Source organism: Sporolactobacillus shoreae, from assembly GCF_004684935.1.
Taxonomy (GTDB): Bacteria; Bacillota; Bacilli; order Bacillales; family Sporolactobacillaceae; genus Sporolactobacillus; species Sporolactobacillus shoreae.
Genome location: NZ_SRJD01000005.1, coordinates 173,014 through 215,093 on the forward strand (window position 1 = coordinate 173,014; position 42,080 = coordinate 215,093).

The 42,080-nt window shown below is 41.9% G+C and carries 47 protein-coding genes, 10 tRNA genes, 1 rRNA gene and 1 other annotated feature (1 of these 59 running past the window's edge); of the genes, 12 read left to right on the forward strand and 46 right to left on the reverse strand.

Translation table 11 applies throughout. The features are described 5' to 3' along the window. Positions 1-33 carry the end of a LysR family transcriptional regulator gene (locus E4665_RS06630; RefSeq protein ID WP_135348012.1) on the forward strand. It extends 861 nt beyond the left edge of the window, so only the last 33 of its 894 coding nucleotides appear in the window; the start codon falls outside the window, past its left edge; the stop codon is at positions 31-33. 208 nt (positions 34-241) lie between these two features. Here E4665_RS06630 and E4665_RS06635 read toward each other — a convergent pair whose 3' ends face one another. The 10 genes from E4665_RS06635 to E4665_RS06680 all read right to left on the reverse strand — a co-directional run bounded on the left by E4665_RS06635 (position 242) and on the right by E4665_RS06680 (position 7,767). Then, positions 242-1,120: a DUF1129 domain-containing protein gene (locus tag E4665_RS06635; protein ID WP_135348013.1), complete on the reverse strand. Its 879-nt coding sequence runs from the start codon at positions 1,118-1,120 to the stop codon at positions 242-244. Next, the gene (locus E4665_RS06640) at positions 1,104-1,451 is read right to left on the reverse strand and encodes a PadR family transcriptional regulator (protein ID WP_135348066.1); all 348 of its coding nucleotides are present in this window, start codon (positions 1,449-1,451) and stop codon (positions 1,104-1,106) included. Before E4665_RS06640 ends, E4665_RS06635 begins: the two co-directional genes overlap by 17 nt. A gap of 251 nt (positions 1,452-1,702) precedes the next feature. Further along, positions 1,703-2,140: a LysR substrate-binding domain-containing protein gene (locus E4665_RS06645; protein ID WP_167815136.1), complete on the reverse strand. Its 438-nt coding sequence runs from the start codon at positions 2,138-2,140 to the stop codon at positions 1,703-1,705. A gap of 34 nt (positions 2,141-2,174) precedes the next feature. Continuing rightward, positions 2,175-3,074 (reverse strand): DMT family transporter, encoded by a 900-nt coding sequence (locus E4665_RS06650; protein ID WP_135348015.1) that lies wholly within the window; start codon positions 3,072-3,074, stop codon positions 2,175-2,177. A gap of 31 nt (positions 3,075-3,105) precedes the next feature. Continuing rightward, positions 3,106-3,390 carry an NAD(P)-dependent oxidoreductase gene (locus E4665_RS06655; RefSeq protein ID WP_135348016.1) on the reverse strand — a complete coding sequence of 95 codons (285 nt, stop codon included), beginning with the start codon at positions 3,388-3,390 and terminating at the stop codon, positions 3,106-3,108. A 255-nt stretch (positions 3,391-3,645) separates the two neighbouring features. Next, a complete protein-coding gene (locus E4665_RS06660) occupies positions 3,646-4,020 on the reverse strand; it encodes a VOC family protein (RefSeq protein WP_135348017.1) in 375 nt (124 codons plus the stop codon). Between the two features lie 72 nt (positions 4,021-4,092). Next, positions 4,093-4,608 (reverse strand): SRPBCC domain-containing protein, encoded by a 516-nt coding sequence (locus tag E4665_RS06665; RefSeq protein ID WP_135348018.1) that lies wholly within the window; start codon positions 4,606-4,608, stop codon positions 4,093-4,095. A 29-nt stretch (positions 4,609-4,637) separates the two neighbouring features. Next, on the reverse strand, positions 4,638-4,970 hold the full coding sequence (locus tag E4665_RS06670) for an ArsR/SmtB family transcription factor (protein WP_135348019.1): 333 nt from the start codon (positions 4,968-4,970) through the stop codon (positions 4,638-4,640). Between the two features lie 1,143 nt (positions 4,971-6,113). Next, positions 6,114-6,635: a cysteine hydrolase family protein gene (locus tag E4665_RS06675; protein WP_135348020.1), complete on the reverse strand. Its 522-nt coding sequence runs from the start codon at positions 6,633-6,635 to the stop codon at positions 6,114-6,116. Between the two features lie 376 nt (positions 6,636-7,011). Next, the gene (locus E4665_RS06680) at positions 7,012-7,767 is read right to left on the reverse strand and encodes a class I SAM-dependent methyltransferase (protein WP_135348021.1); all 756 of its coding nucleotides are present in this window, start codon (positions 7,765-7,767) and stop codon (positions 7,012-7,014) included. 515 nt (positions 7,768-8,282) lie between these two features. On the opposite strand from E4665_RS06680, the gene E4665_RS06685 reads away from it, so the two are divergent. Further along, positions 8,283-8,744 carry a GNAT family N-acetyltransferase gene (locus E4665_RS06685; RefSeq protein ID WP_135348022.1) on the forward strand — a complete coding sequence of 154 codons (462 nt, stop codon included), beginning with the start codon at positions 8,283-8,285 and terminating at the stop codon, positions 8,742-8,744. Between the two features lie 183 nt (positions 8,745-8,927). Here the strand turns inward: E4665_RS06685 and glmS are convergent, their stop codons facing one another. From glmS to sigW, 6 genes are all read right to left on the reverse strand, one after another. Then, positions 8,928-10,733 carry a glutamine--fructose-6-phosphate transaminase (isomerizing) gene (gene glmS, locus E4665_RS06690; RefSeq protein ID WP_135348023.1) on the reverse strand — a complete coding sequence of 602 codons (1,806 nt, stop codon included), beginning with the start codon at positions 10,731-10,733 and terminating at the stop codon, positions 8,928-8,930. A 433-nt stretch (positions 10,734-11,166) separates the two neighbouring features. Next, positions 11,167-12,525, reverse strand: coding sequence for a phosphoglucosamine mutase (gene glmM / locus E4665_RS06695; RefSeq protein ID WP_135348024.1), 1,359 nt, complete (start codon positions 12,523-12,525; stop codon positions 11,167-11,169). A 107-nt stretch (positions 12,526-12,632) separates the two neighbouring features. Further along, positions 12,633-13,925, reverse strand: coding sequence for a CdaR family protein (locus E4665_RS06700; protein ID WP_135348025.1), 1,293 nt, complete (start codon positions 13,923-13,925; stop codon positions 12,633-12,635). Further along, entirely contained in the window at positions 13,918-14,739 is an 822-nt protein-coding gene (gene cdaA / locus E4665_RS06705) for a diadenylate cyclase CdaA (RefSeq protein ID WP_135348026.1), read from the reverse strand. The genes E4665_RS06700 and cdaA overlap by 8 nt, the downstream gene beginning before the upstream one ends. Before the next feature lie 289 nt (positions 14,740-15,028). Then, positions 15,029-15,427, reverse strand: a complete 399-nt coding sequence (locus tag E4665_RS06710) for an anti-sigma factor family protein (RefSeq protein ID WP_135348027.1) — start codon at positions 15,425-15,427, stop codon at positions 15,029-15,031. Further along, entirely contained in the window at positions 15,414-16,001 is a 588-nt protein-coding gene (gene sigW / locus E4665_RS06715) for an RNA polymerase sigma factor SigW (RefSeq protein ID WP_135348028.1), read from the reverse strand. Before sigW ends, E4665_RS06710 begins: the two co-directional genes overlap by 14 nt. A gap of 303 nt (positions 16,002-16,304) precedes the next feature. Between sigW and E4665_RS06720 the strand changes: the two genes are divergently transcribed. From E4665_RS06720 to E4665_RS06730, 3 genes are all read left to right on the forward strand, one after another. After that, on the forward strand, positions 16,305-16,478 hold the full coding sequence (locus E4665_RS06720) for an aspartyl-phosphate phosphatase Spo0E family protein (RefSeq protein ID WP_135348029.1): 174 nt from the start codon (positions 16,305-16,307) through the stop codon (positions 16,476-16,478). Positions 16,479-16,687: 209 nt separating this feature from the next. Next, positions 16,688-17,293: a TetR/AcrR family transcriptional regulator gene (locus E4665_RS06725; RefSeq protein WP_277752211.1), complete on the forward strand. Its 606-nt coding sequence runs from the start codon at positions 16,688-16,690 to the stop codon at positions 17,291-17,293. Beyond that, entirely contained in the window at positions 17,293-18,495 is a 1,203-nt protein-coding gene (locus E4665_RS06730; protein ID WP_135348030.1) for an Acg family FMN-binding oxidoreductase, read from the forward strand. The genes E4665_RS06725 and E4665_RS06730 overlap by 1 nt, the downstream gene beginning before the upstream one ends. Positions 18,496-18,583: 88 nt before the next feature. On the opposite strand, the gene E4665_RS06735 is transcribed toward E4665_RS06730, so the two are convergent. The 4 genes from E4665_RS06735 to E4665_RS06750 form a co-directional block, all read right to left on the reverse strand. Then, positions 18,584-18,656 (reverse strand) — tRNA-Ala (locus tag E4665_RS06735). A 6-nt stretch (positions 18,657-18,662) separates the two neighbouring features. Then, positions 18,663-18,737: transfer RNA gene (locus tag E4665_RS06740), tRNA-Gly, on the reverse strand. Between the two features lie 200 nt (positions 18,738-18,937). Continuing rightward, a complete protein-coding gene (locus E4665_RS06745) occupies positions 18,938-19,519 on the reverse strand; it encodes a GIY-YIG nuclease family protein (RefSeq protein ID WP_135348031.1) in 582 nt (193 codons plus the stop codon). A 51-nt stretch (positions 19,520-19,570) separates the two neighbouring features. Then, the gene (locus E4665_RS06750) at positions 19,571-20,245 is read right to left on the reverse strand and encodes a Fic family protein (RefSeq protein WP_135348032.1); all 675 of its coding nucleotides are present in this window, start codon (positions 20,243-20,245) and stop codon (positions 19,571-19,573) included. Positions 20,246-20,397: 152 nt separating this feature from the next. Here E4665_RS06750 and E4665_RS06755 point away from each other — a divergent pair, with 152 nt between their 5' ends. After that, complete coding sequence (locus E4665_RS06755; protein ID WP_135348033.1) at positions 20,398-21,261, forward strand: helix-turn-helix domain-containing protein; 864 nt, start codon at positions 20,398-20,400, stop codon at positions 21,259-21,261. On the opposite strand, the gene E4665_RS06760 is transcribed toward E4665_RS06755, so the two are convergent. The 4 genes from E4665_RS06760 to E4665_RS06775 all read right to left on the reverse strand — a co-directional run bounded on the left by E4665_RS06760 (position 21,262) and on the right by E4665_RS06775 (position 23,791). Next, positions 21,262-22,539 carry a site-specific DNA-methyltransferase gene (locus E4665_RS06760; RefSeq protein WP_135348034.1) on the reverse strand — a complete coding sequence of 426 codons (1,278 nt, stop codon included), beginning with the start codon at positions 22,537-22,539 and terminating at the stop codon, positions 21,262-21,264. Positions 22,540-22,542: 3 nt separating this feature from the next. Beyond that, entirely contained in the window at positions 22,543-22,743 is a 201-nt protein-coding gene (locus E4665_RS18810) for a helix-turn-helix domain-containing protein (RefSeq protein WP_135348035.1), read from the reverse strand. A gap of 89 nt (positions 22,744-22,832) precedes the next feature. Next, complete coding sequence (gene radC / locus E4665_RS06770) at positions 22,833-23,477, reverse strand: RadC family protein (protein WP_241654720.1); 645 nt, start codon at positions 23,475-23,477, stop codon at positions 22,833-22,835. Beyond that, a complete protein-coding gene (locus tag E4665_RS06775) occupies positions 23,477-23,791 on the reverse strand; it encodes a hypothetical protein (RefSeq protein ID WP_135348037.1) in 315 nt (104 codons plus the stop codon). The genes radC and E4665_RS06775 overlap by 1 nt, the downstream gene beginning before the upstream one ends. Before the next feature lie 189 nt (positions 23,792-23,980). Here E4665_RS06775 and E4665_RS06780 point away from each other — a divergent pair, with 189 nt between their 5' ends. Beyond that, complete coding sequence (locus tag E4665_RS06780; protein ID WP_135348038.1) at positions 23,981-24,253, forward strand: hypothetical protein; 273 nt, start codon at positions 23,981-23,983, stop codon at positions 24,251-24,253. A 208-nt stretch (positions 24,254-24,461) separates the two neighbouring features. Beyond that, entirely contained in the window at positions 24,462-24,701 is a 240-nt protein-coding gene (locus E4665_RS06785; RefSeq protein ID WP_135348039.1) for a hypothetical protein, read from the forward strand. 251 nt (positions 24,702-24,952) lie between these two features. Here E4665_RS06785 and E4665_RS06790 read toward each other — a convergent pair whose 3' ends face one another. The 18 genes from E4665_RS06790 to E4665_RS06870 all read right to left on the reverse strand — a co-directional run bounded on the left by E4665_RS06790 (position 24,953) and on the right by E4665_RS06870 (position 36,417). Then, positions 24,953-25,198 carry a hypothetical protein gene (locus tag E4665_RS06790; RefSeq protein ID WP_135348040.1) on the reverse strand — a complete coding sequence of 82 codons (246 nt, stop codon included), beginning with the start codon at positions 25,196-25,198 and terminating at the stop codon, positions 24,953-24,955. 67 nt (positions 25,199-25,265) lie between these two features. After that, positions 25,266-25,673 carry a phage major tail protein, TP901-1 family gene (locus E4665_RS06795; protein ID WP_135348041.1) on the reverse strand — a complete coding sequence of 136 codons (408 nt, stop codon included), beginning with the start codon at positions 25,671-25,673 and terminating at the stop codon, positions 25,266-25,268. A gap of 75 nt (positions 25,674-25,748) precedes the next feature. Beyond that, complete coding sequence (locus E4665_RS06800) at positions 25,749-27,218, reverse strand: phage major capsid protein (RefSeq protein ID WP_135348042.1); 1,470 nt, start codon at positions 27,216-27,218, stop codon at positions 25,749-25,751. After that, entirely contained in the window at positions 27,205-28,419 is a 1,215-nt protein-coding gene (locus E4665_RS06805) for a phage portal protein (RefSeq protein ID WP_167815137.1), read from the reverse strand. Before E4665_RS06805 ends, E4665_RS06800 begins: the two co-directional genes overlap by 14 nt. 325 nt (positions 28,420-28,744) lie before the next feature. Next, the gene (locus E4665_RS06810; protein WP_135348044.1) at positions 28,745-30,169 is read right to left on the reverse strand and encodes a DEAD/DEAH box helicase; all 1,425 of its coding nucleotides are present in this window, start codon (positions 30,167-30,169) and stop codon (positions 28,745-28,747) included. A gap of 301 nt (positions 30,170-30,470) precedes the next feature. Further along, complete coding sequence (locus E4665_RS06815) at positions 30,471-30,818, reverse strand: hypothetical protein (RefSeq protein ID WP_135348045.1); 348 nt, start codon at positions 30,816-30,818, stop codon at positions 30,471-30,473. A gap of 204 nt (positions 30,819-31,022) precedes the next feature. Continuing rightward, positions 31,023-31,823 (reverse strand): hypothetical protein, encoded by an 801-nt coding sequence (locus tag E4665_RS06820; protein ID WP_135348046.1) that lies wholly within the window; start codon positions 31,821-31,823, stop codon positions 31,023-31,025. 161 nt (positions 31,824-31,984) lie between these two features. Next, positions 31,985-32,926, reverse strand: coding sequence for a tyrosine-type recombinase/integrase (locus tag E4665_RS06825; RefSeq protein WP_135348047.1), 942 nt, complete (start codon positions 32,924-32,926; stop codon positions 31,985-31,987). A gap of 112 nt (positions 32,927-33,038) precedes the next feature. Next, positions 33,039-33,124 (reverse strand) — tRNA-Leu (locus E4665_RS06830). A gap of 4 nt (positions 33,125-33,128) precedes the next feature. Beyond that, positions 33,129-33,204, reverse strand: a tRNA-Lys gene (locus E4665_RS06835). Positions 33,205-33,223: 19 nt separating this feature from the next. Beyond that, positions 33,224-33,308 (reverse strand) — tRNA-Tyr (locus tag E4665_RS06840). A gap of 19 nt (positions 33,309-33,327) precedes the next feature. Beyond that, positions 33,328-33,403 (reverse strand) — tRNA-Thr (locus tag E4665_RS06845). 4 nt (positions 33,404-33,407) lie between these two features. Further along, positions 33,408-33,483: transfer RNA gene (locus E4665_RS06850), tRNA-Val, on the reverse strand. A 4-nt stretch (positions 33,484-33,487) separates the two neighbouring features. After that, positions 33,488-33,559 (reverse strand) — tRNA-Glu (locus E4665_RS06855). Positions 33,560-33,759: 200 nt separating this feature from the next. Next, entirely contained in the window at positions 33,760-34,569 is an 810-nt protein-coding gene (locus E4665_RS06860; RefSeq protein ID WP_135348048.1) for a M15 family metallopeptidase, read from the reverse strand. Positions 34,570-34,759: 190 nt separating this feature from the next. Then, positions 34,760-34,906 carry a hypothetical protein gene (locus E4665_RS18095; protein ID WP_167815138.1) on the reverse strand — a complete coding sequence of 49 codons (147 nt, stop codon included), beginning with the start codon at positions 34,904-34,906 and terminating at the stop codon, positions 34,760-34,762. A gap of 149 nt (positions 34,907-35,055) precedes the next feature. Beyond that, entirely contained in the window at positions 35,056-35,886 is an 831-nt protein-coding gene (locus E4665_RS06865; protein WP_135348049.1) for an AAC(3) family N-acetyltransferase, read from the reverse strand. A 105-nt stretch (positions 35,887-35,991) separates the two neighbouring features. After that, the gene (locus tag E4665_RS06870) at positions 35,992-36,417 is read right to left on the reverse strand and encodes a universal stress protein (RefSeq protein WP_135348050.1); all 426 of its coding nucleotides are present in this window, start codon (positions 36,415-36,417) and stop codon (positions 35,992-35,994) included. A 421-nt stretch (positions 36,418-36,838) separates the two neighbouring features. Between E4665_RS06870 and E4665_RS06875 the strand changes: the two genes are divergently transcribed. After that, positions 36,839-37,837, forward strand: coding sequence for a DMT family transporter (locus E4665_RS06875; protein ID WP_135348051.1), 999 nt, complete (start codon positions 36,839-36,841; stop codon positions 37,835-37,837). Between the two features lie 289 nt (positions 37,838-38,126). Here E4665_RS06875 and E4665_RS06880 read toward each other — a convergent pair whose 3' ends face one another. Further along, complete coding sequence (locus E4665_RS06880; protein ID WP_241654723.1) at positions 38,127-38,804, reverse strand: hypothetical protein; 678 nt, start codon at positions 38,802-38,804, stop codon at positions 38,127-38,129. A gap of 409 nt (positions 38,805-39,213) precedes the next feature. Between E4665_RS06880 and E4665_RS06885 the strand changes: the two genes are divergently transcribed. The 3 genes from E4665_RS06885 to E4665_RS06895 all read left to right on the forward strand — a co-directional run bounded on the left by E4665_RS06885 (position 39,214) and on the right by E4665_RS06895 (position 41,397). Then, positions 39,214-39,318, forward strand: a complete 105-nt coding sequence (locus E4665_RS06885) for a YjcZ family sporulation protein (RefSeq protein ID WP_135348053.1) — start codon at positions 39,214-39,216, stop codon at positions 39,316-39,318. A 172-nt stretch (positions 39,319-39,490) separates the two neighbouring features. Next, positions 39,491-39,607 carry a YjcZ family sporulation protein gene (locus E4665_RS06890; RefSeq protein ID WP_135348054.1) on the forward strand — a complete coding sequence of 39 codons (117 nt, stop codon included), beginning with the start codon at positions 39,491-39,493 and terminating at the stop codon, positions 39,605-39,607. Between the two features lie 224 nt (positions 39,608-39,831). Further along, positions 39,832-40,078, forward strand: a binding site (T-box leader). Between the two features lie 104 nt (positions 40,079-40,182). After that, a complete protein-coding gene (locus E4665_RS06895; protein ID WP_422067244.1) occupies positions 40,183-41,397 on the forward strand; it encodes an MFS transporter in 1,215 nt (404 codons plus the stop codon). Between the two features lie 275 nt (positions 41,398-41,672). Here the strand turns inward: E4665_RS06895 and E4665_RS06900 are convergent. The 3 genes from E4665_RS06900 to rrf form a co-directional block, all read right to left on the reverse strand. Next, positions 41,673-41,746: transfer RNA gene (locus E4665_RS06900), tRNA-Thr, on the reverse strand. 2 nt (positions 41,747-41,748) lie between these two features. Continuing rightward, positions 41,749-41,823, reverse strand: a tRNA-Asn gene (locus tag E4665_RS06905). Between the two features lie 130 nt (positions 41,824-41,953). Next, positions 41,954-42,070 (reverse strand): 5S ribosomal RNA (gene rrf / locus E4665_RS06910). Between the last annotated feature and the right edge of the window lie 10 nt (positions 42,071-42,080).

Genomic DNA, 42,080 nt, shown 5'->3' on the forward strand with positions numbered 1-42,080 from the left:
GAAGAAGAGGCAGAGGTCTGGAAAAAGGCCTGACAATTCAGAGAGTGCTTTATATCAATCTCAGAATTATCAAATAGGCTAAAACAAAGTTCATCATTATCAATTACAATAGTTGATTAAGCTAACTAACCATTCGTCACGCTAATTCAAATAAGGAAGAAGATCTGAAATTGCGGATCTTCTTCTTTATTCCTTGAAAATCCGTTTCAGTATTAAGTCAAAATCAGTCCATTCGTTTAGCTTACGGTTTATTACTGAAGAATGTCTGTCCTTTACGCCTCTTTTCCCTCATCGAAAAGTAAGAAATAATCCAGAAAAGAATCCATCCGACCCCTATGGATACTGCGGCTATGATCTTCCCCTGACTGGCCGCCATCCATTCTTTCGTCACAGGAAGACGCAGCGAAATGCCGATGATCCCCATAATGCAGATCCATGGAATGAATCCCCACCAGGTTTTTCGTTCCTCTTTCTTGCGGCGGAACAGCATCACTATCACAGCGATTAAAAATATGGAGATGATGGTGATCGCCGCAGTATCAGGCACGTAGACGGTCAGCCAATCCGGCGAGAAAACCGTTATCAGGACAAACAGACCCAGCACGGCACAGCAGACGAGCCAGAGCAGTAAATAACTAACTGCTTTTCTCTTGAAAATTTTCGCATAGATCGTTCTATGAAGGACAGAAAAGATGAGAATAACAACCAGATAACTCAACAGCCCATTCAGTATAAGGACAATAAAGTTGATCCCCTTTCCCGGACTCGTAAAAACGTTAAGCAACTCAAAAAACGAGCTGATGGCGAAAATCAGGCCGGACAGCTTCAGAATTTCAATTTTACTGGCTTTCCCAAGATTTCCGATCATCTCATTGGCTGCCTTCTGAGGACTTTTTCCAAAAAATACGGCAGCACTTTGGCCTTCATTTTGAGCCGAGCGAAGATCCTGAAGAATCTGCATCAGCAAAGTTTCCACTTCATAATCATCATAAAAGATGCCTGCTGTCCGGATGTACAGGAGCAACTGCTCATAATACGCCTTATTTTCCTCATTCAGCTCACAGCGGAGCCGATTGTTCTGCTCAATCATCTCTTTCACTTCATCATTCTTTTTCTTCATCGATGTACCCTCCATTACGCGTGATCAGATGATCAACATTCGTTGTCAGACGGGCCCATTGGTCGATAAATTCCGCACAATGGATCCTTCCCTGCGGCGTGATCCGATAATATTTCCTGTCCGGACCGTCCGGCGAATGTCTCATCATACTGTTCAGATAGCCCTGCTTCTCCAGTTTCTGCAGCAGCGGGTAGACGGTTCCGGCAACAATCTCCGTAAAGCCATAAGTTTTTAACTTCTGAACCAGTTCATATCCGTATACCTCGTCTTCCAAAACGACGAGCAGAACACAACCTTCCAGAACACCTTTCAGCAGCTGGGTCGCTTTCACGTTGCTCACCAGATCCTTAGCTAATTTGTATAACATACTAGTATAGATGTTATTATATCGATATTTGCCTATTATGTAAAGCATAATAGTGTATGCTTCAACAAGATGTTTTTACTGGACAAAAAACCCGTTACTGAGAACAGGAGATGTTGCTTAGTAGGGTCAAACTGCGCGACTCTTTTCTCCACATGATTGGATGACTAACCATCGTCATCAGATTTTTTAATTTTCCATATAATCTTTTTATCAGATCAATTCAATGTTGGATCGAGTTGCTTAACGACTTTTAAAAAGTTGTTAACAATTGGTGAATTATTTCCCTTTTTCCAAGCAAAAGACATTTGATAAGCCTGTTGAAGTGTCCCAAATAATGGCTTGTACACAATATCATTCCGTATATATTTTGCTGATTCATTGATTAATGCAATACCTAATCCAGAGGAAACAAGTGCTAATACCGTCTGCATGTCTTTGGCTGTTTGAATGTTTTTTGGGCTAAAACCCGCATCCATGCAGACCTTAACCATTGAATCATAATAAAAAGAGCCTACTTCTCTAAGGGGCGCCACAAAAGGCTCATTGCCAAGATCGCTCACAAAAATTCTTGTTTTTGAAACTAAGTTATGATGAATGGGCAAACCAACTAAATATGATTCAAATCGGCATTCGACATCACTATCGTCAGACAAACGTAAGAAATGATCACTCAGCCACCAATTTCGTTTATGAGTTCAGCTCACGACGAACAGGCCGTTTAACCGATTTTTTATTGGTTAAATAAACGCCAAAAATGACAACGAGACCACCGATAATTTGAAAAAGGTCAATCCTAATTCCTAATAAGACACTGAGGATTGCCGTAAATACCGTAATCAAATTCATAAAGATGCCTGTATGGCTTGCCCCCACCACCGGGACGCCAATATTCCAGAATAACAGCGAACCCACAGAAGGGAAAATGGCCAGATAAAGAATTCCATAGGTTGTTGCGGGGGTAAAGGACCAATTAAAATTTGAGTGAATGAAAAATGGTAGCATCAGCAGCAAACTGAAGGCAACCGTAACAGCAGTTGCTCCAATTGGTGGTAAATCTTTGATCCTCTTGCTGAGCAGCGTATAAAAAGTCCATGAAATAATTACTATAAGCATGAACAAATCCCCGGCATTGTAATTAATCGCAAAAACGCGCAAAAAATCTCCATGGGTAAGAACCAGCAGCACACCGACCAATGAAACAAGCAATCCTAAAGCATTGACTTTACTTAATTTTTCTTTTAATAACCAGGCTGCAAAAATCGCAATCATGGCCGGATTGACCGAATTGATTAACGCTGCATTCAGAGATGTCGTAAAGTAAAGGGCTTCATATAATAAAATATTGTAGCCAATGATACCCAGAACGGAAAGAAGAAGTAAGATTTTCCACTCCTTCCAAATGGATTTCCAATCCGGCTTTTCAATGAGTTGTGCGAGTGGGAAAAGAATAATCGCTGCGATCAGCCAACGTAAAAAATTGATCTGAATAGGTTGCATTGCACCGATTACATACTTACCGCAAATATAGTTACCTGCCCAAAAAAGGTTAGCAAAAATAAGAAAAACGACAGCCGTTGATCTTCTCAAAACACTTACCTCCCGGATTTTTCGATCGTTATTAATATTTTTTATAAATAATGTTGTTTTTTGCCACTCCGTCGTTTGGAGCGGGAGGTGCGAGACTCACGGATCGCCCGCGGAAAGCAAGCACCTCTAACGGAAAACAACCGCCAAGTTGAACACTTTTTAGTGGGAAGGAATCATCAAGTTCATGCCGTCCCCCAGATTCAAAAACATCCAGAGCAGCGACGGTGATCTTCTTCGTAACCAGCACCTGATATAATCCGTCACTATCGATCAACTGCCCTCTTCCCTTATTGATCAGATAAGCTGAATTTTTCATGACTTCAAACGCTTTTCATTAACGATACCCATTGTCTCTTTAAGACGCCAAGAAGTTTTTAAATGATTCATCCAAACCCTGCCATTTGCGCGTATGCTCCGATTGCATTTGTGGGAAATTGATCCTACTTGTCGGACGCTCTAATCTATTCTGTTTCGGCAAGACCCCTTGCCTTTGACTAACAGTCGCCATGCCAGGTGCACTAAAAAAAGCGATACCCTTCTTCAGGCATCGCGCATCTAAAATGGATCAAATTTATGCTTTTTCCATTACTGCAAAGTAATTTTCTTCATCATCTGCAAAGTTAAAGACTCTTCCGGAGGGAAGTTCTACAATTTCTCCAACTGTGACATTTTTGTTTGTCAAATCACGATATAATTGATCGAGATTTTCCGTAAAAAACATGATAGACGGTGTTCCTAGATTCATTTCAGGATTCATTTTAGCAATGACCTCCTTATTATGAAGAACAATGCTCGTTGCTGCACCCTTGGGAGCAACTTCTATCCACCTCATCTGCTCATTGTTTTCTTCAGAAATGACCTCAAAACCCAATTTTTCTGTCCAAAAATCCCTTGCTTCGTCCTGATTATTAACGTACAACATGATTTGACCGATTTTACTAATCATTGATTTTACACTCCCTTATAGAAGTAATGAATAAATTTAATGCTTCTACCCCTACTGACGCAGTGTTACAAATTAGTTCAGGGATTCGACAAGTTCGTCCAAACGGCTCCATGTTTCGGTAATACCCTGCAGCATGCCCATGTCCATGACCGTCTTAAGTGCCTCTGCGGACACATATTCAGCGTGGTTGATCAGCTTCGTCTTTTCACCCAAATCGATGAATTCCAGTGTGATCTCACTCGATGGCATGGCATCATTCACATGACCTTCAGCATCTGAAAAGTAATCGGTATAGACGATCTTCTCAGGCTCGATAATCTCCTTATAAACCCCTTTACCCCACGATTCCATTCCATAAAATTGGCCTTGATTCTGATCGACACACTTCATACAGTAGTGCCACGCACCTCCCGGATGGAAATCAATGGTGCAGACCGGAATCTCCCAGCCTTTCGGTCCCCACCAATGTTTCAGATGTTCCGGCTCTTTAAACATCTTGAATAATAGATCGCGTGGTGCGTCAAAAACGCGCTCCAGTACAAGTATCCGCTCGTTCTCTACTCTCGATACCATGGCATGGTTTGACATTGTCGTTCCTCCTTGATCATGAGAAAATTTTACGGCTTTTCCTTATCTTGTAGTTCCTTCAAATAATCATCCAGATTGTCGAATCTTTCCTGCATTACGCGCTGGAAGGACCGTATCCATGAATCCAACGCCTGGAATGGCTCGGGCCGGAGCCTATAGATTCGGCGGTTCGCTTCGGCCTTCACTTCGACAATCCCGCTGTCGCTAAGCACTTTTAGATGCTTCGACGTTTGGGGCTGCTTCAATCCCAGCTGTTCGGTGATTTCCCCCACGGTCAGGGGGCCGCGGCGCAAGAGTTCGACGATATTCAGACGATTGGGTTCAGACAAAGCGCTCAGTGTCGACACGTTTACGTCTGGCATGTCACTCACCTCGTCAAGTGATGGTCGCCAGTAAACTGTCAGTTACATCATCACTAGTAGTATCATCCCGGTGTTTATATTATACGCGAAGAGGAATATTCCTGTCAAGGAATATTAAAAAACGAAATGTCGTCAACTCAGTGGATCTATACGCCTACAGATTTCATGACAAAAATGTTTTTTCCATTCTATAATTAGCTGTAAGAAAAAGTCTGTTGCTGAGTTGACAGATAATACGCATCAAAAAATACCAACAGTACTTATTTAGGCATCAGGGAGGGATTTAACCAGGAAAGTGGATCTGCTGAGCCTACAATTCTGTACATTCAGAGAGCCATATCAACGAGCTTGGAGTCATTATCAATAAAAACGCGGATGCCATCAATAAAAATCTATCACCTATCGATGAACACCGAGTTTTTATCAATAAGAATGAGAAAAGTATCAGTAAAGCTAAATATTCAGAACAAATATGCCCATTCATGATCATGATTTTTCTGTTTTTGGACAGAACAAGCGGGTTCCTTAGTTTACCACTCACATCTCATAAGCGAAAACGATCAGAATATCGTCCCAACCATTTTTTGAGTGCATCATGTCTTGAACAACAGCAGCAAAATGAAACAACTTTATTTGTAGTTAAACATCTTTATTGTCATTCAACACGATAATAGTAATAGCAGACGAACAATGATGCTGATAAATACAAATAAAGTTGTTTACTCACAAAAGCACAAAACAGCATTCTTCCGGTTAAATAAGTGGCCATTTAAAAAAATGGTTGTTTACTCAAGCTGCAATTCCTTTGATCGCCCACAGACATCGTGACAAAAAAGTTCTTTACTGATCAATAATTGGAGCAATAACCTATTGTGCAATAAGCAACCAATACCCAAAAACCCAATCGAAAATTTTAACGTAGTTGCTTGCAATGTTATCGTGCCCACGGCTTTTTAACTGCATTCCGTCCTGCTGCTCCCTTTTGTCACTTCGTTGCTTTTCTTATCCGCATTCCTAACCTCTGGGAATAAGAACATGATAAGTGGACAAATCACGCCGAATAGTACCCCACTGAGTATAAGCACAAAGGACATACCGGCACCTACACCACTCCCAAGATATTGGCCTTAATAAGGTACTTTCTTAAAACTCTATTTCACTAGAATTTTTTGTATCAGCAAACCAGCGTAAGACTTGGTTGTGGTGATTAATGATTTGTTGTGCAGTTAAATCTTTTGTATCCCACGTACTATGTGTATCTTTAACTAGCGTGACACCATAACCCATACTAAATGCTCTTCTACAAGTCGTATCAACACATACTTCAGTTTGTATTCCAGTCAGAATCAAATGGTTAATGTTTCTTTTCTTTAGTTCTTCATCTAAATCAGTGTTTAAGAATGAGTCCGGAGTTGCTTTTTGGATGAAAATATCAGAATCAGTTGGAGTAAGCTCCGGATATATCTCCCACCCTTCTGTTCCATATTCTAATGGTTTTCCAACAGGGGCGTTGTGTTGGATAAAAAAGATCGGTACATGAGCAGTACGAGCTTTCTGAATTAACATTTTTAAATTACTTATTAGATTTGTTCCGTTATATACTGGATTTTCATCGTAAAACATACCATTTTGTACATCGATAATTAATAATGCTGTCTTTTGCATTTTGATTATTCCTCCTATAAAAGAACGCACGTTCCCTTCAAAGGTACAGGATAATCTAATTCTTGGCAAGAAAAAAGTAAAATACCACAGTTCAACGATACTGCGCAACATCACCTGTCCTCGGTAAAGGACTTTTTTGTCCAGTAAACAACTTTTTTTGCAAGTAAAGCACTTTATTTCCATGCGACAATAGATAAAAGCAGACGAACAATGATTGTAGTTTTAGAATAAAGTTTGATCAAAAATACCTCATAAGCCCACATCTTGCGTTAACTTAAAGGAACCCGTTTCGAAAATAAGAAGTCGTCAATGTAGTGGGAACAAAGTGCCAACAGTTGGCATATCAATTCTTCAATTCACGCTCTCTAAGTGAATATTAAATCTCTCCCCAATATAACTCCGTTTCATATATATAAGGTACTTTACCGTTTTTCTCATATCGATTAAATAACTTTTTTAATTCATCCATCATAGGTTCGTAGTTAGGATGTTCAGGCATAGGCGTATAGGAGGAAGACATGATTCTTCCACGTAGACCTTCAAAATCAAATAATTGTTGTATTTTAAAAACGGACTTTTCCATAGTGTTTTCTTTAAAGAATAATTGCAATTCATCTTCCGAAATGTTTTTATGATTCACTTCGGAATAATCAATACCATAGTGAAGCAATAAATGTTCTATCCCTTCTAAAAAAGGGGTTCCTTTTATTTGACGTGTATTCCAAACTAAAATAACCTTACCACGTTCTTTAAGAATTCGTTTAAATTCCATTTTTGTAACAGTACGATCGAACCAATGGAACGATTGTGCACAAACTATAAAATCTACGGAATTGTCACGTAAACATGTTGATTCTGCTGAACCTGCCACAGCACGAAAGTTCGTTTCATGTCCAAGTATTTGCACAGAAGCTTCTCGCATTTCCTGATTGGGTTCTACTCCAATAACTTTAGTACCTCTTTCAACTAATAATTTTGAGAATATTCCTGTTCCTGACCCAATATCAGCCACGGTCGAATTCTCATCAAGTTTGACAATATCATATAAATAATCAATTGCATCACTAGGATATGTTGGACGATACTTCACATAATCCTTAACCCTGTTTGAAAATGATTGTTTTATGCCCATTACCTACCATACTCCTCCATTTGTATTTTAGGTTTTTTCAGTAGAAAAGGATTGTCTATGTATCGAATATATCCATCTGAATCTGCAATCAGCCCTTCTTGATACAAAACGCACCCTTTAGTTGCAAAAACTTTACTAAACCTGGGTCTTTACTTATAAGGCAACCAAGGTTTGCCTGTTAACGGCTGTATCTTCTTCAAGAAACGCTTTTTCTATCATATCAAATTGGGTTAATTAACATCGTTGGCTAACATGTCCCATAACTTTTCGCTAATAAGTATTCGTTTGTCCCAATGATTTTTAATGCCTGTCAAACCACACATCGACCTTTTGGCTGATGTTTTTTGCTGAAAATTCCAGTTTCAACTTTATTTATCCTTAACAACTGTTCATTTATGCAGCCATTCCATGATTCACCCACAGATTTAATAACAAAAAAATCCTTCACTGCCCTATAATTAAAGAAATGAACTACTGCGCAGCTGCCGAATATTGAGCAATAGGAGATAAATGATTTGAAATCAATAAGAAAAGCCGACATAGACGAACTTAATGCCGTTTATATGATGGGATATGATTCTTGGGGAAAAGGACTTTCAAAAGATGATTATATTAAATTGTGCCATCAGTCTCCAAAATATCCAACGGGAACATGGTTTATATTGGAAGAAGAAGGAAAATTATTGAGTTCTCTTATCATCTATCATCTTAACAACAGTCTAATTGGTATCGGCTCCGTTGCTACAGCAGTTGACGTTAGAAAACAGGGAAACGCGACTATATTACTGAAAAAGATAATTGATTTGTTTCCAAAAGGAACAGTTTTTTGCTTGTATAGTGATGTTGAGCCTAAAATATATGAAAGAATTGGATTTAAATCTGTTGCAGAAGAAAATCAGCCATACCATGATACAGTATTGATGTATTATCCTGACAATTTTAATTTTGAACAGAACAGTTACCCTAAATATTTTTGATCGTCTTAATGCTGATTTTACTTTTTCTTGTTGCACTGTACGACGATACTGCGCAACATCACCTATCCTCAGTAAAGGACTTTTTTGTCCAGTAAACAACTTTTTTTGCAAGTAAAGAATTTTATTTCCACACGACAATAGAAAAAAGCAGACGAACAATGATACATTCGTCTGCTTTTACTATTATTCCACCGTTACCGACTTGGCAAGGTTTCTTGGTTTATCAACATCGCATTCGTTCTGCAGGGCCGCGTAGTAAGCGATCAGCTGCAGAGGAATGGCGCAAACAAGTGGTGTATAGGTTTTGTGCACTTTCGGGAGCACGATTTGGTCGCCCGGCTGCTCCGTGACACCTTCCATGCTGATGATGCAGGTGTGGGCGCCACGGGCAAGGACTTCTTCGACATTATTGCGGATGCTGTTATTAACGTTCTCTTGTGTGGCAAAAGCGAGAACCGGTGTGCCGTTTTCGATCAACGCGATCGTGCCGTGCTTAAGTTCGCCACCGGCAAACCCTTCCGCCTGAATATAGGAAATTTCCTTCAGCTTCAGAGCGGCTTCCATGCAGACATAGTAGTCGAGGCCGCGGCCGATGTAGAAAGCGTTGCGCGTGATTGACAGAAAGTCGCGGGCGATTTCCTTCAGCTGTGCTTTATCATCGACCATCTGCTCCATCGCCTGAGCGGCGATGCTCAGCTCGTGGACGGGGTCGAAATCAAGAGCAAGCCCTTTTCTTCCGGCGGTTGCCACCGCGATGAACGAAAGGACGGCCATTTGGGCCGTATAGGCCTTCGTTGAGGCAACAGCGATCTCCGGTCCCGCGTAGAGCAGCATTTTGTAATCTGCTTCACGGTACAGCGTTGAGCCTTCGACATTAGTCAGCGTCAGCGTCGGGTAACCCATTTTCTTTACCTTCACAAGCACAGCCCGGCTGTCCGCCGTTTCTCCGCTCTGCGAGATGAACAGGAACAAGGGATTCTTTGACAGAAGTGGCATATTATAAGAGAACTCACTCGAAATATGCACTTCAGTCGGAATGCCGGCCAGATGCTCGATCAGATGTTTTCCGACAAGTCCCGCGTGATAGCTTGTGCCGCAGGCAATAATATACAGACGGTCGCAATCTGTGACAGCCTGAATGACGTCCGGGTCCACCGTGATTTTTCCATTGTCGCCGCTGTACTTCTGAATCAGTCTGCGGATCACAGCCGGCTGTTCGTCGATTTCTTTCAGCATGTAGTGCGGATACGCGCCTTTTTCCGTATCATGCGCATCAAACGATACTGTATAAGGCTCACGTGTTTTGACGTTTCCATCCAGATCCTTGATCGTATAGCTGTCTCTCGCCAGCTCGACAATTTCCTCATCCATCAGTTCAACGTACTGTTTCGTCTGCTGAATCATAGCTGTAGCGTCACTGGCTACAACGTTGAAACCATCGCCTGTACCGATCAGAAGCGGACTTTTATTTTTAGCCACATACAGCATATCGCTGTTTTCAGAATCAAGCAGCGCGATCGCGTATGATCCGTCGATGAACTTCAGCGTTTTCCGCAGCGCTTCTTCAACACCCAGTCCATTTTCTACAAAATGCTCAATCACCTGAACAACGACTTCCGTATCCGTGTCACTCTTCAATGTCACATCGGGAATATACTCTGCTTTCAGTTGGCTGAAGTTTTCAATAACCCCGTTGTGGACGATCGTAAAACGTCCGGAAGCGCTCTGATGCGGGTGGGCATTGCGTCTGTTCGGCACGCCGTGTGTCGCCCAGCGCGTATGACCGATACCGAGTGTTGATTGAACGGCAGGATCAACAATTTTCCGCAAAACATCAATCCGACCCTTTTCCTTAAAAACATGGACACCATCGCTATTGAGCAAGGCAATGCCTGCCGAGTCATAACCCCGGTATTCAAGATTGCTGAGTCCCTTCAGCAAAATGTCGCGTGCATCCTTATCGCCAATATAGCCTACAATACCGCACATAGGATTCCCTCCTCGTGAGGCAAGAAAGCCTTGGGGGTTGAAATCTTGCCCCACTTGTTCAAATTGGTTTATGCCTGCTGTCCGGCTTCTGTACAGAAAGTTGCCCTCCTGTTTTGTGCTCGGACTAACGGCTGCAAGCAATCCGAGAGGCATCCGCCGAATCTTTCGATAAACCTCTCCCTCGTCAACTATTCCTGTGTTTCTCCGTCTGCCGGAATAGTCCAGGCGCTTTATATTTAGTTATACGACCCTCTTTTCCATTTCCGAGTAAAGCTCAATCTGTTCACAATCAATCAAATTTTACTTAAAATCAAGGACACTGTCAATCAGAGGCTGATTCATTACACTTCCTATATATATTCGCACAGATCATATCCGGTGATACTGAAACATACCCTATGCTTAGAAAGCTGCTAAAGCCGGGTTCCGTTAATTATCCCTGGATCTGACCGTCGATTTCTTTCACAACAGACTGGGCGATCCGGTCAACATAAGCAGCACATTCTTCTTCCGTCGGTGCTTCTGCCATAACGCGGATCAGCGACTCGGTGCCGGACGGGCGGACCAGAATGCGTCCGTCACCAGCCATTTCGTCTTCTACCTGCTTAATGGTTTCGGCGACTGCCTGATTATCCGTGACATGAAACTTGTCGACAACCCGAATGTTGACCAGTTTCTGAGGATACGTACGGACACCGGACGCCAGTTCAGATAGCTTCTTGCCGGTCACTTTCATGATGCTGACAAGCTGCAGAGCGGTTAGCATGCCATCTCCTGTTGTCGCGTAATCCAGAAATATGATATGTCCGGACTGTTCGCCGCCAAGCGAGTAGCCGCCTGCACGCATTTCTTCCATGACATACCGGTCGCCGACCGTCGTCTGTTTGGTTTCGATCTGGGCCGTCTGCAAAGCCTTATAAAGACCCAGATTGCTCATGACCGTAGTCACCAGTGTATTTTTATTCAACTGGCCCTGTGATTTCAAATACGTGGCGCAGATATACATAATCTTATCGCCGTCAATCACGTTGCCCAGTTCATCCACAGCGATCAGCCGGTCACCATCGCCGTCAAAAGCGAGTCCGCAGTCCGCGCCTTTTTCCTGAACAAACGCGGCGAGTGCTTCCGGATGTGTCGATCCGACACCATCATTGATATTTTTCCCATTAGGCGATGTACCGATTGTCACAATATCCGCTTCCAGGTCTGCGAACAGATGGGGAGCGAGCGAGCTGGTCGAGCCGTTGGCGCAGTCCAGAGCGATGCTCATTGATGAGAAGTCGTCTTCCTGAATCGTTGTTTTCAGGAACTGCAGATATTTTTGGCTGCCTTCAAAATAATCGCTTGAAGTGCCGAGATTTCCGCCAACCGGGCGCGGAAGATCATCCGTCTCCTTTGCCAGAAGCGATTCAATATCCTCTTCAACTTCATCGCTGAGCTTGAAGCCGTCACTGCCGATAAATTTGATCCCATTATCCGCAAAAGGATTGTGCGAAGCCGAAATCATGATGCCAGCGCTGGCGTCCATGGCCTTTGTTAGATAGGCAACACCGGGAGTAGAGATCACGCCCAGTCTCATGACTTCAACACCGATTGAGAGCAGTCCCGCATTCAGCGCGTCTTCGAGCATGTTCCCTGAAATACGGGTATCGCGCCCGACCAATACTTTCGGGTGCTCCGTCGTCTTGGTCAGAACATAGCCTCCCGCTCTTCCGAGTTTAAAGGCCAGTTCCGGTGTCAGGCCTTCATTTGCAATTCCTCTGACACCGTCGGTTCCAAAATACTTTGCCATTTTTCTAATCGCTCCTATCTTTCCGCTCGTCCGAGCTCGCCGCTCTATTTTAAACTCCGGTATTCTTTCTGTCAAAATAATGATTTAGCGTCCCCAAGTTGCAAGAATCAACTGATACGTACATCCAGAACTGCTGGCGTGGCTGATGCGATCAGTCCATTTGGGACGTCCACATGAACAGCGACCTGCTGGTCACCGGTATTTAGCCCGTTAAGATCAACATTTGCTTTAATATCATTCGTGTTCAATTGATCAAGAGATGAGGAGCTCCCTGTAACTGAGACATTGACGTTTCCGCTGTTTCCGAGGGTCGCCGTTCTTCCAGCGGCAAGTCCTGTAACCGATACCGGGATATTATTGAATTGCTTCGACACATTCCCCTGGTTCGATCCTGAAGTGGCGGAAGTGGTGCTGCTTCCGCTGCTAGGAACGCTGCTTCCTGAGGTGTTTGGTGCTATATGAACGGTCACTGTGACTTTGGTTGGTGAAACAGTCGTTGCTCCTGCGGGAAGCGGCACATCTACGCTGAACGCTTTATCCTGTTTCAGCCCGTCAACAGCTACAGAAACAGGAAGGGTATCCACAATCTGGTTCAGTGTATTTCCATCCTGCGCAGAAACAGTGACACTATTTGTGGACAGATCGATCGAAGTGACTGAATAACCCTTTGCCGGAGTCCCGGTTGTCAGTGCCTGGAGGGTCACCTGCTTTGACGTTTTGGTGATCGGCACGCGGACATGTACAGAAGACGGTTCAACCGTTACGTCCATCTGATTTCCGTTACTATTGTAGGCGTGCAGTGTGATCATTTTGTCCACTGTCGCATCGGCGCCTTTGACGTCCACGACGCCTCTGATAAACGCGATTGAATCAATCGTCTGCCTCCCGCCTGTGACCGTGACCGTGTTCGGATCAATGGTCGGGCTTCCTATAGAATAAACATTCCCTATCGTATTTTTATTCAAAACATCGATAGCTATCGGAAATTCTTTACTTGTCCGTTCTTGAATCGTCACCCTTACAGTGCCCGGAACAGCCTTCACCGACAATCCGTTTGGAAAACCTGATGTCTGAACCCGAACGTCATACGTACCCGGTTTCATCCCGTTCAGGTTAACAAACGCACTCTTAGAACCCAAAAGTCTGGCTTTCAGGATCAGATTGCTTGAGCCGTTCATCCGAATGTCTACTGATTGGGGCGCCCCGCTGACCACAAATTTATTCGCGTCATATTTCAGATTCAGATTCTCCGTAATTGTTGATTGTTCCAGAGGATTGACAGCAATTCCGGACGGATTTGGCGAGGGAGTCTGGCCGGCCGAAACAATGGCATAGAGCATCAGCGCCATGACAAAAGAAATAATTTTTACGAGCCAGTTTTTGTGCAGAAGTTTATCCATTGCGTTTCCCTCTCCAGTTCCACCGTAAAGAAGATGCCGCGCTTTCAGGTTCATTCAGCTCATGCTGCAGCATTTCCGTCAGCTGCTCTTCCGAAATGTCGCGGAATAACTCGCCGTTCTTCGTCACTGTAATCCCACCGGTTTCCTCCGATACAACAACAGTCAGAGCATCCGTTACTTCACTGACCCCCATCGCAGCCCGATGTCTTGTCCCGAGCTCCTTGGAAATAAACGGACTCTCGGATAAAGGAAGGTAGCACGCCGCCGCGATGACTTCATTGCCTCTAATAATCACCGCGCCGTCATGAAGCGGCGTATTCGGAATGAAAATGTTAACCAGCAATTGGAAGGTTAAGTTGCCATTCAGAGAAATTCCCGTTTCAATATAATCATTGAGTCCCGTTTTACGTTCAATGGACATCAAAGCGCCGATTCGCCGTTTCGCCATATATGAGGATGCTTTGACAATCGCATCGGTCATTTGTTTGTGCTCTTCTTCCACGATGGCGCCCCGTGAAAAAAGTCGACCCCGGCCCAGCTGCTCAAGCACGCGGCGCAGCTCGGGCTGAAAGATCACGATAATTGCAAAAAGGCCATATGTAATCGCATTATTAAGAATCCATTCCAGCGTTTTCAATTGGAACAGACTGCTCAGAAACCATACGGCAACAATAACCAGTATACCCTTCGCTAGCTGGACGGCCTTTGTGCCACGAATGATCAGGATCACTTTATAAATGAGATAGGTCACAATTAATATATCTATAATATCTGTTATATAGTTCAGAATGTTAAAATGAGTCCAAAAAGCCATGGCTTTCATCCTCCAGATCAGCTGCTCTTCCTCAAACGCCTAAATCCCGCTTAGCACCTCTCTTTTAAAAAACGGAGCCGGGCACTCATGCGTCATGCAGAACAAGTCCCTTTTTAAGCCTGAGAGTGCTTTACAGACCACTCGAACAAACTCCTCAGGATCTTCTTAGAGCAGAAAACTCACTTTATTAATGATAACCCGAAATGAATGATTATAGTAGTGCCGTTTCAGTCACAAACGGCGTGTTCCTCATTCTATGCCTGCCTGTCTGAAAAGATGATTAAGGCAGTCACAGCCTGTTTTCCGGTGCCTTGAGCAGAATGAATCGGTCTCTGTCAGTCTTTCCCTGCACCATATTCTGGCGTCCTGCCGCAATCACAATCAGTGACATGGGCAGTGCGCAAACGGCCGCGGCAGCGATGAAGGGATGGCGGGATGTCCATTTCCTAATCGCGTGACGCTTTTCTGCCGGCAATTGTTCGAGAACATTTTTCGTAAAATCAATGGGCAATTGAGGGTGTACCAGCTGGTTCAACAGTTCAGTTGATTGCTTTAACTCTTGAAAATGTCTGCGGCAGTTTTCACAAGTGGCCAGATGTGCAAAAAGTTCATCCCGCTCCGACTTTGTTGCTTCGTCATCCAGAACTTTATTCATCAGTGACACGTATTTTTTATTAAAGCATGTCATCCTCTTCACCTCTTGAAGCTTTCATATTCTTCCTCAACAATTCCCGCCCGCGGTGAACCCTGGTTTTTACTGTACCGACAGGAATGTTCATGATTTCACTGATTTCTTTCAGACTGAGATCCTCAATGTATTTCAGAATAACGGCCGACCTGTATTTTTCCGGCAGCTCTCCAATTTCATGCTGAATCCATTTCTCGGTCTCATCGCGCACGATCTGCTCATCAGGCGGAGTTTCACCACCTGGTAGTATCGTGTTCAGAGCCAGCCCCTCGGTCCCGGGAATTTCCGCATCAAGAGACACGCTCGGTTTCTTTCGACGCAATGAATCAATCGAGAGATTGGTCGCAATGCGGAAGATCCATGTTGAAAAATTGCGGTCGCTGTCAAATTGAGAGATATGGTTATAGGCGCGTATGAAGGCTTCCTGCGAGAGATCCTCAGCTTCCTCACGGCTTCCGACCATTCGCAGGCAGATAGTATAGACACTGTTTTTATACCTGTCAACCAGCTCGGCAAAGGCCTGGTGGTCTCCTTTTTTTACCTTCTTAATCAGCCGCTTTTCTTTCTGGTCCATTATAATCCTCTTTCACAGCAGTATTTTATACGGCAGATCCTTATTCCAAGTTTCAAAATAAAGCCGATCATTAAAAACAAATTGAAAAATTTTCAAACAGTCCATGGTTTACATATTTATTAATAAGGGTATTTTATTCTATTGAAATCAGCTCTTAAAGACAGATCATTCCGTCTTATAGCACGCTGATTCGCTTTCGGAAGACACATGGTCACATTCATTTATTCCTGCGGTTTTCATAAGGGAGCGGCCGCCTGATTCAGTATTCTGGATGCCGCTCTTACAAAATTCGGAGGTGGTTAAATGGACAAGCAGCAGTTAAGCTCGAAAATTGAAAAAGTGCGCGGCCAGCTGGTCCAAACTGCCAGCCATGAATCCCTGTCTTCTTCAAAAATGCAACAGATCAGCAGCCGTCTCGATCGTTTATTGAATAAATACGAGCGGCTGATCAAACAGCAGGAACACAAGGTCCTTTGATCCGGCGTTTTGCAGCTGATGGATTAATCAGATTATACCATAACCGGGGCTAACTTTTTGATATCGCTCCATTCTTATGATTGACAGAAGCAGTCATATATCGGACAATAAAGTAAACTGTCAGTTTACTTTATTGTCTTTTTTCGTTAGAGGAGGCGCTATTCAAAACGGTAAAAGAAGCTGCGAAGGAAATACGAAGAAAAAAAATCATTGACGCCGCGGAAAAGCTCTTCTTCACAAAAGGTTTCGATCGCTCAACCATGGATGACGTTGCCGCCGTGGCACATTTCAGCAAGCGGACTGTTTATGCCTATTTTCCAAGCAAAGAGCAGCTAAATTTTGAAGTGATGATCCGGGGGTATCGGCTGCTCATCACCATGCTGAAAAAGGAAGAGCAGATTTGGGAAAAGGGCAACAGGCTGGAGCGGATGGCCAATACGCTTTACACATTCAGTCAAAAGTACCCTGAGTACTTCGCCGCTATTTTCTCATACGAGAATAGCGACAATGATTTCAGGGATGACATCCCGGATCAGTCGAGAAACGAATGCTACACACTGGGAGAAGAAGTTTTCGGCATGCTGACCGGCATAATCAGGGACGGGCAGGCCGCCAGGCGCTACAAAAATGATCTGGATCCTGTTAAAACCGCGCTCGTTCTATGGTCGTGCATGGCCGGGGTATTCAATACTTCAAGAGTCAAAGCCAGCTATATCCAAAACACCCATCATATTTCACCGGACGACTTAGTTTCTTATGCCTTTCAGATGATGATCCATTCCATTAAAACAGAAAATGGAGGCCCTACTGCCTGATGAAAAAGCGAGGAGTGAAAAAAACAGTGCTCTATACTCTGATTAGCCTCTTGGCTGTCCTGATTCTGGTATTATCCGTTCTTTTCCTGGCCAGCGGCGTTTTTCAGCCGAAGAAATATCTGGAACCGTGGGATAAAAATTATGCCCAAAAATTTGAAGATCCGCGGATCAGGCTTTCAGCGTACGGACTGCTCGCGGCGAACGGCCACAACATGCAGCCGTGGAAGATCAGGCTTGACCAAAATAATCCGATGGTCTTTTACCTTTTTGCGGACAGCAGCCGAATGACGCCGCAGGTGGATCCGGATTCACGTCAGATGATGGTAACCCAGGGAACTTTTCTGGACTATGTGGAGGTTGCGGGCCAGGAAATCGGTTATCAGCCCGACATCGCTTTTTTCCCAGACGGGCTTTATGATGAAAAGCATCTCGCGGAAAGCATGAATGTGAAACCCGTCGCCAAGATTACCCTGCGAAAAACGGTGCCGCGGCACACACCCCTTTTTAACGCACTTTATCTGCCGGACACCAATCGTGCGCCCTACAAGCCGGAGAAGCTGACCGGACAGCAGCTCAGCCTGCTTCATCAGAATCTTCCTGAGGATCAGAACCTGTCAGTGAAGGTTTATCAGGATAAGGAGAATATCAGCAGACTCGGCAAATTGGCCATGGAGGGGGCTGTTATTGAGTCCGGTGTCTCACGAGTCATGGCGGAATCCGGTGCCATTTTCCGTTCTAATGAATACCAAAAAAATAAGTACCGCTATGGGTTTTCTGTCGAAGGCCAGGGCATGTCCGGAATCATGGCTCAGCTCACTCAGGGACTGGTGACGCTCTTTCCATCAATGAACAGCGGAAAATCAGCGTCTGATCTCTTCATTAAATCAACCCAGGATTCCGTTAATGGGACGCCGGCCTATGCCATGATCCTGACAAAGGACAACAGCCGTGTCAATCAGGTGAAAAGTGGCATGCTTTACAGCAGGCTGACCCTGACAGCGCATCAGCTTGGCCTTGTTTGTCAGCCGCTCAGCCAGGTTCTGGAAGAATATCCCGAAATGAGCCAGGCTTACAAAAGGATTCATGAACAATACGCTCCGGATGGAGGAACAATACAGATGCTCGTCCGGATCGGCCGGCCGACCCAATCGGTTCCGGTCACCATGCGGCGCGATGTCATGGACCTGATCGTCAAAAAATAAAGCTCAGTTAAAAAGGGAACATTTGATTTAAAAAAAGGGACGCCTGACAACAATCAGGCGTCCCTTAATTCATATGTAGTTCTTGAAGTGGAGCCTAGGAGGATCGAACTCCTGACCTCCTGCGTGCAAAGCAGGCGCTCTCCCAGCTGAGCTAAGGCCCCATAAGATGGAGCGGAAGACGGGATTCGAACCCGCGACCCCCACCATGGCAAGGTGATGTTCTACCACTGAACTACTTCCGCACATGAACACTGTTTACCAGCATCCAGTATAACCAACATGAAAAAAATAATGCGGATGAGAGGACTTGAACCTCCACGTCCGGTAAAGGACACTAGAACCTGAATCTCACCCGAAATTTATACGTGCATCAATGCTCTCTACATCAAGCATTTTCAAAAACGTCTCGTTCAACGTCACAAGATATATCTTAAAAGAAATGTTACTGCTTGTCAACAACAATTTCAATAAAATAAAATCGTTCGTCAAAGAGTTCTTTTGTCTTGAAGTATTTATCGGCTTTTCTCTGTGCCGATCTTTCATTATTCCCATAACCATGCTCTTTATGCAGCCAAGTACCAACCTTATATTTCGCATCAAAGGTTCGAATGACGTTTTTATCTCGGCTCAAAACAGCCGCCTTCTTACCATTTAACGTTCTTTTCCCTTCTGTGGCTCTCTCTTTGTACCATTGTTTTATTCCTCTTGATACGTTGTCCTTATGTTCCTGTGAAAGCGTCCTACCAGTCAATGTCTTAGATATCTTAGCACCGTTCGTCTTCTCTCCGCCTTTTGTCATATTACAACAAGGACTTAGTTCTTTTATCTGCTCTATTTCAAGCTGACGGCCTTCCTCATAATCCAGTCCATCTTTGAACACTCGAACACCGCAGTTATTCTTTGCATAATACGCTTTGAATAACTTGTTTCTGTTCCTTGTCTGATATCGACGATTGCCAGTACCCAACCCTACATAGAACACTTCGTTCGTTTCAGCATTGAACCAATGATAAATGTAGTACATAAATAATCACCTCACCCTCTTTATATCTGGGTTTGGTGATTTGTAAAAAGATCAATTACTAAATCTTTTGGCTCGATCTTCTTCATATTTTATCTTTGGCAGAGCCAACGTGAAAAAGCCTTCAACATCTTGATTATCTAGAATCCTTATATACTCAGTCCGCTCATCCTTTTTAATAATCAATGGAGCGATGTGATGTTTCATCAAAAAATACATCATCAACATTCTTCCAGTACGACCATTACCATCCATAAAAAGGTGAATACGTTCAAAGTGAATATGATTTTCCAACGCCAACCGAATAATATCATCATCAGATTTGGCAATTTGTTCTTCAAAGATTAGGTTCTCAACCCACTGCTTCATTTTCAAAGAAACCCGAGTAGCAGGAACCGTTTTAAAATTTGCTTCGAGGATTCCATTATCCTGAGTTTTGAAGTGACCTTTCTCTTGGTGGATTCTGTCCATCAACTTCTCATGAATCCCATTGATTAAGGCTATGCTGATTGGCTGATCCTTCTCCAAATTATTGAACATGAACTCAAAAGCTAAACGATGATTTTCAACCTCAAGAAACTCTCGAATCGGAATCATTTTTTCTGGTAGCGTTTGATAAAGCAGAATTGAATTGACATCAGTCTGAGAGAGCCCATTTCCTTCAATAGCCGATGAATGATGAGCAAATCGAGTAAGAAGATCCCTTTTATATTCTGGATTCCATTCCATAGAACGTCCCTCAGATCAATTGGATTGTTCTTATCTTATCACAGCAACAGGGACTATTATGAAATCAATATTTTATTTTCTTTATATAAAAAAACTGAACTGTTATAATTATCCATGTTCATAGTATATTTTGGCTGAGGAGGGAAAGATTATTGGAAGAATTTTCTGACTACAGATCCAAAGCAACAAGTTACATTACATTTATAGACTCAGAATACTATCCTGATTCGCTTCATGAAGCAGTATCGCTTTATACGCCTGTATTAGAAAAATTTTACGATTTAGTTTTTTCAAGTACTAATTCTCAGGAACTATTACGTTCAATACAAGCGACAAAACAAGAAGAACGCATACAGCTCTTACGTCTATTCCGAAAATACATTTCACCAGACACATCAGTTGAAATGTTAAAAAAGAAAAAAGATACAGAAACAATAATCGAAGCCTTTAGTTCACGCTTTAGACGTATCGAAGAAGTCCGTAGCAAAATATATAAAAAGGAAAGCCCAGATCCTACCATCGCAACTCTTCTTTATGAATATAAAGACAGAGGTAAAAAAGGGTACGAATTGACTGAGTATTTCTTTAAATGGTTTGAAGAAACGTTTGAGAGCGAATATACTATTAACGGTCCAAGAAGAGCAGGAAAAGACTTAATCTTATCAAAGGAACTGGACGATTTTACCGAATCAGTCCCTGCAGATTTTATTATTTACCGAAAAAGCGACAATACTCCTCTAGTAATTGGTTTTGCTCGTTATGACTCTGATAGAGGAGGAGCGCAGGAAGATGACAGAACTAGTGGTAACAGGGATAAAATTACCATAATAAGTAAGTACGCACTGATTAAACACATACCACTCAAAGTTTTATTTATTAATGATGGACCTGGTCTTTTATTAGGATCAATGTGGCGCGATTATTCTGATCTAGAGGACTATGGTCATGGCAGAGCGATGGTGTGCACATTAAAAATGCTTCCTGAAAAATTGACAAAAGATTGGATAGAAAGTTAATTACTCAACTATCTTTTTCCAAGTGTTTAATTCATCTAAGGATGTGTTAACTTCGCTATCAACATAAACTTTTAATCCACTCATTAAAATCCGGTTTGCAAACAACTCTGTTTGTAGGCTCTTTTTTTTCCTATTTTCTATAAAATCGCCCATCTTTTCGCTACCATTTATGAGCCGATTCAAAATGGTTCTGATAGACAGCTCGGAATTATCAATTCCAATCCATTTTCTCCCTAATGTCTCAGCCACTGCCAAAGTAGTTCCACTACCTGCAAAAGCATCAAGAACAAGATCTCCTTTATTCGAAGAAGCTAAGACAATTTGCTTAAGCATTTCCTCATTCTTTTCTGTTGGGTAGCCTGTAATTTTTACGTTCTGATTATGAGCATCCTTAAAATTCATCCAAATATCTTGAACGGGGATTCCTTTGCTATTGTCAAGATAGACTTTTCTCCTTGGATTCCCTGTGGGAGACCAATAGATTTCCCCCTTCTTATCAAATTCATCTAACTTTTCTGGTGTATACTGCCAATGTTTGCCTACCGGAGGCATCATTCCTCTCCATTCTTTACCTGTCTCGCCATTTCGAACCCCAGGTGCATGAATCGGAACTTTTTTGTATCTTCTACCAGTTTTTTCTTCAACGTATTGATATTCTTTATTGCCAGTTCCCTCATCCCATGGAATATAGGGTTGATTAAATGTAAAATCTTTAGTTTTACTATAAAACAAAATATAGTCCGAAATGTTACCATATTGTTTTTTTGTGTAATTTTTAGGATTACATTTTTTCCTAGTGATCCAGTTTCTAAAATTGTGTTCACCGAACACCTCATCCATAATTATTTTAATAGGGAACGCCATTGTGCTATCAAGATGAACATATATAGATCCATCTTCTGCTAATAGTTCTCTCATTATTATTAATCTTTGCCTAAGAAACTCGATGTATTTTGATCCAAAAAGCGTATCTGAGTATGCATGTTCTTGAGAGCGACTATTGAACCTAGCTTTTTTTGCATACGGTGGATCAATATAAATAAGTTTAACGTTTCCAAATATTTTTGGGTCGCCCATCAAACTCCGCAGTATATGTAAATTATCACCAAAGTACAAACGATTTTCTGGGTTCCCGGTTATACCGATCACTTGTTGCACATCTGCATTAGAAGTGTTATTAATGATATCTTCTTTAGAATTTTTCCCATTGTAGTTTAGAGAAAAGCTTAAATCATCGTCCACATTACTATTAATGCAAGTGGGTATCCCTGTAGCCAATCATCACACCTCGTTTTCGCCTTTTCCTTCGATAAAATCATTAAAATCACTTACTTTAATTCTCCATATTCTAGGACCCAACTTGACACCTTTAAGTCTTCCAGACAATATCCATCGTTGAACAGTTCTCTGCTTTACATTGCATATTAAAGCCACTTCTTGAGTAGACATCATAAGATCCTTTTTTAAGGTAGACATTATCATTCACACTCATTTTTGTCGTTTATATACTTTCATGTCGCTTAAATACTATAATATCTTGTCGGTCTAAATAAATCAATATGATTAACAGTTCACACATACCCTTTTTCTTTTAAAGACACATAATTACTTTCATCCCCGATTACAATGTGATCCAGCAAATCAATACCAAGCATTTTCCCTGTTGATACCAGTCTTCTTGTGACATCAATATCTTCCCTGCTTGGTGTTGGATCCCCGCTCGGATGATTATGAGCAACAACCACAGCCGCTGCACTCAATCGAACTGCTTCCTTAAATACTTCTCTTGGGTGAACGATTGAAGAATTAAGTGTGCCCTTAAATATGTTCTTTCTACTGATGACTGCATTCTTCGTCGTCAGATAGATTGCATCAAAACATTCCTGCTGTTCATGTTCCAAATTAGAGAAATAATTAGCAACATCTTGAGGACTTCTGATTTTGTAGCTTTCCTTTTTGCCGAATTTTCTAAGTTTGAAGGCTAGGCCGAAGGCTGAATTGATTCGTTTAGCCGCTGTCTCTCCAAGTCCCTGAATATTCCTTAGTTCTTCAATACTCAGATCGGCCAAACGATCAATTCCTAATGCCGATAGCTGACCTGTAATTGAAGGATTTGCTTTTGGACCAATCAGTACGGCTAAGATATTTTGTAAAGAAGCGTTTTCAGCCCCATAAAATGCGAGTTCTTCCTTCGCCAGTTCATAGTGTTCATTCATCATAATTCCTCCCTATTCCACAGTTTATTCAAGTAGTAAGCGATTCCACTTCTTAGCTGATCAACAAAAATCAGATGCTTTATCGTCTCTGTTGCGAGGAGTTGGTGCGAGTTATTGGTACGGAGATTTGATTCCTGAGATTTCTTGTCGAAGACTAATTCAAATTGGTCGTTAAAAATAACAGTAACTTCTGGATCGCTATCATAATGCAATTCACTGAGAATATACGGTAATTCTCTTACGCCTTTAATCTGACAATTCTTTAAGAAACTCAGCTCCTTTTCAAATTGTTTCATGAAGAAGGATTGTTCCATCATCAGTCCTCCATATGGAATTTTTTTACATCTCTCACATTTATAATTATAAATTGTTTTTGCGCCACCGTACACTATTTTGTCTGAATTTTCCGATATTATTTTGATACATGAATCTATCCATTTTCCTCGATGAACAAGATATAATTAGCCTAGGAATTACAAGAATGCAGCCTAGGAGTGAATCAGATGGGGAAGAAATTTGATACATCATTAGATGAAATAAGGCAAGGATTCGAGAGAATAAACGAGACTATTTCACAAGGGTTCCAAACGATTAATGAGCGTCTTGATCGTATAGAAATGCAGCTAGGTAAAGATGACAAACAATCAGCTGACTTATCTGAAGAAGTGACAACTTTAAAAGCTCAACTTGCTAAGCATGAATTATTGCTAGAGACCCTTTCACTCCACTCAATCAAATATGAAGGAGAGATAAGAGACCTGAAAACTGAGAAATAATATGTAACTGAAGACCCTTAGGGGTCTTCTTTTTATTTACACAAGATCTTCGTGTCATTTTTTTACGTGGGAGCCCTTCCTTAGGCTAGTCACCATACTTGTTTGATAGTTAAATACCTATTTTAATGACTGAATATTCAATTATATATGTACGGTAGATCACGTGCTATTTAAAATAGATATAGAGAGATATGAGGAGGTAAAGAATATGTTATACAACTATCAAATCACCGTTATCAATCAGGACCGGTCAAAGCAAATTGTTGATCGTTACCGTCAGAACTTAGAAGAAGACCTTGGACTGTTTCTTGTTAACATCGGTGGTGAGACTTGGGAGGCAATCGATAATTCCGAAGGAGCCTGCTACATTGAAGAGTTCGATAATTACGATGATGCCGTAAGATATCTGATGGGTGACGAAGAAGTAATGGTGAAATTAGGTTATTGAGAGACTTTACGTGAAAAGGCGTTTTGGGAACCGTAGTGTCTCTTTACCTCCCCTCGTTATTTCATGACTGTGTGTATTTTTTTTAAATGAGGTAGGGCGTTACCGCAGAACCTTCCTCGTGTCGTTCAAATGCCATTCATTCCTGAACTCTCTTCCATTTGTGGCAGTACACCTTCATCACCACTCGATATGTTATTCGTTACAAAACTATGTATGTGATACACCAACAACAATGATGTATCATGCAACAATCAACCTGCTTGCTTATCTCTGTCTGCCCTCAATCGAATGAAACTGTAGCTTACTTCTTCAATGCCGAGAAACCGAAGATGCAGATTAACAATCTCGAATAACTGCATTTTGCGAATGTTCCTCGTTCTTATTCTCATTGATTTGATATAGTGTTCCGTTAGAATTGCTGCTGCACAAAGTCGGTATTGCTCTTCACCGATATAGTCTTTGATTGCTGCTAGATGATCAAGCTTATTTTGATACATGGATGACTCACCTCCTAAATTTAATGGGTTATGTATTAGAGCAAGGAATAATCCTGCTCTTAATTAATTATGCTCCTGTTTCAACGGTCAGCGCACCAGAGCCTTTAAGCGTTAGTTTATAAGACACAAGATCATCATAAGGTGCTTCAAGACTGAAGTCCGTAATGACGCAGTTGCCTGTATACTTTAAACCACTTGGGAACTCAAGATACACATCAACATTCTCGGAGTTGACAAAAGCTGTTTCAAGAACACCATATGCTGCATCATTCACAACATAAGCACCATCCGCATCAATTGAATATTCCTTGAAACCCAGAAGATTTTCTTTCCAGAATCCTTCAGTATCTTTGGAAGTTGCATCAATGCTATCTGCCTGACGGTTCAAAGTAGCATTCTTCTGACCTGCAAGTACCTTTCCGGTCGAAGCATCCATCACATACAATTTGACCTTCATACCAGTAATTTTTGGCATTATCTGTTCCTCTTTTCATAAAAAAAATAAAAAGAGCCGAATGAACGACTCTTGCTTGTGAAATATTTCACTTAATCAACTAACAGAAAGTTTTACCACAGCTTGAGGATTCGTCACCGCTGCATCCATGTAGGCATCAAATACATAGAGCTTTGAACCACGAAGAGCTTGCTGCGAATCCACAATTTCTTGAATTCCCTGCTGCTGCTTAATCATAACTGTGACCGCTTCAGTAATGTTACCAAAGACGATCGGTGTTGCTGCAGGAAGAGCTTCAGTAATCTCAACTGGCAGACCGAATAAGGTGTAGCCGATTTTTCCGTTCACAACACCACTCTGCAAATAGAAGTGACCGTTTCCATCCTTCAGTTTTGCAACCAACTGAAAGAAATCTCTTTGCATAATGAAAACTGAGTTCTGCAAGAAAGATGGATGAATAGCGAGGTACAAATCGAGAAGGTTGTCGATCGTAGCAGAACCTGTCACATCAACCTGCGCCAAATCGGCGTCATTGATAATGCCATTAAACTCCACGCCACCATTACCTGTAAGAATTGATTTTTCAACCGCTTTCGCAGTTCGACGAGCAAGCAGGTCTTTTGCATAACTATCAACAGCAACTGCGGAGTCATTGATTAATTGATTGCTCAATGTGAGTGCTGCTCCAACACGCTTCTGAGTCAATTCAACCTGTTGAAAAGCCAGAGCTTGTTCGAGGATATTTTCGCCTTCCCCGACAAAGCCTGCCTGAACTGTATCATTTTCTCGAGCGACCTTGATTGATCCAGATACCGAATTGAGCTTACGAGCACGTGCAAATACGCTCGAGGCTTCTTCCATCTTCTTTACGATTTCGCTAGCAACATTTTCCGGAATTAATGCTGCACCGTCTGTTGTCTTAACTAAGGCACGTTGCTCTCCACGTAAAATAGCTGCAAAATCGTTTTCGTGTGATTCCATTTTCATCATTGTTCTTTTCTCCTTGTGTTGTTCTGATTTTTTATTAGATATCTGTTCCTTTGCAGGAACCTCAATTTCTTCAATGACATCAAGACCTCGTGCTGAAATCGTTGATTGGCTGTACGCTGGGTCACGAACGACCGAAACTTCAATCAGTTCAAGTTCCTCAACCGTTCGAACCATTTCATTACCAACTTGTTGCCAGCTATCTTTGAGGCTTCTAAATCCAAACGACATGTTTTTCAAAATTCCAGACTTAACCAGCTCGAAGGTGTCTTTGCCAAATGAGGTTGGTGTAATTTCAGCAGACATAAAAAGACCCTCGTCATCTTCAACGAGGGATAGAGATTGATTTCGAGTTGATGCAAGAATTGACTGAGCATCATGATTTGTGAGAAAGTCGATATCTCGCTTGGTATTTCTTAGAGCACGTGTAAAGGCACCCTTGGCAATCTTTTCTCGGAACTTTTTTACGGAACCGAGTGGCTGGCTCAGCTGATCTGTTTTGTTGACATACCCTGAAACCTTGAGGCCTTCACTGCCAGAGAGTTCAACTTCATGAGCCCGAATTTCAATTTTCTCCATTGTGTTCCTCCTTCTTTAAATCTTGAGCAATTCCCATATTGGGAACTGTTAACTTGCCAGTTTTTGAATCTTTGATAACGCTTCCTAAATTAAGCAAATAATAATCATCTTCAATCGCAGGCTTGTCCAACTGATAGCGTGCTTCATTGAATGAGATTAGTCCTTTAGTGAACGCTGCGCTGACTGAATCAACTTTTTCTTTTTCAGTCGTTCTAATAATTTCTGAAGTGTCAAAACGGAAGTAATAGCCTTGTTGTTTCTCTTGAGTTGTGAGAAGAGCTTGATTGAAGGACGATTCGAAGTTCGTTAGGATTGGGGCAATACAGTATTGTAGGAATGATAGATTGTTCTGTTCAAGTGAATTATATTTGTTGGCTTGAGCATTTAAGAGTGATTCAGGCATATTGAAGAGCCGAGCTACTTCAGCAATCATCAACGTATTTGCTTCGGTCATTTGAAGTTCGTTCGGTCGGAGAGACAACGCCTTAAAGTCCAAACCCTCCTCAAGAACGACCGTTTTCCCTGAGTTCTTGGAGCCACTGTATAGCTGTTCCCAGCTTGTTCTCAAGCGATCAATAGCTGGCTGCGTCAATCTTGATGAGGCTTTGAGAATGCCCATAGGCAGCGCACCATTGTTCATTATTGCATTTTGATAATTAATCAAGCCCAGTGCTGTATCAAGAATGTCTTCACCTGAAGCTAATACACCACTCGAGCCAGAATTGATCATGATTATTTGCGCCTCAGGTATCATTATTTCTTTGACACCATGGTATTTGAAACGCTTCTCAGCGATCGTTATGCCATCATTTGTGTAGCACTCTTCATCGACTTTGCTTGCTTCTAGGTAATAAAAATTGTCGCTGACAAGGTAAAGGAACGCTCTTCCATGCAGCAAATAATCTTTAACGAGCTGCTTTTTGAGTGTCTGAGCAATCTCGTAATCATTCGCTCGGTCATTTAGAAGGTCTACTCTGCGATCTTTAACTTTAGAGATTGCTTGATCAGATTGTTCCTCATACAAATAGATCGGTAACGTAGCGATTGAATCACTTATTAAGTCAACAGCAGCTTTTACCGCAGGAATCTTTAGTGCTTGTTGTTCGCTAATTTTTCCTTTCGGCCGTGTAGAAAATATTGCCGTACTAAAGTAGTCCCTTCCATCATCGTTTAGGGGCTTTCCCCATCGAAATAATCCCATATCATTCATCCTTTTGTTTTTATGTTGTGCCTTTGAAAGCAAATGAGGGTAAAGAAAAAAGCCACTACCATTTAGGTAGTGACCGTTATGTAGTAATAACCAGCTCTGGAGGATAGAGCTGATTTTCACTGGAGGTTATGAATTTGAAAGCACATTGAAGAAAAGAAAAATGGACAATCAGGTTGGTGAACACCGAAGTCTGTGCGGCGCTCACATAATATAATATATACAAGTGGGACTTTCTATATGGGTTTCTTGAAAAAAGTTGCTTTTGGGAGCAAGTTTTTGAAAGTCGGAAGCCCCATATCTCATTACTTACATCACTTCATAACTTAGTAATAATCCAGACCTGCTGCTTCTTTCCATTCACAGATTTAACTTTCGTTTGAAGGGAATATTTCTTTTTTTGATAGAGATAATCACGAATTACTTTGGGGCCAACCGTACCTGATCTGCTTGTAATCTCCGATTTCTTGAAAATCTCTTTCATTTTTTGCTGGTCCTCTTTGACCAATATATTTTCAATATGCTCTTCAAGGAATTTTTCAATACTCTCAGAAGGGGATTTAAGCCAGTGTATGGAGGTTGAGGGGTAATATTTTTCTACGATTCTCTGATATGTGCCGACTGTATTACTGCTCATCGACGCAAAATCAGAGATATCAGATTTCACTTTAGCAAGCCTCATTTTATTTATTTTAATATGGGCCAAGTCTGGGTCTATTCTATCGGTTTCGTGCCATATAAACGATGGAGTTCTCTTTACGCCATATTTCCTCTGCCATTCATGAATCCCAATGTCTATAAACTCTAAGTCTCTCTTCATTGTTTCAACCTTTGTCCGAATCGCTTGTCCAAATGGAACTTGAAGGTAAAGCCTAACCTTTCGATTCTTCTCACCTTTTCTAACGCGAGCAACAGTTTGTCGAATTTCAACTGAGGTAGGTGAACCCAATATAACTACATTTCGCACATCTTCATTAAAGTTTATACCCGTGTTCATCGCTGCTGTCATAAAGCCTATCTTTCGATTTGTTTGCTCACATTCAATGATCCTTTCTCGAACGTCTTCATCGTTTTTGGACTTGAAAGTCTGATTATTCTTGCTGCTAATGAAAAAAGGGTCATGCTCCAAAAACTTTTTGGAAAGTTCATATGCTGAAGTGGCTGAAGATGAAAATACTAAGGTTTGTTGCCCTTTTTCAAGTTGCTGCTTTATCTGTCGTTCAATCAATTTAGTATTTCGAGTTAGAAAGACCACTTCGACGTTATGATTTGAGTAGTCCACAAAGCACATGTCAATGACTGGTTTGATAAACTCAGCATATCGAAGAGGCTCAGGCGTTCCTGAAAGAAGTATTTTTATTGCATGATGTTCCTGATTAATGTAATCAAAGGACCGCTCTGTCTCATCATTAAAACTAGCATCTTCTATGAAGTAATGAGCCTCGTCACATACAATGTAATCATACTTAGGCAAGATAATTCCTCTCGCTAAATCACTCTCTATGGACTGATATGTTCGGTAATCAACTGACTCAGAGACATACTTATTTTTTAGCTGGTCTCCAATTGCAGAACGAGGATAAAGAAACAAGATTTTCCTTTCATTCTGCTCTGCTAAAGGAACAAGGTGCTCAAAGATCATCCTTGTCTTGCCACTGTCTGGCTCTGACCAAAATCCGTAATTAAATCCTGCCTTCATACCTCTAAAGTCATCAGCAGTGAATTTTTCTGATAAATATGCCATATTCATTTCCTCCATCTGATTTTTGTTATTCTATCTGAGGCACGAATAACGTAAATCAATTGGAGATTTTAATTGGAGAATATTTGAAAGGTAAAAAATAAAGTCCCATTGCTAATATTAGTAATCCGCTCTTTTTTTTAACCCTAATGAATACTACATTAAATCAATAAGGTTTGGGCAAATCAGAGCGTTCAAAAAGCCGAACGCCCTGCTTCACCCAAATAATCTAGTGATCGAACGAAGAAGAATGTCAAAAGCCGAACGAAAAGCGTGTTCGCCATTTTGAACATTCTTTTCGTCCTCACACTAGATTAGTCAGAAGAACGTGTATTTTAAATTGATTCGTTTCTGCCCATCTTTCATACATTTCATTCATGAGACTCTCCTCGTTTAGCAAACTGAAATACTCAGAGTCAAATAATGAAATGAATGATTCTCCGTGTACTTTGAACTTTAATCCAAGTAAATCCTTGAAACATTGAACAACTGATGCACTTACATGAATATCCCCCTCAGAATCCTTACACACAGAATTTATCTCAATTCTTTCTGTTTCAAGAATAAACGCTTCATCAGAATTATATTTCCAAAGAATTTCTTCAGAAACCATCGATTGAATATCACTAAGCCGAATCTTTACATTTTTCATGAATAGTTCCCCCATGACAATTATTTTTTTAATACCGCATCATTATATCTAGGGATCAAACAATGTAAAGCAGCAATTGATTGGGTAACTCCTTTTGAAAAAATTCATAGAATGTCTTTATTGGGCCTTTAAACTAAGCAACTATTTTTATACACTATCCTCCTCGGAATAAATCAACGAGGGGCGTTCTGGGCCCTCTAGAGACTATTCCAAATCAGCATTGAGCCAATCATAGTCAGGTAAACCTGGCATTGTGATTCTAGGTGGCTCCTTGAGACCTCGTTTAATGTCTGCTCGATTAAGAGCTGTATGTAATGCTGCAGAAAAGTATCGCTCAAAGTCATCGATTCGATTTCCTTCAGCTTCTTGAGACTCTATCTGAGTGAGAACTCGAAAGAATAGTTCTTTGTTCATTCCTTCGAACGAGAAATGCTTCCAGAGCTTGTTAACGATTTCGTCTCTCTTGTTAACAAGTAATTCTTTATTCTCTTTATATTGTTCTTTTTCTTTTTTCTTTTTAATAGTTGGACCCTTTTGTCCAATCTTGGTGATACATTTTGTCATTTCTTGCTTTGACTTTTTGTCAATGCTGGAGCAGTTAGTACTATCCCGTTCATCCTTTGATTCATTCAGCTTTGACTTTTTGTCGGAACTAGCCTTACCCTCAGTTAAATGTAGATCGTTAAAAATTTTATCCGTTATGCAGAAGTATTTTTTCGCCGGAACGCCCATTAGCTTTGTCTCCAGATACTTTGCCTCTTCAAGCTCCTTAATCGCTTTGTGTTGTTGTCTGTAAGTAAGGCCTGTTTCTTCTTCAATTGATTCACTTGTAAGGAAGAAATACTCTTTCCCATCCTTATTCGTCAGCATATTCTTCTTTTCAAAGCTCTCATAACTTGAGCAGAGCTGCCCGAAAATAATCGCTCCATTGACAGACACAGAACGAGCAATCTCTTTGTTGAACATGACAAAGCCCTTGCCACTAATCACTGACATCAAATTCATTTCTGTTCTTCTCTCCTTTGACAGAACAGAAGGTGACATGCTAACATTTAGAAAACAGAGGTCAGACTTCTGTCTGGATGATCGAGAGATGGTGAGCGGCCAAACTCATAGCCATCTCTTATTTAATTATATAATATGTCTGAATTTTCGTACAATTATATTTAAAATATTCCAGAGTAATCGTGTTTCTTCTCAGCCTGAACCTCTAAATCCGATCCCCAGATTTGGACATAGCGTTTCGTTATCTCAATCGACTGATGACCGAGTAACATTGCCAAAGAAAATGGGTCCATCCCTCTCATAACTGCATTCTTAGCATAGGTTCTACGACAAACATGGGGACTAACTTGTTTCGTAATGCCAACCTCTCTTGCAGCCTCCCTCAATTGAGCCTGAAATGATGATTTGCACAAAACTCTATCGTCACAATTGATGAAAAGATAATCATGCGAAAGCTGACCTCGAACCTTTATATAGGACTGTAATTTCTCGACCATATTCTTCGATAAAAAGACTAATCGTTGTTGAAGATTTTTTGTCTCCCGAACAATCAACCTACTTCCATCAACGTCGTTGATCTGTATACCTATACATTCGCTTATTCGAATACCTGTATCCAAGAGCAAATAAAACATGACCAGATTACGATAGCCAGAAAATGATTTCTGTTTCTTAAAATAATCGGCAATCTTCTTCACTTCAAAGTCCTCAAGTGTTGCCCGAATCTGTTTGCGCTCTCTTAGTAATTTAATATTTGCTGTCGGATCTTTTCGAATCATCTTCTTTTCCTTCATAAACGAAAAGAAGGGCCTAATACCCCTTAGTTTACTGTTTATAGATGTAATCTTTATCTTTGACTTCCACAACAAGATAATGTCCTCAACGTCGCTCTCAGTCAGCTCAATAAGCTGCTTGTTAATTTTCAGCTGAGCCATATCCCTTTTTAAGACGTGAATAACATTCTTGTAATACGTAATCGTCGTTTCACGAACATTCTTTAATCGTCTACTTCTGATAAATTCTTCAATTGCACCTTCGTCATCAATTTTGACCGATCGATCAATCAAACTTTGCTGCTCTTCTGTCAACATTTTCCTGCGCATGTTATCCCCTCCACTAGACTACTGCATTAGATTTTTGCTTGATTTGTCTAGTTGCTGAGAGCATAAAAAAACAGTCTACGTTTCCGTAGACTGCCCGCCGTATAAGCATTAATGCGGATGAGAGGACTTGAACCTCCACGTCCGGTAAAGGACACTAGAACCTGAATCTAGCGCGTCTGCCAATTCCGCCACACCCGCAAAATGGTGGGCCATGAAGGTCTCGAACCTTCGACCCTCTGATTAAGAGTCAGATGCTCTACCAACTGAGCTAATGGCCCAAACAAAAAACATTATTAGTGGTGGAGGGAGAAGGTTTCGAACCTTCGAACCCAAAGGGAGCGGATTTACAGTCCGCCGCGTTTAGCCTCTTCGCTATCCCTCCGCATAAACGTTTTGAACAATGGTGCCGGCCAGAGGACTTGAACCCCCAACCTACTGATTACAAGTCAGTTGCTCTACCAATTGAGCTAGGCCGGCGTAATGGTGGAGGATATAGGGCTCGAACCTATGACCCTCTGCTTGTAAGGCAGACGCTCTCCCAGCTGAGCTAATCCTCCAAAGTGACCCGTACGGGATTCGAACCCATGAACCCACCGTGAAAGGGTGGTGTCTTAACCGCTTGACGAACGGGCCATTATCTTTTTTGTCGCAATCGACGTTCTTTATTATATACAGATTGGACAGGCTTGTAAAGTGTAACTTAAAAACCTTTATTTTCTGATTATTATACAACCGGTTTTTAGGCCTGCCCTTTATCGAGTTGTCCGGATTCCAGGCCACTCTCAATTTGCCTTAAATTTCCTGACGCATTAAGACCAATGGCCAACCAATCATCATTTGGACACCGGAACGGCGCCGAGATACTCCTCCAATGTCAGGCCCTTCTTAACGATGGTCTGAGATGTGGGCAGTCCGACATAACGAAGATGCCAGGCTTCATATTCGTATCCGGTTATTGCCTCTTTTCCTTCAGGATAACGAATAATGAATCCGTAATCCTGTGCATGGTGGGCCAGCCATGCCGCTTCAGGAGTTTCCCCGAATGCCGGTGTCGCGGCATACTTTCCATCAATTCCCGACACATCAATAGCAAGTCCGGTTTCGTGCTCGCTTGTCCCAGGCTCGGCACTGTAATCCAGCGCCTTTTCTCTGCCGTCTCTCCCAACATAATAATTAAAGAGCTCCGACTGCGTTTTATAAGAACGGTAAGCCGACACCCCAGCTAACTGAACGGCGTCTTTTTTTGCTGCCTGAAACATCGCAGTCAATGCATTGGCTGCAACAAGACGCATTTTTGATTTTTCGGACCGATGAGAAATAAACGGGACATCTGGATAAACGAGTTGTTTCGGTACATAATTGTCCGGCAATTTAAAATGCTTATTCACGAGTACAAATATACTGTCCGGATCAGCAACCACATGGACACCCTGCTGATTCATTGACGATACAGTCTTATGTATTGAACGATCCTTTGATCTTATCGAATTTCGGCCGCCCTCTGTCTTTTTATCATAGTTCTGCTGCGTTGCGGAGGTGCCGCCTGACTGATCATGCTGCTGCGCCGGGTGAGCGGTGCAGGCCGTCAGTCCGAACAAAAGTACGGTGGTGATTCCTGTAATCTTTTTAAGTTTGACGCTCATTTAACTCTCCATTTTCATTAGAAATAATTAAAGGCTAAGTAATGATTTTTTGATTATCTCAATAAAAATAGTGCAGGTCAAAGTAAAAGGATGGAAAACCAGTGTTTTCCATCCAAAATACGTCATTTTATGATCAATTATCCAATTTCTGATAAAAAAGCGACTATTTCAGCAACAACCTCAGACCTTTTTAACCGAAAAAAAGTTTTACATTGATAACAATGGATATGGCAAGCACACAATTGGTCAGAAGCAATTTTCGGTTCAGATGAACCTCTGTTTTACTCATTTCATCTTTCTCCAATCGTTCATTCCCCTTGGTCTCTCTGAGTTCCATTTCTATCAACTCCTGTCCGGTTTAGGTTCGTTTCGCTTAACAGTTTATCCGGTCGGCCACGCATCAATTATCCTTGATTTAATCCTAACTTGAAGATGTTGAGGCACTATTAGTGTTATTTGTGTTTTATGTAAAGATCCTGATCACACCTACCTGAACCATCCTGCCCATCTTTTTCTTAAATAATCAGCAGTAAAGTCAACAATCGCCCGTTGGGACATTAATAACGAGTCCGCCTGGCCGATTATCCCCGTTTTCAGATTTTCCGTCTCCTGGGCGTCTTTCTCAAAAGCCTGGCCAATCTTAGAAAATCTTTCTTCATGATAATCCCAGTCACGGTAGCTCACCCATCTTCGTTCTCCGTTAAGAATAACCGGGCTTTGGCGGGTAATCATTTTCAACTTGTTCGAATGGCATTCGCCAAGATGCATGGACGTGTTATTACCAAAGCCAACTCCAAGAAGGAGCACCTGGCCGTTCAGCTGATAAATTTGAGCCAGCGGCGACTGATCACCCAGCCCGTCGTCAAGCGGGTGGCCTGAAACAATCCGGTCACGTGCCTCACCCCAAGCGGAGAAAGAATAAATGGGATGACTGCTCCGCTTCACTCCAGGGAACTTGCGAAAGGTCTCAGCGACTCTTCCCATTCCTAATGTCGGCGTGCGTTCCGGATCAAACGGCGGCATTTCTTGGTAAATAGCCTGTATCCAGCTTTTGGGAACCGGCGGATTTTCCCAGTCTGCAGGGTCTGAGACATCCGCGCTGTGTGCGGGCATCACCAGTGTCCCGCCCGGTGTCAGAACCTCCTGCAGCGCCTCAATAACGGTAACAGGGCCGCCGCATACCCAGCCAATTCGGCTCATAGAAGTATGGACAATCACTGTCATCCCTTTCTTCAGCCCTAATTGTTTCAGATCCCGCACTAATGTGGATCGCGTGATTGCTGTTTTCGTCTGTTTGATTGCATCCAGTTCCGTCATTGATCATCTTTCCTTCTGCATGGGTCACTATTATAAAAAGGCACTCTTCGCGGAGATTCCGCTCCGGGTGCCCGCAGCCATTTGTATCGTTCTACTGCACTTGATCTATTTAACAATCAGCACGGGTACCTTTGAACGCTGGACAACGCCATGGCTGACGCTGCCAAGAAATTCCTTGACACCGCTTAAACCTCTGCTGCCAATGATAATCAAATCATAGCCATTGGATTCTGCGAATTCAAGGATCGTGCGAACCGGCTGTCCTTCCTGAACAAATGTATGCGTGCTATTTGGAATCTGATCCAGCCATTCGTTGGTTTTGGCGACTACTTCATTTCCATATTTAAAAGTCGATTCGCGAACCTCACGATAAACGTCGCCAACGATAAACTGATTGGTTGGTACGGTAACCACATTAAGGATGTCGAGAACCGTCTTTTCATCCAGCCGGGCTATTTCAATCCCCTTCTTCAGCGCCTTTTTCGACAAATCCGAATCATCATAGGAAATAAGAATTTTAGAAAACAGCATCACGTTCACCCCGCCCTTACATTTTTCTGTCAGTCTGTTCAAAACAAGAGGGCACAAGCATGGAACCCTCATCAGGCATTCGGTTTTTCACCAGTTTTAAATGCCTCTGACTTTGAACAACCTCCACCCTTATTTTATAGCACACCGGAAGAATATGAAAGCCCTGTCAGAGCTCAGATCAGATGCCGCGCCCGTCCAATTTTTGACTATTTAGTGGCTGGAATTAATTTCTTTCACTATCTTTACACTTTATCCCTTACTTTTTTTTAATATCTGCGTTATATTTATTAGTGTAGAAAAGAATGTATTATGTATTATTTGTGAACGTTTTCATAACATCTGTCAAGCCGGTCTTTCGCGGCTAAATATGATTAATAGCGATCAGATCACCTGAATCCGGTGAAAAATCGAGGTTTTGTAAATGAAGAAAGGGTATATTTATATCGCCTTTTCTACTTTGTTCTTCAGTACGATGGAAATTGCCATTAAGCTGGTGGCATCAGATTTCAACCCAATACAGCTAAACTTTATACGTTTCCTGATTGGATCGATCATTCTCGCACCTCTGGCCATCCGTCATTTAAAGGGAAGCGGATTTTCGTTTAACCGAAGCAGTATCCTCTATTTCCTCTTTTCAGGTTTTATGTGTGTCGTTGTCAGTATGACTTTCTTTCAGCTGGCCATTGTGTACGCAAAGGCAGCCACTGTAGCGATTTTGTTCAGTTGCAACGCCGTCTTTGTTATTCCTTTCGCACATTTCTTCCTGAAAGAAAAACTGACGAAGCTATCATTGCTTTCGCTGGTAGTCAGTGTCGCGGGTATGATCTTTATCGTCAATCCTGAAAATTTGACGAACGTAACCGGTATTACGCTATCACTTGTGGCAGCCGTGACCTTTGCCTTGTACGGAATCGTCGGCCGCAAAGGCAGCCTGAAGTTCGGTTTTGACGGCATTGTGCAGAGCAGTTTCAGCTTTCTGACCGGCAGTCTTGAATTACTTGTTCTGATTTTTATCACTAAAATAGGGCCGGTTGCCGCATGGCTCAAAAGCGTCGGACTGGTCGACTTCAGCAACATTCCCGTGCTTCAGAATGTATCTTGGGGTACCGCACCCATTCTTATCTATCTGGGCGTTTTCGTTACCGGGCTGGGCTTCAGCTTTTACTTCCTTGCGATGGAAGCAACCTCTGCGTCAACCGCTTCGCTGGTCTTCTTCATTAAACCAGCGCTGGCGCCGGTTCTTGCTCTGTTCATTCTTGGCGAAGCAATCACACCGAATGTTCTGTATGGAATTCTGCTCATTCTCGGCGGATCCTGTATCGAGCTGTTCTCTGATAACCGGGAAGCAAAACTCGCGGAGCATACAAGAAATGCTACAAAACATGCACCCGTTCATTCAGGCAGTGTACACGCGAGATAAATATTTAACCACTAAGATCATTAAAGGCAGGACGTGTGCAAAAGCGCCCTGCCTTTTTTGTACTATTAAGAAGTAAAAGTTCAGGGGGAAGTGCAACCAGGACTCTGACTGCGCCTAAAAGCTTGCTACTCGGCAAGCTTTCTTTATCATTCATTTTTCTAAAAAAAGAAGGCCCTGTAAAAGGCCTCAATGGGGGAGATTCATTTGATCATGTTTCAATCATAGCGGATCAGGCTCCCTATTCCATCGTGCCTGCGTATAATATTCAACTAAGTCTGAAGTCTGATTTTTAATTCCGAACCAGCGGCGGGAAATCCGCGCGACTCCACAGCCAAAGTGGGGTGTGGACGTCAATAGGCGCGATCCCTGTCCCGACAAGTAGCTCTCTCCACGCGTCTGACACATGCTGACGATCCTCCGCACGGCCGTTCAGTACTTCTGGAGGACACAAACCAAGTTTTACCATAGCCTGCAGGACATGGGTGTCCGGAGCAATAGTAATCCGTTCTCTCGAGGTCCATTGGATCCCAGCATATTTTTCCAGTACGTAGAGCCAGTAATTGAAAATCTTGGGCCCAGACAAATAAGGGAATTCTTTTTTTCGCTCCACTTGTATGATTATCTTCAGTCTGGAAACATCAAAATGGACAGAACCCAGCAATCCCTGGACATCTTTTTCTGTTGAAGAGTGGCTTATCCCTGACGCCACCCGAAACCAGATGTCCGGATGCCGGTTTGGCTGAAGGGCGATCCTGAAACGGAGTAAAATTTTCTTCAGTGATGCCTGATCTTCCGCAGCAACTTTCTGGGGACAAAATATCCATCTTGAAGATTCATCGCGGTAGGCATTCGCTATCGCTCTCCAGAGCGCATAGGAGCTTCTCTGATAGTTCAGGGACATGCCGAGAGTCAGGACATCAGGCAGTTTGTTCTCTGGAACAACGCCTATCAAAGCGTCTTCCGGCATAACCTCTCCTCCGAGTGCCCCATTTTCATACATACGAAGCAAGCATTCTATTTTTTGCAGTAAAGGTGTATTTGTCATTCAGATCGCCTTTTATAGCTTTTCTTCAGCTAACTTCTTCAAAAAATATAATACACCAGAAACCATTTTGCCGCCTCTTTCTCCGGTGATACCGAGCCCTAGCTATATCATTTACCATGTGACTCACTTCAGAAATTGCTAACCCTGGATCGTTTAATACAAAGTAGTCAATAATTTGATCCCAGTCTGAACTGGTTCCGGCTTCTTCCCGGACTGCAGATAGGTCAGTACAGCCATAAAATATTCATTTTTATTCGTCGTTTGTACCTTACCTACTTGTCAAATTGTAAATATAATGCAGTATCATGTGATGAAGGGAGATAAATAATATATGTGTAACACTTACTGCCCAACCCCAGGATATGGCAATACGTTTGTCTTAATCGTTGTACTGTTCATTCTTTTGATCATCGTTGGTGCAACATTCGCTTACTAAAAAATAAACTCCTCATCTTCTCAATGTTGATTCAAACCTCTTTTTGGACCCCTTTTCTAGGTGTCCTTTTTTTCTTCCAAAAGAAACAGGCTTTTTAATTGCTCCAATTGTCCCTTTCCCGTATTTGTCTCAATCATAAAATGTATTATCACATGATAAGGAGGTGCATAGATTGAGCGATGGTGGATACAGTAGCTGTGGCGGTGGCTATGGCCACGGCAGCAGCTTTGCACTGATCGTTGTTCTTTTCATTCTGTTGATCATTGTTGGTACGGCATTCGTCTATTAAAAGTGGAGCCGTCTAGCCACCGGTAACCCATACAACATCTCCTTCGATTAAGGGTACCTTGCCCGGGTACCCTTTTGATTTACTCAACATTCTTCTCGCTAAAAAAAGAGGCATTAAGCCACCCAAGTTCCCTCATCATCATTGCAGCTGTACTTTTCTCTGTCGATGTTCACTTCCTTCGACTTTACATAATTATAAAATTATGCTAAATTCATTTTCAAATAATAAAAGCGATGACGAGAAAAGTAAGTAATTATTGTTCTTTTTAGAGAGGTCAGTTTGGTGAAAATGACTATGAACAATATACTGAAAGAAGCCTCCGAGCTGTGCCTTGAATTCTAATATGATGATAACGCAACAGATGCTCCTGTTATCGAGCAAAGGTATGGTATTTTGATACCTGACAAGGTAAATAGGGTGACCTATTTACAAACTGGGGTGGTACCACGATTATATAATCTCGTCCCCAAGACCCAATCGTCTTGGAGGTGAGATTTTTTATGTTGAAACGATGTTCACTACCTCGTTTAACCCCACCATCTATTAAAGGTTAAATGGAGGTAGTACTTATGAAAATCAATAGGACGTTAATGCACTGGAAAAATTCATTACTGTTATTACTTGGAATTGGAATTTCAAATGTTGGTGATTGGATCTATCTGATTGCACTCAACTTAATTGTTCTCGACATGACCCATTCACCGTTAGCGGTTACTGTTCTTTATATACTTAAACCAGCTGCCACTCTATTGACTAATTTTTGGTCCGGTAGTTTAATTGATCGACTAAGTAAACGTAAACTTATGATTGTGCTTGATTTGTTACGCGCTGGACTGATTGCATTATTACCCAGCATTTCATCGATGTTCTTTATATTTCTCGTTGTTTTTATGATTAACATGGCAAGTTCGATGTTTAACCCAGCTTCTATGACCTATATTACAAAGCTTACTCCTCCAAATCAGAGAAAACGTTTCAATTCCCTTAGAGGTTTAATAGAGTCTGGAGGTTTCTTGATTGGTCCTGCTATTGCAGGACTACTGTTCCTGATCGGTTCCCCTATGTTTGCTATATATATCAATGCTCTATCATTTGTTCTATCAGGACTAGTGACTTTACTCCTGCCCGATGTAGAAAGGCGCACTCGAGTTGCATTTGGAGAAAAAATATCCTTGAAAATGATTAAAATGGATTGGCGGGTTGTAATCCAATTCAGCCTAAAAAATTCATTAATAATGACCATCTACTTTTTATTTAGCTGCATCATGGTCATGTCGGCAGCCGTAGATTCACTCGAAGCGACTTTTGCCAAGAGTGTTTTAGACCTGTCAAATACAAGCTATGGATTTCTTGTAAGTATTGCTGGAGCAGGAATCGCCTCTGGTGCTTTAATCAACTCAATATTTGCTCGAAAGATATCAATCTCAATATTAATTCAAATAGGTTCTTTATTTTTTTCATTTGGCTATATACTTTATTCTGTTTCTCATTCATTTTCTGTTGCTGCAACTGGGTTCTTTATTCTTTCCTTTTTTCTAGCATTCGCTAATTCCGGGTTCTTAAATTTTTACCAAAAAAGCATACCCACACAAATTATGGGAAGAGTAGGCAGCCTTTATGACTTAATTGAAGCAGTCCTTGTCATTGTAACAACAATCGTAATTGGTTTGGCGGCAGAATATTTATCGATCAGAGTGGTCATCATAACGGGGACAATAATCATGTTATTCGTTGCGTTGCTTTTATCTCTATTCACTCGTTCATGGGCTAAAAAGAGCAATAACGAGTGAGTAGGTAGCGTGTATTCGAGAGAAAGCTAACCATGCGTACATATAATAATCGGTTAGGGGCCAAGCTGTTAAACGGCTATACTTTATTTGAACAATTTCTGATCATGACGACCTGCAACAGGCGGCAGATATATTCAACTCGAAGAAAGAAGAAAAAACGCAAGGAAAATGGAATGAGCAAAGATTTAGGCAACATTGTGAAAAAACGAATCAAAATGAAAAACAGCGGGGCTTCGGGTATCCGAAACACTCCGCTGTTATCATGTTTTTAAGTAAGCTTCCAACTGGACTTGAACCAGCGACCCCTTCCTTACCATGGAAGTGCTCTACCGAACTGAGCTATGGAAGCAATGGCTCCACAGGTAGGGTTCGAACCTACGACCAATCGGTTAACAGCCGATTGCTCTGCCACTGAGCTACTGTGGAATAATTAATAAATAATTGCTATGTATATTATAATGTACCCTTCCTTACCATGGAAGTGCTCATTATAAAATAAAATATATAAATAAACAGGTTGCTACCATCTCTGATAGCTTCCTGCCATTTATCATTTGCCTGGCAGTGACCTACTCTCACAGGGGGACAGCCCCCAACTACCATCGGCACAGAAGAGCTTAACGGCCGTGTTCGGGATGGGAACGGGTGTGACCTCTTCGCTATGACCGCCAGACTAAAACCCG

What these genes read in the sequence shown, in the direction of transcription:
- E4665_RS06790 (WP_135348040.1), bottom strand. Translation starts at nt 25,198, where the DNA reads ATGTATCAAAATAAGCTTGATCATCTAGCAGCAATCAAAGACTATATC.
- E4665_RS06780 (WP_135348038.1), top strand. Translation starts at nt 23,981, where the DNA reads ATGGGGAAGAAATTTGATACATCATTAGATGAAATAAGGCAAGGATTC.
- E4665_RS06675 (WP_135348020.1), bottom strand. Translation starts at nt 6,635, where the DNA reads ATGCAAAAGACAGCATTATTAATTATCGATGTACAAAATGGTATGTTT.
- E4665_RS06635 (WP_135348013.1), bottom strand. Translation starts at nt 1,120, where the DNA reads ATGAAGAAAAAGAATGATGAAGTGAAAGAGATGATTGAGCAGAACAAT.
- E4665_RS06870 (WP_135348050.1), bottom strand. Translation starts at nt 36,417, where the DNA reads ATGCTGTTTTCTAAAATTCTTATTTCCTATGATGATTCGGATTTGTCG.
- glmM (WP_135348024.1), bottom strand. Translation starts at nt 12,525, where the DNA reads ATGGCAAAGTATTTTGGAACCGACGGTGTCAGAGGAATTGCAAATGAA.
- E4665_RS06660 (WP_135348017.1), bottom strand. Translation starts at nt 4,020, where the DNA reads ATGATTAGTAAAATCGGTCAAATCATGTTGTACGTTAATAATCAGGAC.
- E4665_RS06795 (WP_135348041.1), bottom strand. Translation starts at nt 25,673, where the DNA reads ATGCCAAAAATTACTGGTATGAAGGTCAAATTGTATGTGATGGATGCT.
- glmS (WP_135348023.1), bottom strand. Translation starts at nt 10,733, where the DNA reads ATGTGCGGTATTGTAGGCTATATTGGCGATAAGGATGCACGCGACATT.
- E4665_RS06815 (WP_135348045.1), bottom strand. Translation starts at nt 30,818, where the DNA reads ATGAAAAATGTAAAGATTCGGCTTAGTGATATTCAATCGATGGTTTCT.
- E4665_RS06865 (WP_135348049.1), bottom strand. Translation starts at nt 35,886, where the DNA reads ATGACGGAACTGGATGCAATCAAACAGACGAAAACAGCAATCACGCGA.
- E4665_RS06670 (WP_135348019.1), bottom strand. Translation starts at nt 4,970, where the DNA reads ATGCCAGACGTAAACGTGTCGACACTGAGCGCTTTGTCTGAACCCAAT.
- E4665_RS06655 (WP_135348016.1), bottom strand. Translation starts at nt 3,390, where the DNA reads ATGAAAAATTCAGCTTATCTGATCAATAAGGGAAGAGGGCAGTTGATC.
- E4665_RS06750 (WP_135348032.1), bottom strand. Translation starts at nt 20,245, where the DNA reads ATGGAATGGAATCCAGAATATAAAAGGGATCTTCTTACTCGATTTGCT.
- E4665_RS06710 (WP_135348027.1), bottom strand. Translation starts at nt 15,427, where the DNA reads ATGACATGCTTTAATAAAAAATACGTGTCACTGATGAATAAAGTTCTG.
- E4665_RS06880 (WP_241654723.1), bottom strand. Translation starts at nt 38,804, where the DNA reads ATGCCGGAAGACGCTTTGATAGGCGTTGTTCCAGAGAACAAACTGCCT.
- E4665_RS18095 (WP_167815138.1), bottom strand. Translation starts at nt 34,906, where the DNA reads ATGGAACTCAGAGAGACCAAGGGGAATGAACGATTGGAGAAAGATGAA.
- E4665_RS06810 (WP_135348044.1), bottom strand. Translation starts at nt 30,169, where the DNA reads ATGGCATATTTATCAGAAAAATTCACTGCTGATGACTTTAGAGGTATG.
- E4665_RS18810 (WP_135348035.1), bottom strand. Translation starts at nt 22,743, where the DNA reads ATGATAATGTCTACCTTAAAAAAGGATCTTATGATGTCTACTCAAGAA.
- E4665_RS06665 (WP_135348018.1), bottom strand. Translation starts at nt 4,608, where the DNA reads ATGTCAAACCATGCCATGGTATCGAGAGTAGAGAACGAGCGGATACTT.
- E4665_RS06860 (WP_135348048.1), bottom strand. Translation starts at nt 34,569, where the DNA reads ATGAGCGTCAAACTTAAAAAGATTACAGGAATCACCACCGTACTTTTG.
- E4665_RS06785 (WP_135348039.1), top strand. Translation starts at nt 24,462, where the DNA reads ATGTTATACAACTATCAAATCACCGTTATCAATCAGGACCGGTCAAAG.
- E4665_RS06820 (WP_135348046.1), bottom strand. Translation starts at nt 31,823, where the DNA reads ATGAATTTGATGTCAGTGATTAGTGGCAAGGGCTTTGTCATGTTCAAC.
- E4665_RS06680 (WP_135348021.1), bottom strand. Translation starts at nt 7,767, where the DNA reads ATGGGCATAAAACAATCATTTTCAAACAGGGTTAAGGATTATGTGAAG.
- E4665_RS06745 (WP_135348031.1), bottom strand. Translation starts at nt 19,519, where the DNA reads ATGTACTACATTTATCATTGGTTCAATGCTGAAACGAACGAAGTGTTC.
- E4665_RS06730 (WP_135348030.1), top strand. Translation starts at nt 17,293, where the DNA reads ATGAAAAAGCGAGGAGTGAAAAAAACAGTGCTCTATACTCTGATTAGC.
- sigW (WP_135348028.1), bottom strand. Translation starts at nt 16,001, where the DNA reads ATGGACCAGAAAGAAAAGCGGCTGATTAAGAAGGTAAAAAAAGGAGAC.
- E4665_RS06800 (WP_135348042.1), bottom strand. Translation starts at nt 27,218, where the DNA reads ATGGAGAAAATTGAAATTCGGGCTCATGAAGTTGAACTCTCTGGCAGT.
- E4665_RS06825 (WP_135348047.1), bottom strand. Translation starts at nt 32,926, where the DNA reads ATGCGCAGGAAAATGTTGACAGAAGAGCAGCAAAGTTTGATTGATCGA.
- radC (WP_241654720.1), bottom strand. Translation starts at nt 23,477, where the DNA reads ATGAATGAACACTATGAACTGGCGAAGGAAGAACTCGCATTTTATGGG.
- E4665_RS06720 (WP_135348029.1), top strand. Translation starts at nt 16,305, where the DNA reads ATGGACAAGCAGCAGTTAAGCTCGAAAATTGAAAAAGTGCGCGGCCAG.
- E4665_RS06875 (WP_135348051.1), top strand. Translation starts at nt 36,839, where the DNA reads ATGAAGAAAGGGTATATTTATATCGCCTTTTCTACTTTGTTCTTCAGT.
- cdaA (WP_135348026.1), bottom strand. Translation starts at nt 14,739, where the DNA reads ATGGCTTTTTGGACTCATTTTAACATTCTGAACTATATAACAGATATT.
- E4665_RS06775 (WP_135348037.1), bottom strand. Translation starts at nt 23,791, where the DNA reads ATGGAACAATCCTTCTTCATGAAACAATTTGAAAAGGAGCTGAGTTTC.
- E4665_RS06805 (WP_167815137.1), bottom strand. Translation starts at nt 28,419, where the DNA reads ATGGGATTATTTCGATGGGGAAAGCCCCTAAACGATGATGGAAGGGAC.
- E4665_RS06700 (WP_135348025.1), bottom strand. Translation starts at nt 13,925, where the DNA reads ATGGATAAACTTCTGCACAAAAACTGGCTCGTAAAAATTATTTCTTTT.
- E4665_RS06885 (WP_135348053.1), top strand. Translation starts at nt 39,214, where the DNA reads ATGTGTAACACTTACTGCCCAACCCCAGGATATGGCAATACGTTTGTC.